General features: G+C 62.1%; 57 protein-coding genes and 1 tRNA gene (2 of these 58 cut by a window edge). 41 read left to right on the top strand and 17 right to left on the bottom strand.

All coding sequences use genetic code 11. The annotated features are described in order from the left end of the window. From ACPQ6D_RS03785 to ACPQ6D_RS03770, 4 genes are all read right to left on the bottom strand, one after another. Positions 1-23: the 5' portion of an ABC transporter ATP-binding protein gene (locus tag ACPQ6D_RS03785; RefSeq protein ID WP_423222962.1), read on the bottom strand. 970 nt of this gene lie to the left of the window's left edge; 23 of the gene's 993 nt are visible here — the first part of the coding sequence; it begins with the start codon at positions 21-23; its stop codon lies off the left edge, out of view. Between the two features lie 12 nt (positions 24-35). Then, on the bottom strand, positions 36-1,157 hold the full coding sequence (locus tag ACPQ6D_RS03780; RefSeq protein WP_423222961.1) for an ABC transporter permease: 1,122 nt from the start codon (positions 1,155-1,157) through the stop codon (positions 36-38). 99 nt (positions 1,158-1,256) lie between these two features. Continuing rightward, the gene (locus ACPQ6D_RS03775) at positions 1,257-2,174 is read right to left on the bottom strand and encodes a nucleotidyltransferase family protein (protein ID WP_423222960.1); all 918 of its coding nucleotides are present in this window, start codon (positions 2,172-2,174) and stop codon (positions 1,257-1,259) included. Between the two features lie 49 nt (positions 2,175-2,223). After that, a complete protein-coding gene (locus ACPQ6D_RS03770; protein WP_423222959.1) occupies positions 2,224-2,808 on the bottom strand; it encodes a Uma2 family endonuclease in 585 nt (194 codons plus the stop codon). 182 nt (positions 2,809-2,990) lie between these two features. On the opposite strand from ACPQ6D_RS03770, the gene ACPQ6D_RS03765 reads away from it, so the two are divergent. The 5 genes from ACPQ6D_RS03765 to ACPQ6D_RS03745 all read left to right on the top strand — a co-directional run bounded on the left by ACPQ6D_RS03765 (position 2,991) and on the right by ACPQ6D_RS03745 (position 7,337). Next, entirely contained in the window at positions 2,991-3,791 is an 801-nt protein-coding gene (locus ACPQ6D_RS03765) for a nucleotidyltransferase family protein (RefSeq protein WP_423222958.1), read from the top strand. After that, positions 3,788-4,351 carry a phosphatase PAP2 family protein gene (locus ACPQ6D_RS03760; protein ID WP_423222957.1) on the top strand — a complete coding sequence of 188 codons (564 nt, stop codon included), beginning with the start codon at positions 3,788-3,790 and terminating at the stop codon, positions 4,349-4,351. Before ACPQ6D_RS03765 ends, ACPQ6D_RS03760 begins: the two co-directional genes overlap by 4 nt. Positions 4,352-4,588: 237 nt before the next feature. Then, positions 4,589-5,734, top strand: a complete 1,146-nt coding sequence (locus tag ACPQ6D_RS03755; RefSeq protein WP_423222956.1) for an acyl-CoA dehydrogenase family protein — start codon at positions 4,589-4,591, stop codon at positions 5,732-5,734. A gap of 46 nt (positions 5,735-5,780) precedes the next feature. Next, positions 5,781-6,299 carry an AmmeMemoRadiSam system protein A gene (gene amrA, locus ACPQ6D_RS03750; protein WP_423222955.1) on the top strand — a complete coding sequence of 173 codons (519 nt, stop codon included), beginning with the start codon at positions 5,781-5,783 and terminating at the stop codon, positions 6,297-6,299. A gap of 39 nt (positions 6,300-6,338) precedes the next feature. Further along, positions 6,339-7,337, top strand: coding sequence for a galactose-1-phosphate uridylyltransferase (locus tag ACPQ6D_RS03745; protein ID WP_423222954.1), 999 nt, complete (start codon positions 6,339-6,341; stop codon positions 7,335-7,337). A 30-nt stretch (positions 7,338-7,367) separates the two neighbouring features. Here ACPQ6D_RS03745 and mog read toward each other — a convergent pair whose 3' ends face one another. After that, positions 7,368-8,003: a molybdopterin adenylyltransferase gene (gene mog / locus ACPQ6D_RS03740; RefSeq protein WP_423222953.1), complete on the bottom strand. Its 636-nt coding sequence runs from the start codon at positions 8,001-8,003 to the stop codon at positions 7,368-7,370. 104 nt (positions 8,004-8,107) lie between these two features. Continuing rightward, the gene (locus ACPQ6D_RS03735; RefSeq protein WP_423222952.1) at positions 8,108-9,379 is read right to left on the bottom strand and encodes an epoxyqueuosine reductase; all 1,272 of its coding nucleotides are present in this window, start codon (positions 9,377-9,379) and stop codon (positions 8,108-8,110) included. Between the two features lie 563 nt (positions 9,380-9,942). On the opposite strand from ACPQ6D_RS03735, the gene ACPQ6D_RS03730 reads away from it, so the two are divergent. Then, positions 9,943-10,545 carry a hypothetical protein gene (locus tag ACPQ6D_RS03730; RefSeq protein ID WP_423222951.1) on the top strand — a complete coding sequence of 201 codons (603 nt, stop codon included), beginning with the start codon at positions 9,943-9,945 and terminating at the stop codon, positions 10,543-10,545. Here the strand turns inward: ACPQ6D_RS03730 and ACPQ6D_RS03725 are convergent. From ACPQ6D_RS03725 to ACPQ6D_RS03710, 4 genes are all read right to left on the bottom strand, one after another. Beyond that, complete coding sequence (locus tag ACPQ6D_RS03725) at positions 10,515-11,909, bottom strand: tryptophanase (RefSeq protein WP_423222950.1); 1,395 nt, start codon at positions 11,907-11,909, stop codon at positions 10,515-10,517. The genes ACPQ6D_RS03730 and ACPQ6D_RS03725 overlap by 31 nt on opposite strands. 74 nt (positions 11,910-11,983) lie before the next feature. Next, complete coding sequence (gene fbp / locus ACPQ6D_RS03720) at positions 11,984-13,015, bottom strand: class 1 fructose-bisphosphatase (protein ID WP_423222949.1); 1,032 nt, start codon at positions 13,013-13,015, stop codon at positions 11,984-11,986. A gap of 49 nt (positions 13,016-13,064) precedes the next feature. Beyond that, entirely contained in the window at positions 13,065-14,111 is a 1,047-nt protein-coding gene (locus tag ACPQ6D_RS03715; protein ID WP_423222948.1) for a homoserine dehydrogenase, read from the bottom strand. Between the two features lie 13 nt (positions 14,112-14,124). Next, the gene (locus tag ACPQ6D_RS03710) at positions 14,125-14,706 is read right to left on the bottom strand and encodes a GNAT family N-acetyltransferase (RefSeq protein WP_423222947.1); all 582 of its coding nucleotides are present in this window, start codon (positions 14,704-14,706) and stop codon (positions 14,125-14,127) included. Positions 14,707-15,058: 352 nt separating this feature from the next. On the opposite strand from ACPQ6D_RS03710, the gene ACPQ6D_RS03705 reads away from it, so the two are divergent. From ACPQ6D_RS03705 to ACPQ6D_RS03635, 15 genes are all read left to right on the top strand, one after another. Further along, the gene (locus ACPQ6D_RS03705) at positions 15,059-16,573 is read left to right on the top strand and encodes a 30S ribosomal protein S1 (RefSeq protein WP_423222946.1); all 1,515 of its coding nucleotides are present in this window, start codon (positions 15,059-15,061) and stop codon (positions 16,571-16,573) included. Between the two features lie 489 nt (positions 16,574-17,062). Beyond that, entirely contained in the window at positions 17,063-18,256 is a 1,194-nt protein-coding gene (locus ACPQ6D_RS03700) for a sigma-70 family RNA polymerase sigma factor (protein WP_423222945.1), read from the top strand. A 65-nt stretch (positions 18,257-18,321) separates the two neighbouring features. Further along, positions 18,322-18,393, top strand: a tRNA-Arg gene (locus tag ACPQ6D_RS03695). 386 nt (positions 18,394-18,779) lie between these two features. Then, positions 18,780-19,517 carry a hypothetical protein gene (locus ACPQ6D_RS03690; RefSeq protein ID WP_423222944.1) on the top strand — a complete coding sequence of 246 codons (738 nt, stop codon included), beginning with the start codon at positions 18,780-18,782 and terminating at the stop codon, positions 19,515-19,517. 716 nt (positions 19,518-20,233) lie between these two features. Continuing rightward, the gene (locus ACPQ6D_RS03685; protein ID WP_423222943.1) at positions 20,234-20,608 is read left to right on the top strand and encodes a hypothetical protein; all 375 of its coding nucleotides are present in this window, start codon (positions 20,234-20,236) and stop codon (positions 20,606-20,608) included. A gap of 519 nt (positions 20,609-21,127) precedes the next feature. Next, the gene (hypA, locus tag ACPQ6D_RS03680) at positions 21,128-21,502 is read left to right on the top strand and encodes a hydrogenase maturation nickel metallochaperone HypA (RefSeq protein ID WP_423222942.1); all 375 of its coding nucleotides are present in this window, start codon (positions 21,128-21,130) and stop codon (positions 21,500-21,502) included. Then, a complete protein-coding gene (gene hypB / locus ACPQ6D_RS03675) occupies positions 21,499-22,164 on the top strand; it encodes a hydrogenase nickel incorporation protein HypB (protein ID WP_423222941.1) in 666 nt (221 codons plus the stop codon). The genes hypA and hypB overlap by 4 nt, the downstream gene beginning before the upstream one ends. After that, positions 22,154-24,619 (top strand): carbamoyltransferase HypF, encoded by a 2,466-nt coding sequence (gene hypF / locus ACPQ6D_RS03670; protein ID WP_423222940.1) that lies wholly within the window; start codon positions 22,154-22,156, stop codon positions 24,617-24,619. The genes hypB and hypF overlap by 11 nt, the downstream gene beginning before the upstream one ends. Before the next feature lie 131 nt (positions 24,620-24,750). Then, complete coding sequence (locus ACPQ6D_RS03665) at positions 24,751-25,008, top strand: HypC/HybG/HupF family hydrogenase formation chaperone (protein ID WP_423222939.1); 258 nt, start codon at positions 24,751-24,753, stop codon at positions 25,006-25,008. 13 nt (positions 25,009-25,021) lie between these two features. Then, a complete protein-coding gene (gene hypD, locus ACPQ6D_RS03660; protein ID WP_423222938.1) occupies positions 25,022-26,128 on the top strand; it encodes a hydrogenase formation protein HypD in 1,107 nt (368 codons plus the stop codon). Next, positions 26,125-27,189, top strand: a complete 1,065-nt coding sequence (hypE, locus tag ACPQ6D_RS03655) for a hydrogenase expression/formation protein HypE (protein WP_423222937.1) — start codon at positions 26,125-26,127, stop codon at positions 27,187-27,189. Before hypD ends, hypE begins: the two co-directional genes overlap by 4 nt. A gap of 177 nt (positions 27,190-27,366) precedes the next feature. Next, positions 27,367-28,110 carry a bidirectional hydrogenase complex protein HoxU gene (gene hoxU, locus ACPQ6D_RS03650; RefSeq protein ID WP_423222936.1) on the top strand — a complete coding sequence of 248 codons (744 nt, stop codon included), beginning with the start codon at positions 27,367-27,369 and terminating at the stop codon, positions 28,108-28,110. After that, positions 28,107-28,640, top strand: coding sequence for an NADH-quinone oxidoreductase subunit B family protein (locus ACPQ6D_RS03645; RefSeq protein ID WP_423222935.1), 534 nt, complete (start codon positions 28,107-28,109; stop codon positions 28,638-28,640). The genes hoxU and ACPQ6D_RS03645 overlap by 4 nt, the downstream gene beginning before the upstream one ends. Before the next feature lie 28 nt (positions 28,641-28,668). Next, positions 28,669-30,093 carry a Ni/Fe hydrogenase subunit alpha gene (locus tag ACPQ6D_RS03640; RefSeq protein WP_423222934.1) on the top strand — a complete coding sequence of 475 codons (1,425 nt, stop codon included), beginning with the start codon at positions 28,669-28,671 and terminating at the stop codon, positions 30,091-30,093. Continuing rightward, positions 30,086-30,574, top strand: a complete 489-nt coding sequence (locus ACPQ6D_RS03635; protein ID WP_423222933.1) for a hydrogenase maturation protease — start codon at positions 30,086-30,088, stop codon at positions 30,572-30,574. The genes ACPQ6D_RS03640 and ACPQ6D_RS03635 overlap by 8 nt, the downstream gene beginning before the upstream one ends. Here ACPQ6D_RS03635 and tatC read toward each other — a convergent pair. From tatC to ACPQ6D_RS03615, 4 genes are read right to left on the bottom strand one after another with little or no spacing between them, the layout of a single operon-like run. Continuing rightward, positions 30,525-31,232, bottom strand: a complete 708-nt coding sequence (gene tatC, locus ACPQ6D_RS03630) for a twin-arginine translocase subunit TatC (RefSeq protein ID WP_423222932.1) — start codon at positions 31,230-31,232, stop codon at positions 30,525-30,527. The two genes, ACPQ6D_RS03635 and tatC, sit on opposite strands and share 50 nt — an antisense overlap. 13 nt (positions 31,233-31,245) lie before the next feature. Beyond that, positions 31,246-31,590 (bottom strand): twin-arginine translocase TatA/TatE family subunit, encoded by a 345-nt coding sequence (locus tag ACPQ6D_RS03625; protein WP_423222931.1) that lies wholly within the window; start codon positions 31,588-31,590, stop codon positions 31,246-31,248. Then, entirely contained in the window at positions 31,587-32,282 is a 696-nt protein-coding gene (locus ACPQ6D_RS03620; RefSeq protein ID WP_423222930.1) for an LUD domain-containing protein, read from the bottom strand. The genes ACPQ6D_RS03625 and ACPQ6D_RS03620 overlap by 4 nt, the downstream gene beginning before the upstream one ends. Further along, a complete protein-coding gene (locus tag ACPQ6D_RS03615; protein WP_423222929.1) occupies positions 32,275-33,684 on the bottom strand; it encodes an LUD domain-containing protein in 1,410 nt (469 codons plus the stop codon). The genes ACPQ6D_RS03620 and ACPQ6D_RS03615 overlap by 8 nt, the downstream gene beginning before the upstream one ends. Before the next feature lie 289 nt (positions 33,685-33,973). Between ACPQ6D_RS03615 and tatA the strand changes: the two genes are divergently transcribed. The 6 genes from tatA to purB all read left to right on the top strand — a co-directional run bounded on the left by tatA (position 33,974) and on the right by purB (position 40,026). After that, positions 33,974-34,147, top strand: coding sequence for a twin-arginine translocase TatA/TatE family subunit (gene tatA, locus ACPQ6D_RS03610; protein ID WP_423222928.1), 174 nt, complete (start codon positions 33,974-33,976; stop codon positions 34,145-34,147). A 51-nt stretch (positions 34,148-34,198) separates the two neighbouring features. After that, positions 34,199-34,972, top strand: a complete 774-nt coding sequence (locus tag ACPQ6D_RS03605; protein WP_423222927.1) for an endonuclease/exonuclease/phosphatase family protein — start codon at positions 34,199-34,201, stop codon at positions 34,970-34,972. Beyond that, positions 34,957-35,790 (top strand): endonuclease/exonuclease/phosphatase family protein, encoded by an 834-nt coding sequence (locus ACPQ6D_RS03600; protein WP_423222926.1) that lies wholly within the window; start codon positions 34,957-34,959, stop codon positions 35,788-35,790. The genes ACPQ6D_RS03605 and ACPQ6D_RS03600 overlap by 16 nt, the downstream gene beginning before the upstream one ends. 82 nt (positions 35,791-35,872) lie before the next feature. Continuing rightward, positions 35,873-37,231 carry a TrpB-like pyridoxal phosphate-dependent enzyme gene (locus ACPQ6D_RS03595; RefSeq protein ID WP_423222925.1) on the top strand — a complete coding sequence of 453 codons (1,359 nt, stop codon included), beginning with the start codon at positions 35,873-35,875 and terminating at the stop codon, positions 37,229-37,231. A gap of 120 nt (positions 37,232-37,351) precedes the next feature. Next, positions 37,352-38,617, top strand: coding sequence for an adenylosuccinate synthase (locus ACPQ6D_RS03590; RefSeq protein WP_423222924.1), 1,266 nt, complete (start codon positions 37,352-37,354; stop codon positions 38,615-38,617). Beyond that, complete coding sequence (purB, locus tag ACPQ6D_RS03585) at positions 38,614-40,026, top strand: adenylosuccinate lyase (RefSeq protein WP_423222923.1); 1,413 nt, start codon at positions 38,614-38,616, stop codon at positions 40,024-40,026. The genes ACPQ6D_RS03590 and purB overlap by 4 nt, the downstream gene beginning before the upstream one ends. On the opposite strand, the gene ACPQ6D_RS03580 is transcribed toward purB, so the two are convergent. Together ACPQ6D_RS03580 and ACPQ6D_RS03575 are read right to left on the bottom strand one after the other, a co-directional pair. After that, the gene (locus tag ACPQ6D_RS03580; RefSeq protein ID WP_423222922.1) at positions 40,023-40,448 is read right to left on the bottom strand and encodes a nucleotidyltransferase domain-containing protein; all 426 of its coding nucleotides are present in this window, start codon (positions 40,446-40,448) and stop codon (positions 40,023-40,025) included. The two genes, purB and ACPQ6D_RS03580, sit on opposite strands and share 4 nt — an antisense overlap. Then, positions 40,435-40,833: a HEPN domain-containing protein gene (locus tag ACPQ6D_RS03575; protein WP_423222921.1), complete on the bottom strand. Its 399-nt coding sequence runs from the start codon at positions 40,831-40,833 to the stop codon at positions 40,435-40,437. The genes ACPQ6D_RS03580 and ACPQ6D_RS03575 overlap by 14 nt, the downstream gene beginning before the upstream one ends. A gap of 80 nt (positions 40,834-40,913) precedes the next feature. Between ACPQ6D_RS03575 and ACPQ6D_RS03570 the strand changes: the two genes are divergently transcribed. From ACPQ6D_RS03570 to ACPQ6D_RS03510, 13 genes are all read left to right on the top strand, one after another. After that, complete coding sequence (locus ACPQ6D_RS03570) at positions 40,914-41,663, top strand: phosphoribosylaminoimidazolesuccinocarboxamide synthase (RefSeq protein WP_423222920.1); 750 nt, start codon at positions 40,914-40,916, stop codon at positions 41,661-41,663. Between the two features lie 101 nt (positions 41,664-41,764). Then, a complete protein-coding gene (locus tag ACPQ6D_RS03565; protein WP_423222919.1) occupies positions 41,765-42,247 on the top strand; it encodes an AIR carboxylase family protein in 483 nt (160 codons plus the stop codon). A 64-nt stretch (positions 42,248-42,311) separates the two neighbouring features. Then, positions 42,312-43,814, top strand: coding sequence for an amidophosphoribosyltransferase (purF, locus tag ACPQ6D_RS03560; protein ID WP_423222918.1), 1,503 nt, complete (start codon positions 42,312-42,314; stop codon positions 43,812-43,814). 235 nt (positions 43,815-44,049) lie between these two features. Continuing rightward, positions 44,050-44,505: a nucleotidyltransferase domain-containing protein gene (locus tag ACPQ6D_RS03555; protein ID WP_423222917.1), complete on the top strand. Its 456-nt coding sequence runs from the start codon at positions 44,050-44,052 to the stop codon at positions 44,503-44,505. Beyond that, complete coding sequence (locus tag ACPQ6D_RS03550; RefSeq protein ID WP_423222916.1) at positions 44,495-44,980, top strand: nucleotidyltransferase family protein; 486 nt, start codon at positions 44,495-44,497, stop codon at positions 44,978-44,980. Before ACPQ6D_RS03555 ends, ACPQ6D_RS03550 begins: the two co-directional genes overlap by 11 nt. Further along, the gene (gene purD, locus ACPQ6D_RS03545; protein ID WP_423222915.1) at positions 44,955-46,259 is read left to right on the top strand and encodes a phosphoribosylamine--glycine ligase; all 1,305 of its coding nucleotides are present in this window, start codon (positions 44,955-44,957) and stop codon (positions 46,257-46,259) included. Before ACPQ6D_RS03550 ends, purD begins: the two co-directional genes overlap by 26 nt. 12 nt (positions 46,260-46,271) lie before the next feature. Next, positions 46,272-47,300, top strand: a complete 1,029-nt coding sequence (purM, locus tag ACPQ6D_RS03540; protein WP_423222914.1) for a phosphoribosylformylglycinamidine cyclo-ligase — start codon at positions 46,272-46,274, stop codon at positions 47,298-47,300. Between the two features lie 160 nt (positions 47,301-47,460). Continuing rightward, complete coding sequence (gene purN / locus ACPQ6D_RS03535) at positions 47,461-48,090, top strand: phosphoribosylglycinamide formyltransferase (RefSeq protein ID WP_423222913.1); 630 nt, start codon at positions 47,461-47,463, stop codon at positions 48,088-48,090. A 47-nt stretch (positions 48,091-48,137) separates the two neighbouring features. Next, entirely contained in the window at positions 48,138-49,664 is a 1,527-nt protein-coding gene (gene purH, locus ACPQ6D_RS03530; RefSeq protein ID WP_423222912.1) for a bifunctional phosphoribosylaminoimidazolecarboxamide formyltransferase/IMP cyclohydrolase, read from the top strand. Between the two features lie 32 nt (positions 49,665-49,696). Continuing rightward, the gene (locus tag ACPQ6D_RS03525; protein WP_423222911.1) at positions 49,697-49,993 is read left to right on the top strand and encodes a hypothetical protein; all 297 of its coding nucleotides are present in this window, start codon (positions 49,697-49,699) and stop codon (positions 49,991-49,993) included. Positions 49,994-49,995: 2 nt separating this feature from the next. Beyond that, the gene (locus ACPQ6D_RS03520) at positions 49,996-51,408 is read left to right on the top strand and encodes an aminotransferase class V-fold PLP-dependent enzyme (protein WP_423222910.1); all 1,413 of its coding nucleotides are present in this window, start codon (positions 49,996-49,998) and stop codon (positions 51,406-51,408) included. A 413-nt stretch (positions 51,409-51,821) separates the two neighbouring features. Beyond that, positions 51,822-53,138, top strand: a complete 1,317-nt coding sequence (locus ACPQ6D_RS03515) for a 4Fe-4S dicluster domain-containing protein (protein ID WP_423222909.1) — start codon at positions 51,822-51,824, stop codon at positions 53,136-53,138. An 82-nt stretch (positions 53,139-53,220) separates the two neighbouring features. After that, positions 53,221-53,874 carry an NUDIX hydrolase gene (locus ACPQ6D_RS03510; protein WP_423222908.1) on the top strand — a complete coding sequence of 218 codons (654 nt, stop codon included), beginning with the start codon at positions 53,221-53,223 and terminating at the stop codon, positions 53,872-53,874. 31 nt (positions 53,875-53,905) lie between these two features. On the opposite strand, the gene coaBC is transcribed toward ACPQ6D_RS03510, so the two are convergent. After that, complete coding sequence (gene coaBC, locus ACPQ6D_RS03505) at positions 53,906-55,126, bottom strand: bifunctional phosphopantothenoylcysteine decarboxylase/phosphopantothenate--cysteine ligase CoaBC (RefSeq protein ID WP_423222907.1); 1,221 nt, start codon at positions 55,124-55,126, stop codon at positions 53,906-53,908. 252 nt (positions 55,127-55,378) lie between these two features. On the opposite strand from coaBC, the gene ygfZ reads away from it, so the two are divergent. After that, positions 55,379-56,401, top strand: the 5' portion of a protein-coding gene (gene ygfZ / locus ACPQ6D_RS03500) for a CAF17-like 4Fe-4S cluster assembly/insertion protein YgfZ (RefSeq protein WP_423222906.1). Its footprint extends 75 nt past the window's final position; only the first 1,023 of its 1,098 coding nucleotides appear in the window; the start codon lies at positions 55,379-55,381; its stop codon lies beyond the right edge, outside the window.

Below are 56,401 nucleotides of genomic sequence, written 5' to 3'. Positions count from 1 at the left end.
GAGCTCAGTCGAGTCGTTGGCATAGCGCCTCGGTGCTACTCCAAGCGTTTTCGAAAACGGGCTGTGGCGACGGCCAGGATGACCACGCTGAACAGGCCGAGAATGACGACCTCGCGCCAAATCATCTCCAACCCCACCCCTTTCAGAACCACGGCGCGGATGATGGTCAGCAGATAGCGCAGCGGCACGAACTGGCTGACGAACTGCAACGGCGCCGGCATTGCCTCCAGCGGGAAGATATAGCCAGCCAGGAAAATGGAGGGCAAAAAGAAGAAGTAAGTGGACATCATCGCTTCCTGCTGCGTATGGGCGATGGTCGAGATCATCAAACCAAGCGCCAGCGAAGAGATCATGGCAAAGGCGTTGAGCAGCAGCAGCAGGGTCACGCTGCCGTGAATGGGGACCTGGAACCAGAAGACCGCGATGACCAGCACCGCACAGGTGTTGATGAAAACGATCAGCGCGTAGGGCGTCACCTTGCCCAGGATCATCTCCAGCGGCCGCATCGGCGTCACGATCAACTGCTCCATCGTGCCCTGCTCCCGCTCGCGCACGATGGCCAGGGCTGTCGTCATCATGGAAAGCATCTGCAGGATGATGCCGACCAGGCCGGGCACCATGTAGTTGGCGCTGCGCATTTCCGGGTTGTACCAGACACGCGGGCGCACATCAACGCCCGGTTGATGCTGCAGATCGGTGTGGATCAACGCGGTCAGCACCTGGATGGAGAAGGCCTGGCCCACGCTCTGCGAGGATGCGAAAGCGACATTGGCAATGGCCGGATCTGAGCCGTCAATGATGAACTCGATGGCTGGCCGTTCGCGGCGAATCAGGGCGGTCCCAAAACCGGCGGGGATGACGATGCCTGCGCGCACCTCGCCGCGATCCACCAAACGGCCCAGCGCCTCATAGTCGGCTGGGTAAATGACGATGTCGAAGTAGTTAGAGGCCTGGTAGGTGGCGATCAGATGGCGGCTCTCGGCCGAGCGATCAAGGTCGAGGACGGCCGTCTTGAGGTGTTCCACATTGGTGTTGGCCGCGTAGCCCAGGAGGATCAATTGCACGATGGGGATAGCGAACAGTGTGATCAGCGTGCGCCGATCACGAAACATGTGCCGGAACTCTTTGCGCATCAACGCCAGCGTACGCAGAATCACCGTCGGTTCCCTTGCGCAGGCTCTACACTTTACACTGACATCATTCTACACCCTGTCGCTGAGTCACGCAAGACCGCCAACCCGATCTTGACGCTGCTTTCACGCCCACAAGCGGTTCGGATAGAGCCCCTGGGCAATGAAGGTTCGAATGGCGGCTTGCACGGCCGCGCGATCAGCCTGGTAGGTGACGCCGAACCACTGTTCGTGCGTGGGCAAAACCTGGACGTGTGCACGGCCCGCCTGTATCAGTTCACCCACCACGGTCGGCAGATACAGTTCGCTGCGCAGGAGTGATGCCTCATCCTGGCGCAGGAAATCGGCCAGGCGCTGCTCCAGTTCAGGGAACAACGCGGGGGTGAAACCCCAGAAATTCATCGAGACCCGGATGTCCGGCGCAAGGGGCGTCCAGCCGCTATCTTCATGCCAGGTCTTGATGCCGTCGGCAAACGCCTGGATGCGGGTGTGCTCCTGCACGCTGATCAAGCTGCCATCGGGCGCGACCTCACAAACGCCCCGTGCGACATGCCCATGCTCGGACAAGGTGTTGCGCAGGGGATAGCCCACCATGCCGAAATCAAGCAGACCAGCCTGATCGTTGGCTTGATGAAGGTGTCCAGCAATCGCCTGGAAAGACGTGGCGCCGTAAAAATCGTCAGCGTTGATGGCTGCAAACGGCGCATATACGGCCTCGCGGCAGCACCAGAGCGCATGACCGGTGCCCCACGGCTTGACGCGGCCGGCGGGCGCGTGCGCGCAGCCAGGCAGATCGTTCAGTTCCTGGAAGACGTACGTGACCGCGGCCTGCGCTTCGACCACGCGGCCGATACGCTCGCGAAATGCGTCTTCGATGTCGCGGCGAATGACGAAAATAATGCGATCGAAACCAGCGCGCAGGGCGTCGTAAACGGAGTAATGAATGATCAGTTCGCCGTGCGGCCCCACCGGATCAATCTGCTTCAGTCCTCCGTAGCGGCTGCCAATGCCGGCGGCCATGATCACCAGGCTGATATTGGGCATATGTTCCGTCATCTCCTGTGATGAGCCGAACCCGATGTCCACGTTTTCCTTATCGGTTGAATAGCGCGCTAACAACGATTGCAAGACCGGGCAAAACAGCCGATTGGATCACTTCGTGCGCCACAAATTCGCCCAGTTCGGCGTATTCGCCGCCTGATAGGGTGAAAACCTGCACGGCGTGCGTGCGCGGGTGAACAATCCAGTATTCTGGCACACCGGCTCGCTCGTACGCATCGAACTTGACAAACTGATCGCTGCGCGCGCTGCTCGGGGAAACTACTTCAACAACCAAGTCCGGCGCGCCAGCAAAGAACTTGGCTCCAGGTGCTGGCCAGCGATCGCTGCGGATGAAGAGCACGTCAGGCTGCACCGGCCGTGAACGCTCAGATAAATGCACCTCGAACGGCGCAGTCAGCACATAGCCCAGACCCTGCGCCTTGACGAATTGCCTGATTTCGCCAACCAGCTCGGCCACCGTGTACTGATGATCAATGTCGGGCGCGTTGCTCACGTACAGGACTCCTTCGATGATTTCATAGCGACGACCGTCATCAGGCAGGGCTACATAATCCTCGTAGCTCCACTGACCTTGCGCTTTGGTTTCTTGCACTGGTATCGTGACCGCTTGTGTCATAACGTACAGTTCCTTGTTCGAACCCTTATTCGGCAGTTTTCATCGGGAGGAATTTCTCCTGTAATAATACCCGGTGTAACGAAAAACGCCAAGACGCAGCAGGATCGCCACGCGTTTCAGTTAGCTCATGCGCTTTGCTTTCTGGTTCATTCATTCGTATAATCAAGCAGGAGGATGGATTTATGCAGCCGATTGATGTGATTGTCATGGCCGGCTTCCAGGAAGGCAAGCCGGATTTACTGGCCGAATACACAGGTACGCCGCGCAAGGCGTTGGCGCCGCTGGCGGGCAAACCGATGGTGTGGCATGTCGTGCACGCGCTGCGCGCTGCGCCGTCTGTGCGCGATATCGTCGTCGTGGGCATCGCACCCGATGAAGGGATTGACCTGGGCACACCGGTGACGTTCCTGCGCAATCAGCCGAGTTTGCTCGATAATGTCTATGCTGGGTTCGACGCCGTGCAGCGCCTGCATCCTGACGCCATGATGGCCTTTGTTGCTTCAGGCGATATTCCCCTGCTCACGCCAGACATTGTCGAATGGTTTGCAGCCACCTGCTTACAGTCGGAACACGACATCTATTACTCGATCGTACCCAAAACAGTCATGGAAGCCGCCTTTCCGACCTCCAAACGCAGCTACATTCGCTTCCGTGAAGGGCGTCACTGCGGCGGCGACCTCTTCATGGTGCGCCTGGCCGCGGCGCATAAGAGCGAGAGTCTGGTGCGCGCTGCCCTGGACCGGCGCAAGAGCGCCTGGCGTCAGGCGCTGCTCATGGGCGTTGGCACACTGATCAAGTTCGCGCTTGGTCGCCTGACCTTGCCTGACGCCGAACGCGTGGCGAGTCGCGTGTTCCAGGCGCGCGGTCGCGCCGTCGTGACCCCCTTCGCCGCGATCGGCATGGACGTGGACAAGCCCTTCCAGTATGACCTGGTACGCCAGGCCATGGAAGCAGCAGCGCAGGCGCAGCAGTCCCGCGCGTGAGTGAGCAGCCGTCCAATCGCCCTCCGCCCACGCGGGTTGATCGCAACTGGCTCCATTTGGCCGCAGCCTGGGATCGGGAGGCCAGCACGCGCCTGCGCGTGAGCCCTGACCGTGGCGCCGCATTCGGTCTAGCCTGGTTGGGCGCCCACCTGGGGGACGGCTATCTCTGGTTTATGTTGGCCGGGCTGGGTCTGTGGCTGGGCGATGAGGCGCTGCGCGGCGGCGTGCTGCGGTGGATTATCAGCATGGCGATTGGCGGCATGATCACCACATCCACCAAGTTCATCTTGCGGCGCCAACGCCCAGAGGAGCAAGACGGTTTCTATTCAGTCAAGTATGACCGGCACAGCTTCCCATCCGGCCATGCCACGCGCATGGGTACGATAGCGGCCTGGGGCAGCATCCTCTTTCCGGGTCTGGCGTGGGCCGCCATCGGCGTGGCTCTGTGGACAGCCTGGAGTCGCGTCGCCCTAGGAATCCACTTCTTGCTCGATGTGGTCATCGGCCTCGGCATCGGCGTGGTCACATCGCTGTTGGTGTTGGTCATCATGGGAGGATGACAGCTGATTTTCATCACCCGCCCTACCCCCTTGTTGACATGCACCCGGAAGGCTGGGCTGCTTGACCCAGACAAAGAAGCGGTGGTAGAATGATACTATCTGCTCCCTCGTGGAGCATGACCTCTTACTCGCCGCTCAGCGGTGGCGAGAGCAGAGGCGGCTGAAGACAACGGAGTTTTCCGCCATTCGTGCAGTGAGCTCTGCAGAACAAGCGGAAGAGACGATGGAGATAAAACAATGCTGTTTGAACTCGATGATGAGCACAAAGCCCTGCAGTCCATGGTGCGCGATTTCGTAGATCAAGAAGTCGCTCCGCGGGCGCGGCATGTGGATGAGACAGGTGAATACCCCTGGGACGCACTACACAAAATGGCGCCCCTGGGCCTGCTCGGGCTGAACATCCCCGAAGAATACGGCGGCGCGGGCGCTGACCAGGTCAGCGCGGCCATTTTGATCGAGGAACTGGGCCGCGGCTGCGGCTCCACCGCCCTCATCGTGGCCGCCCATTTGGGACTGTGCTGCGGCCCAATCAATCGCTTTGGCACACACGCGCAGAAACAAACCTACCTGACGCCCCTGGCCCAGGGTCAGCACATCGGCTGCCTGGGGCTGACAGAGCCTGGCGCAGGCTCTGATTTGCAGGGCGGCGTGCGTACGTTTGCCGAACGCGTGGGCGATCAGTGGGTGATCAACGGCAGCAAGATGTGGTTGACGAACGGCGGTGAAGCCACCACGGCCGTGCTCCTGGTGCGCACGGATCGACGCGGCGGCAGCCACAGCCTGAGCCATATCATTGTCCCTACCCGCACACCAGGCTTTCAGCCGGGTAAGCCCGAAGAAAAGATGGGGCTGCATGGCTCTCACACCTACGCCGTTGCGATTGAGAATGTACGCGTGCCGGTAGAGAACCTGCTCGGCGAAGAAGGCCGCGGCTTGCATCAGACTCTCGAAGTGCTCGATGGCGGCCGCATCGGCATTGCCGCCTTGAGCGTGGGCCTGGCGCAAGCTGCCTTCGATGCGGCCCTGGCCTATGCCAAGGCGCGCAATGCGTTCGGCACCGCGATTGCGAACCACCAGGCTGTGCAATGGATGCTGGCTGACAGCGACACCGACATCCAGGCTGCGCGTTTGCTGGTCTTCAAGGCCGCATGGCTCAAAGACATGGGGCGTTCCTACACCAAGGAAGCCGCCCAAGCGAAGCTCTTCGCGACTGAGATGGCCGAACGGGTCTGTTACCGCGCCATCCAGATTCATGGCGGCTATGGCTATTCGCGTGAATACCCGGTGGAGCGCATCTACCGCGACAATCGTTTGATGGAGATCGGCGAGGGCACCAGCGAGATTCAGCGCCTGGTGATCGCGCGCCGCCTCCTGGAACAATAGAGAGAAGCAGTCGGAACCAGAGGCGAAGAACCTGGAAGGAGGCGCCATGTCTCACCAACTGGTTGAACTGGCGCGACAAACGCTCGAAGAGACGGTCATTCATCATCACCGCTTCACCGCACCCGCAGACCTGGTGCAGGAATTTCCAATCCCAGCGCCTGTTTTCGTCACCTTGCGCTCCGCCAATGGGGAGTTGCGCGGCTGCATCGGTTCCGTTGCGCCAACCGCCAATTCGCTCGCCGAGGAGGTCGTTGCCGAGAGCGTCGCCGCGGCCACACGCGATCCGCGCTTCCAGCCTGTCGCTGCGGACGAGGTGCCAACGCTCCATATCGAGGTCTCGGTGCTGAGCGAACCGGAGCCGATAGATTCCCTGGACGAGCTGGATCCGGCGCGCTACGGCGTGATTGTGGTGCGTCAGCGTGATGGACGCCGCGGGCTGCTGCTGCCAGACATCGAGGGCATCGAAACGCCAGAGATGCAGGTCAGGATTGCGCGGCGCAAGGCCTGGATTGGGGAACAGGAGCCTGTCCGTCTGTTTCGCTTCAGCGCCGAAAAATTCGAGTAATCTGCGCGGCCTTGCCGCGTCAAAGAAGGTTCGGCCACCATGCCGGAAATCCGTCAGAACATTGCGACGAAGGAATGGGTGATCATTGCCAGCGAGCGATCAAAGCGTCCAGAGCAGTTCATCACCAATTCGCGCCCCGTAACCGGCGACCTGCCGGCGCTCGATGCGAGTTGTCCCTTTTGCCCAGGCAACGAGGAAGGGCCAGAATTCGAGGTGCTGCGCGTGCCAACGACTGGCCCCTGGCAGTTGCGCGTCCTCAGAAACCGGTATCCGGCCGTGGGTCTTGATGGCGATCCGCAGCGCCATTTCCACGGCGTCGAGCGCAGCATCAACGCGGTTGGCTTTCACGAGGTGGTGGTGGAGTCGCCGCTGCACAACACGACGCCGGCCCTGCAGTCAGACGGCGAGTTGGCCTGGACGCTGTTCACCCTGCAGAAGCGGGCGCGTGACATTGCGCGTGACAGCCGCATCGAGCATATCCTGGTCTTCAAGAATCACGGCCCAAGCGCTGGCGCCTCGATTGCCCATCCCCATTCGCAGATCATTGGTCTGCCCATCGTGCCGCACAACACGCGCAACCGCATGGAGGAAGCGCGGCGCTATTTTGACGACACCGGTAACTGCGTCTATTGCCACATGTTGGCCGAGGAGATCAAAGAGGGAACCCGCGTCGTTGCGGAAAACGCACACCATGTCGCTTTGGTGCCCTATGCCGCGTCCACGCCTTTTCACGTTTGGCTGATGCCCAAACGCCACCGCCACTCTTTTCTCGGCGTACCACTGGAGGAAATCGAGGCCTTGGCCGCGCTACTGCGGCTCATTGCGCGCAAGCTGTATGTCGGCTTGCGCGATCCTGACTACAATTTCATGCTGCGCTCAGCGCCCATGCACGAACCGGGTCGAGACTACACGCATTGGTACATCAGTGTCGTCCCGCGCCTCAGCACCACGGCAGGCTTTGAGCTTGGCTCCGGCATGCGCATCAATGTCGCGGTGCCAGAAGAGAGCGCAGCTTTCCTGCGCGGCGCCGCTGTCTGATCAGAGCCAGACGGGCGCGCGGCCGCTGCGTCACGTTGGATCATCATCGTCGCCCAGCGGTCTGCCCTTCTTCTGCCCCAAAAACGCCTCAAACTGGCTGGCCCAGGCCGGGGCCGTGTCGGCGTCCGCGGCGGCGACCGGCGCAGGCGGCAGATGTTCACCGGGCCGCGCATAGGTGTAGGACGCGGCCGGAGGCGCTTGCAGCAGCTCGATGGCGTGCGGCAGCGCCGGCAGAATCGTCTCCAGATTTTCACGCGCCGCTTTCGGGCTGCCCGGCAGGTTCACAATCAACGTGCGCCCGCGAATGCCGACGACGGCCCGACTGAGCATGGCATGAGGCGTGACCCTGAGACTGGCCGCGCGCATCGCCTCGGCGAAGCCTGGCGCTTCACGCTCGATCACGCGCCGCGTGGCTTCGGGCGTGACATCACGCAAGGCAAAGCCGGTGCCGCCGGTCGTCAAGATCAGGTCAACCTCCACTTCGTCCGACCATCGCCGCAGCACATCTTCGATCACATGGCGCTCATCAGGCGTCACCGTGCTGACTACCACTACGCCGCCCAGCCGCTCCTGCGCCATCTGCCCCAGCAGCGGCCCGCTGGCATCCTCCGTTTCCCCGCGTGCGGTGCGATCGCTGACTGTCAAAATCCCAACCCGAATGAGCATCGTCTCGTTTCCTTTCCTACCTACGTACAGGTGCAACCACGCCAGGGGCGCCAGTGCAAGCCCAACTCACGCACAGAGGGGCGACCCCACATGATCCGCCCACATCAAGGCGCATCGTCCAACGCCAGGCTGATTTCGACGCGTGTGTCTGGATCGGCCTCGTTCAGCCAGGCGCGATCCAGCGCCTGGCGGGCTGCCGGTGTATGGATACGGCCCAAGGCCCAGGCGGCGTGGCCGCGCAGCAAAGGCTCAGGATCAGCCAGCCGCCGCGCCAACGCCGGCGCGGCCGCCGGGTCGCCCCAGTTGCCCAGGGCAACGCACACGTTGCGCAGCAGACCGCGGCGTCCAACCCGCCGCAGGGAGCTGCGGCGAAATCGCGCTGCCAGCGCGGCCGCGTCCAATTCGATCAGCTCAAGCAGCGGCGGCGCCAAGTCATCCACACGGGGGGCAAACAAGGCGGCCGCGGCGGCCGCATCTGCCTGACGATGACGGCCGTTCCAGGGGCACACGGTCTGGCACACATCACAGCCGAAAATCCAATTGCCGAGCTGCGGCCGCAGCTCGCGGGGAATGGCGCCCTTCAGTTCGATCGTGAGATAAGAAATGCAGCGCCGCGCATCGAGCACGAAAGGCGCGACAAATGCCTGCGTCGGGCAATCTGCCAGGCAGCGCGTGCAGCCGCCGCACCCGCCTCGCTCGCTGCTTGTAAACTGCCAGGAAGGGGCGCGCGGGATCTGATTTGCCAGTCCCGCGGCCAGGGGGGAATCGTCGTGCAGGGTGATCGGCGCCGCGGCCGCCACCTCGGTAGCCAACAAGGGAGGATCATCTGGATCAAGTTCTTCGGGCGCCAGCAGAGTCGCCAACAGCAGCCATGAACCAAGCCGGGGATGAATGAGACAGGTGTTCTTGCCGATGAAGCCAAGCCCGGCCTGCTGCGCCCAGCTGCGTTCGAGCACCGGCGCGGAGTCCACGCTGATCTTGCCGAGCGTCGCGCGGCCGCTTTGCGCACGCAGCCAGCGGTCCAGGGCATACAAGCGCGGCTTGAGCAGCTCATGATAATCCTCGCCCCACGCATAGCTGGCGATGCGTCCGCGCGCGGGATCGAGAGCCAATTCGGCCTGCAGCGGCCACACGGGATGGCTGACGCCCAACACGATCAAGGAACGCGCGGCCGGCAGGCGTTGGTGCACATCCACGCGTGCGGCCACGGCGTCAAGCCGGGCAAGATAGCCCATGTCGCCGTGGTAGCCGCGCGCCAACCAGCGCCGTAGGGCATCAGCCTGCCCTGACGGCCCGGCAGGCGCAATGCCCACCAGGTCGAATCCCAAACCGACCGCATGTTGTTTCAGCCGCTGCGTCAGCGATGAGTCGTGCATAGGTCGTTGTATGGTAGCCAAATCACATGGCTTGTCAAACATGTCATCTTGACCGGGTGCATTTCAAACTGGGAGCATGTTGGGCGATTGACGCTTCGTCGTGAGCGGCTCACCGCACGGTTCGACAGGCTCACCGCACGGTTCGACAGGCTCACCGCACGGGGCCTGAGCTTGTCGAAGGCCGCTGCAACCACTGCCAAGCCTAACCTGCGTGGGCTGCACCGCGAAACTGAAATGCGCCCGCTATAAGATGCGAGCCTCTCCCAGGCTGTCAGGCCCGATAGGGCCTTGCACCTCGTAGCCCGATCCGTTCACGGTCGGGCGGCGTTGGTTGCGCGCACGCCATCCGGTGCAACCCCGCCGGAGGCCAAAGGCCATCCGGCTACGAGGTGCAAGCCCCTGCGGGGCTACGCCCCCAATTTGAAATGCACCCGTCTTGACCGCGCGGCCTGTTCGGCTATAATCGCAGCGATTCCGCCGGAACGATCGGCCACATCGCAACGTCTGCAATGCCGTGCAGACGCCATGTCGTGCGTGATACCTGTGAAACGAGGATTCAGTTTGTGAGAAATCGTCTGAGTGTATTTTTGCTGACGCTGGTCGTCATGCTTTTTGTCCTTGCTTGTGGCGCGCTGCCTGGTCGCCGGGCTGCTGACCTGCCGACATCATCTCCGTCGGACGCTGTAACGCCGTTGGCGCCTACAGGTACGCCTACGCCGCGGCCGCTGCCAACGTTGGCCCAGGCCACGCCCACGCCGCAGGCCGCGGCCACCCCGTCACCGGCAGACGCCGACCAGAGCCGTCAGTTCATCGTGACCGAAGAAGACCTGGAGGCCGCGGTCAACAGCGACGAGGTGCAGCGGCAGGTCCAAACGGAGAACTTCAATGCCAAATTTACCGGCGGCAAGGTGATTCTGACCGTGGACAGCGTGCGCTTTGGCCTGTTGAGCCTGGGTCCGCTCAAAGTAGTGGGAACCTTGACCGCGACCGATGGCGTGGTGCACTTCAACACAGAGAGCGTCGAGCCGAACAACCTGCTGACCGCGGCCGTGCCGGGGCTGCTGGAGCGGGTCATGACCGCCAGCACGGCCAGTTACTACGTCGAAGACGTACAGGTCGAAGAAGGACAGATTGTTTACACCGTGCGGCCCAACGGTTCGAACTGAGCCGAGAAATGGCGCAGCTGCGGCGGCTGCCACGTGATACGGTACCCCCGAAGCGTCTCTTTCATGCGCGCGACGTACGTGATCACTTCCGCGACATAGTCCACGTGGCTCTGCGTGTACACCCGCCGCGGGAAAGCCAAACGCACCAGTTCCAGCGCGGCCGGCTCCTCGCTGCCATCGGCGTGGACGCGACCGAACATCACGGTGCCAATCTCGACACTGCGAATGCCGCCTTCCTGATAGAGCGCCACCGAGAGAGACTGCGCCGGATACTCGTTGGCCGGGATGTGCGGCAGGAGCGCGGCTGCATCCAGGTAAAGCGCGTGGCCGCCGGTGGGTTTCATGAAGGGAACGCCGGCAGCATCCAGCTTCTCACCCAGGTAGGCAATGGAGCGCAGACGGTAGCGCAGATAATCCTCATGCAGCACTTCTTCCAGCCCCACTGCGATCGCCTCCAAATCATAGCCGGCCAAACCGCCGTAGGTGGGGAAACCTTCGGTCAGGATCAAGGTGTTCTTGCAGCGCTGCGCCAGATCATCATCGTTCAGAGCCAGGAAGCCGCCGATGTTCGCCATGCCATCCTTCTTGGCGCTCATGGTGCAGCCGTCGGCATACGAGAACATCTCCTGCGCAATCGCCAGCGCCGGTTTGTCCGCGTAACCTGGCTCGCGCTCCTTGATGAAAAAGGCATTTTCCGCAAACCGGCAGGCATCCAGGAAAAACGGTACGCCGTGGGCATGACAAACCTGGCTCACGGCGCGAATGTTCGCCATGCTGACCGGCTGCCCGCCGCCCGAATTGTTCGTAATCGTCAGCATGACGATCGGCGCCCGGTCGTGCGGGGTGGTTTCCAGCGTACGCGCCAGCGCATCCACATCCATGTTGCCCTTGAAGGGCGCGATCAAGGCCGGGTGATGAGCCTCGGCGCAAGGCAAATCAAGCGCCTGGGCGCCGCGGTATTCCACATTTGCGCGCGTGGTGTCGAAATGGGTGTTGTTGGGCACGACGTCGCCAGGGCGACACACATTGCCGAAAAGGATGCGCTCGGCCGCGCGGCCCTGGTGCGTGGGGATGACGTGCTTGAAGCCGGTGATGCGCTGCACCGCGGCCTCGAATCGGTAGAACGAACGCGCGCCCGCGTAGCTCTCATCACCCTGCATCATACCGGCCCACTGAAACGACGACATCGCGCCTGTGCCTGAATCGGTGAGCAGATCAATCAGGACGTCCTCGGCGCGAATCAAGAACAGGTTGTAACCCGCCGCGGCCAGCTTGGCGGCTCGATGTTCCCAGGTGGTGAACTGAATCGGTTCGACGGTCTTGATCCGAAACGGCTCGATAATCGTTTTGAAATGTGGGTGCACAGCGTCTCCTCAGATGATGAGCAAAAAAAACCCGGCCTTTCCTTTCAGTGAAGCCGGGTTTCTGCCAGATCAGCCTACGCGTGGTCGTAGGTGCGAATGAATTCTTCAGCCTTGGCCACCAGGCTGCGGTTGCCGATAAAGAGCGGCACACGTTGGTGGAGCGCCTGTGGCTGGATGTCGAGAATGCGCTGGCGCCCATCGGACGCGTAACCGCCCGCGTTTTCAGCCACGAAAGCCAGGGGCGCGCATTCATAGAGCAGCCGTAATTTGCCCGAGGGCTTCTTGGGATCTTTCAAATCGGCCGGGTAGTAGAAGATGCCTCCCTGCAGCAGGTTGCGATGGAAATCGGCCACCATCGAGCCGATGTAGCGCGCGGAAAGCCCCTTGAACCCATTGTCCATTCCCTGCACATAGCGCGTAAAGCGCTGCACTCCATCAGACCAGTAGATTTCGTTGCTCTGATTGACGCTGTAATACTTTGGTTTCTCAGGGATGCGAATGTCTGGGTGCGAGAGCAGGAACTCGCCAATCATCGGATCCAGGGTGAAACCGTGAACGCCATAACCTGTGCTGTAGACAAGCATCGTGCTGGAGCCATAGATGATGTAGCCCGCGGCGACGATCTGGCTGCCGGCTTGCAGAACATCTTCCAGGGTGCCGGGGCCTGCCGTCGTCACACGGCGGTAGATAGAGAAGATGGTGCCGACGCTGACGTTGGAATCAATGTTCGAGGAGCCGTCAAGCGGGTCGAAAAGCAAAACATACTTACCTTGCGGGAAACGCTCCGGGATTGGGATGATATCAGGTTCTTCCTCGGAGCCCATGCAGGCGAGGCGCCCCGTGTGATCGTTCAAGCGGTAGATGGTGCGCTGCGCAAACTCATCGAGCTTCTGCACCTCTTCCCCTTGCACGTTCTCATCGCCAGTGGCGCCGAGAATCTCGGCCAGGCCCGCGCGCTGAATGTGGCTGGAAATAATTTTGCCGGCCAGGGCCAAATCATACAGAAGCCCGGTTAAGGTGCCGGTCGCTTCAGGGTAGAATTTCTGCTGCTCCAGAATGTGGCGCTCAATGGTTTGCAGCGGGCCTTTGGGTAAGAATGACGCCATTGTCTCTTCTCCTTACGCAGTCTAGTCACGTGGCTCACGTGGAGCCATGCTATGGCTTGCCCACATGAGCTATTTCCAGTAGATCACTCAAAACTGCAAAACCGGTCTCATAGCGACCGGCGCCCGGCCCAACCAGCGTGACATCGCCGAGTAGGTCGGTAGTAAAGGTAATTGCATTCGTTACGCCGCTCACCCCGGCCAGCGGATGTTGGATCGGCAGACGCATCGGCTGCACACTGACCGAAACTGCGCCATCGGCTTGCCGCTTGATATGGCCGATGAGCTTCCAACGTTCACCAGCTTCTGTGGCGGCTGCAATGTCGGCCCGGTTGAGGCCTGTGATGCCTTGTCGAACGACCGTTCCCAGGCTGACGTGCGCGCCCATCATGACATTGGCCAGGATGACGACCTTGGCCATGGCATCGAAGCCCTCGACATCTGCAGTCGGGTCGGCTTCCGCGTAGCCCAGACGCTGCGCCTCGGCCAGCGCCGCGGCATAGTCAACGCCAGCCTCCATGTTGGTTAGGATGTAGTTCGTGGTGCCATTCAGAATTCCTTTGATCTCGCTGATCTGGCAGCCGGCCAAAGCCTGCCGTCCCAGGCGAATGGCTGGCGTACCGCTCATCACCGTCCCTTCAAACCGGAGCAGGCAGCCAGCCGCATCCGCGGCCTGCTGCAGCTCGTGATAGGCCAGCGCGATCGGGCCTTTGTTGGTCAAAACGGCATGTTTGCCGCTGGCAAATGCCGCTTTGACATGGGCGATGGCCGGTTGTCCTGTCTGAACGTCGGTCCAGCTCACTTCCACGACTGTGTCTGCCTGCGCGGCGACAATGGTGCTCAGACTGTCCCAACCCTTGACAACGCCAGACCGATCAGCATAGGCATCCAGCCGCTGTCCCGTGCGCGCCAAATCGAGCAGTTCGGCCAGATCAAGGCCGTCAGGGTGATACACGCTGCCCTTGAGCAGGTCGCTAACCGCCACGACCACGAAGCGCACGCCGCTGACCGCTTCAAGCTCAAGTTCACGCTTGAGCAGGATTTCAGCCAACCCCTGGCCCACGGTGCCAAATCCGATCAAGACCAGCCTATGCTTCATTCATCCTTCTCCCTCATGGTGACATGACCGCAACCGCCTGGGCCGCGGCCGGCGTTTCGTTGCCATCCAACGGCACGGGGCGCAGCTGCACCAAGACATAGGTCTCAGCATGTTCGATGACCTGGGTATGCTGCAAACCAATCTTACTCAAAAGGTGCAGCATGTGCCTGTTTTCGGCCTGGATATAGCCCTTGAAGGTGGTGATACCCACGGCCACAGACGCGTTGACCAGGCGCTTTAGCAGCTGCAGCCCAATTCCCTGGTTTTGAAAATCATCGCGCACAACCACCGCGGCCTCGGCCTCCAGGCTGCCAGGCAGACGATGCGCCCGCGCAATGGCCACGGCGGTTTGCGCGCCGCGCTTGCCATCAACCAGGGCGATCAAAGCCACCTGATTCACCTGGTCCACCTGCGCCAGGGTGCGGGCGCGGAGTTTCACCTCTGCCTCGCTCAGACGATCCAACGAGAGGTGGAAGCGGTGATACAACGAATCGGCAGAGAGATGATAAAAAAGATCTACCATCAACGGCACATCACGCTTCGTCAGGGGCCGCACCGTGACCCGCGCGCCGCTTCTGGATACAAAATAGTCCACTACGCCTCGTATTCTCCCAGGGGCTTCGCCTTCCAAACAAACTACACAAGGAATAATACATCAAGTTGCGCGATTCTGCAACGTGCTAAGGCGCCAGTAAACCAAGTATCGAAACCAGCAACCCTTGACATATTTTGCAACTCATGCTAAAATGGTGCAGCTTACTCCCTGACCGCATTTGAACGTGGTTGTCGTTACAGTGATATAACCACACGCATCGTACATCATCGCCCGATTCAACTACCGACGTCAGGTGTGGCTGAAACGTTTTCAGCAAACGTATACATGATATGTCAACAGGGAAGCACTGCACAGGGTATGTTGCAAGGGCGGCAAGGAGCTCATACCAGTTATGAGTAATTCAGATCACTTCCAAATCGAACCGAACGGCGACGCCGGACCATCCGATGACGCTGAGGTTATGCCCACCATGAACGATTTCGCGGACCGCGCGATGGCGGACGCTGAGTCCGCGGCGCTTGCGGCTGACTCGCCGGCTGAACTGGTTGAAACGCCAGCTGAAGAAACCGGTGGGCTGCCGGTCGCGGACAACGACACGATCCGCGAGGCGCCAGAGGCCCATCCGGCCCTGGAGCCAGAGCCGGATGGGTCGAGCGCAGCGACCGAACCGACGGCCGCACCGGATGATTCCAGCCCAGCGCCGGCCGCGGAGCCGGATGAGTCCAGCCCAGCGCCGGCGGCGGAGCCGGATGGGTCGAGCGCAACGACCGAACCGACGGCCGCGCCGGATGAAGCCGCTGTGTTGTCTGGCGCGGATGGGGGGCTGGAAGGCGTCGCGCCCCAAACGCTGCACGCGGCCGTCACGGCAAACGCCGATCCTGACCAGCCTCTGCTGGACATTCGCGCACGGCGTCGAGGGCGGCCGTCCGTCTGGGCATTGGCCGCGCTGGGCGCGGCGGACGTCAGCATGGAGCTGACCGAGTCGGTGTCCGTGGTGCCGCAGCAAGCTGGTGAACCGGGCGCTGAGCCAAGCAACGAGGGGGTGGGCGACGAAGACTGGACGCACGCTCAAGAATTGTTGGACGCGCAAGAAGTGTTCGAGACTCGAGTGACCGGTTATAACCTGGGCGGCGTCACCACCACGTTTGGCCGCCTGCGTGGGTTCATCCCTAATTCGCACCTCAGCATGATTCAACCAGAGATGAACACCGAGCAGCAGCAGACCGAGTTGAGTAAGCTGGTGGGCAAGACCATCCCAGTGCGCATCATCGAGGTGCAGCGCAAACGACGGCGCCTGGTGCTCTCCGAACGCCTGGCTGAACGGGCCTGGCGCGAGAAGCAGCGCGATCGAATTCTGAGCCAGATTGAAGTGGGCCAGGTTGTGACCGGACGTGTGCGCAGCATGACCAGCTTCGGCGTGTTCGTGGATATTGGCGGCGCCGATGGCCTGATTCACTTGAGCGAGCTGACCTGGAAACGGATCAAACACCCGCGTGAGGTGGTCAAGGTCGGGCAAGAGCTGACGATGGAAGTGATCCGGGTGGAGCGCGAACGCGGTCGTGTGGGCCTGAGCCTGAAACGTACGCAGCCCAATCCGTGGGGAGATATTGAGGCGCACTATCACGCGGGTCAGCTCATCACCGCACGCGTCACGAACCTGGTCAGCTTCGGAGCCTTTGCCTCCGTGGAGCCAGGCGTCGAGGGCCTGGTGCACATCTCGGAACTGAGCGATGATTACATCGAGCATCCTCGCCAGGTGGTGCAGCGTGGTCAAGAATACACCATGCGGGTTCTGGGCATTGACCGTGAACACGAGCGCATCTCATTGAGCTTGCGCCAGGCGCCGCAGTGGATTGAAGCGCCAAGCAAGGCCACAAGCGATGAGGAGATGACGGATGACGGGTAAACCACCCAACGCGCCGCGTGGGCCATCACGGCGAGACAGGACGCCTGAGCGCGCCGGCCGTCGCGCGGACGAGAGCGCAAGTCCAAGTGAACCACGGCGTGACAAGGCGCCGCGCCGCGTGGAGCAGATGCCCGGCCATTCTGCAGAGCAGGCGCCCCGTGCTGAGACCCCGTCAGAGGGTAGGCAGGGGCCGCCCCACCGTCGGCGCGAGCGTGTAGGAACGCACGCTCCCAGACCCGTATCAACCGCGCCGGTGGCCGTGGGAGGAGCACGGCCGACATCGCAGTCGGCAGCGCAGCGCACAACCGCCGTGCCGGTCGCAGCCAGTGGAGTCAAGGAGGAGGCAGCCAAGTCATCCGAAAGTAAGGTCTTTATTTATACCTATACGATTTGGAACCGCTCGACCAGTTCGTAGCGATGCGCGGCCAACGGTTGGTAACGCCCACCAGCAGAATGTCCGCCAGAACGTAGGTGTACGAGGATGGTGACATGAAGGATAGGATGCGCATCATCGAGGAAACATTGGCAAGGCTGATTAGTCAAGCGCGAACTCAAGGTTACTTGACATACGACGATATTCTCAGTTTGGTGCCGAATGCAGAGAGCAAGGTGCCGGAGTTAGAAACGTTGTTTGCGCAGTTGCAGGAGGAGAATCTACCGGTTTATGAGACAGAAGATGAGGTCCTGGCGGCGTTAGAAGGCATCGGCGGTAACCCGGATGCCATTGAGAAAAACGAACACAGTCCAACGGTCGCGGAGGTTTTCACCAATTTGGGCGCAGGTGACATCACCGACCTCTATTTTCGCGAGATGAGCAAAGAGCCGCTGTTGACCGCGGATGAGGAAATGACCCTGGCGCGTGCGGTTGAGTCGGGACGTATGGCTCATCAACGGCTTTCCCGCAGTGAACCACTGACCGCCATCAAGCGCCGGCAGCTCCGCAACCGGGTCAATGAAGGAGAACAGGCGCGCGCACGCCTGATTCAAGCAAACACCCGCCTGGTCATTAGCATTGCCAAACGCTACATGGGGCAGGGCGTGCCGTTTCTCGATCTGATCCAGGAAGGCAACCTGGGCCTGATGCGTGCCGTGGAGAAGTTCGATTATCATCGCGGCTTCAAGTTTAGCACCTATGCCACCTGGTGGATTCGCCAGGCCATCAGCCGCGCCGTGGCAGACCAGGGGCGCACGATTCGCCTGCCCGTGCATATGGGCGACAAGGTGCGGCAGTTGTACCGGGTCTTACAAGAAACGGAGCAGATGCTGGGGCGCAGCGGCACTGCGGAAGAGATTGCCGGCATTCTCAACACCACGCCCGATCGTGTGCGTTGGCTGCTGAAGGTGTCCAGGCACCCCACGTCGCTCGAGCAGCCGGTGGGCGAGGATGAAGAGCGCGAGCTGGGCACCTTGATCGAAGACACCGAGTCCGCGCAGCCGGCCGACATGGTCATGGGCTCCATGCTGCGTGAACGCATGGAACAGCTCCTCACCACGCTGCCGCCGCGTGAGGCGCGCATCCTGCGTCTGCGCTACGGGCTGCAAAACGGCCGCACCTACACGCTTGAAGAAGTCGGGCGCAAGATGGGACTGACGCGGGAGCGCATTCGCCAGATCGAGACGCAGGCCCTCAACCGGCTGCGCCATCCCTGCCGCAGCCGACAATTGCGCGATTATTTGGAATGACCAAGACAGCGCACCTGCGTGCTGATTGCCAAAAGCAGGCAGGTGTGCTAAACTTGGCTCGTACAGCCCCCATAGCTCAGAGGATAGAGCGTTGGCCTCCGAAGCCAAAAGCGCAGGTTCGAGTCCTGCTGGGGGTACACAGCCGAAAAACGAGACCGGATTCTATGGAACCTGGTCTCGTTTTTTCTGCGTGGTTCATTCGTTTCTGTGTCGCAAGTACGTCCCGTACTGCCATTGGCACAGTTCATTTGCCACCGTAATCACCAGTTATTGTGTCATGGCACTGCTTCGAATCATTCTACTCCGAGCGTGGTAGTTTTGCCGATTTCTGTACATAATGCGGCAGGTAACCGATCTGAACCGTGACGAACGCCATTAGCCATCACACTCTTTCCACGGCTATCGGCGCGCCGAGCCATGCTTCAGCGCCCGCACGCGCCAAACACTGGCGTCAACCAGACAGCATAGAAATGGATCACTCCAGGAGCTGCCGCGGGCAAATTGACAAAGAGGGAGTAACGCCATGCAGACCCAAAGCAACCTAACCCCCCGACTGTGTGCTCGCTGGGCGCTCCCAGCATTCTCCAAATCTTCGCTGACGGAGAAAACAATGTTCACCAAATTCGCGCTCGCGGCCATACTGTGCCTGACCATGACCGTTGCGGCCTGCGGAATGGCGACTCCAACTTCACTAACCGCAACGCCTATCCCACCAACCCCAATCCCCGCCGATACAGCAACGTCTATTCCACCAACCCCAATCCCCGCCGAGACACCCACCCAACCGCCCCCATCACCGGCCGCCATGCCTGCGAGCGCCATATCGCTCCTTGCCAATGAGAATGAGGGCTATGCCCTTCGCTATCCCGCTGAATATCATGTCGTCCTTTTTGGCAGATCCATCTGCTTCACACTGGCGCAGACGGACGGTGTTCCCGGCACGTGCCATGTCGCCGACGGGCTGCTTGAAGTCAGCGACATGGGGGGGCGAACTCTGGCCAATGTCGCTGATGAGTTAGCCGCCAGAGCGAATCCAACGATCCCCGTGACCCGCACCGAGGCGAAGATTGGCGGCGAGGATGCCATCTTGCTGGATAACATTTACTCCTATGATGTTCTGCGCCAGTTGGTGGTTATTCACCATGATCGTGTCTATGTGTTCACCTTCCTTCCGTGGACAGAACGATTCGATGAGTTCCAAAGACTCCAGAGACTGTACGCAACCTTGACCGAATCATTCACCTTCTTGCGCGCCCCATGAGCACAGACATCAGCACGTGGAGGACGGGACGACGCCGCCGTTGGCGCGGCCCTGCGCGGCGCCGCCCTCTTCAATCGGCCAATCTGTAATCCGTGGCGGCCCGCCCACGGGAGGCAACTTGACAAATCTGTAAACGCCCTCAATAATATAGGCAGATAACCATACTACCCCGGTGGCATCTGGCTCACCGTGGGTCTCACCCGCAACCAACGGTCACTCAGCGGCTCGCTGTGCACACGCTGCGCAGCCAGAGAGTAGCTCCATGGCAATCGAAATCACACCCTATACAGACCCAAGCCAACCCAACCCAGGCCGCCGCAATCGTGTGCGCAATGGCAAGCTCGGCGCCGCTGGCCTTGCAAACGCCGTTGTTGGGCAAACTTCAAAGATCATAAGCCAACCTACTGCTCCCCAAGTTGCGGGCAAAGAACTAACGCCAGCGATGAGAACGGGATTTGTCGAACGACATGGTAAACTGGCAGAACTTGATCGGTCATTCGATCTGAAATTCTGGCAAGACCAACCATCCCAGGCGCGCTTTGACGCCGCTTGGGAGTTGATTGCACATGCGCATAGGATCAGAGGCGGCGATGTTCGTCAACTCCGACTTCAGCGATCTATTGAGTCTTTCCAACGCCAACCAGGTTAGGTATCTCGTCATCGGCGGCTATGCCCTCATCCAGTAAGCCGAACCGCGTTACACCAAAGACCTGGATTTGTGGATCAGCACCGACGCCGCAAACGACAAGGCCGTCTACGATGCGCTGCGCGAATTCGGCGCGCCTTTGGCGGACTTGTCCGCAGCCGATTTCGCCCAGGAAGGCTATTTCTACCAGATGGGTGTACCACCCGTACGGGTTGACATCCTGATGGGCATCCCAGGCGTAGCCTTCGAGGAAGCCTGGCCCAAACGCATGACCATGGACTTCGACGGTCTAGAAGTAGCTTTCATCGCACGCGACGACCTCATCATGGCCAAACGAGCCGCGGGACGCCCCCAAGACTTACTGGATGCCGAGGCGTTGTCACAGGTGGAAGCCAAAACGCCCAAGCGGCGCCGTCCCAAACCGGCGCAGAACAAAAAGGAATGAGCCAGCTGTGGGCTCGGCGAGAGAGGGGACGGTTCGGGGTAACTTACCCAGGAAGCGCTGAACACAATGCCCATCCTTCCTATCAGGCGCCTGAGCGGGAAGCGGGGATGAGACAGAATGTGACTTACGCCGCTGGCGGCGTTTCGTTTGTGTCTGCCACCGCAGCTATCGTGCCTTACGCAACCGGCGAGCATGGCCTCAGAACAATCTGCACGCCTATCGCAAGCAGAGCCAGAAGACGCCTCCACAGGAGTTGGCGCTCGCAGAACGCCGCCTGCATGTAGAACACCAAAAATGCACCTAACGCCGCATCCGCCATATCGTAAATCTTGTTGTGCCTGGTCCGATGATCAGGCGTTGGAACTGCTGCGTTACTGCCTGCCAGCTTGACAATCCGGTGCAAAGCGTGGTACAAGAACTGCGCGCCTGGGATGTCACAGCGGCATCGCGCGGGCCATTGCGGGGTCGCCGCCTGGCGTTGAGCTGCCGGCCCGGCCCACTCTTTCCAACAGGCCAACCATGCACGAGCTGTCAGTGACACAGGGTATTCTCGACATTGCTATTGAAACTGCGCAGCGCGGCTCGACTGAGCTCGCCGAAGTCGCAGGCGCGCGGCCCATTACGGCCATTGACCTCGTGATCGGCGATTTGAGCAGCATCGTGGACGATTCAGTCCAGTTTTACTTCGATATTCTGAGCAAAGGCACATTGGCTGAAGGCGCCGTGCTGCGCTTCCGTCGTGAGCACGCAACCGCCCGCTGCGGGGATTGCGGCCACCAGTTCAGGGCGCGCCCCCCCTTGCTCACTGAATGCCCAGCCTGCCACAGCCCCCGTTTGCAGGTTACAGGCGGCAAATCATTCCTGGTTGACAGCATCGAAGTGGGTGACGCGTGAAAATCTCTGTCGCACAAGACATTCTGAGCGCAAACGATAGCATCGCGCTCGCCAATCGGGCGGCCTTTGACGAAGTTGGGGTGCGCGTGCTGAATGTCATGGCGTCGCCAGGCGCCGGCAAAACCAGCGTGATCCTGGCGACCGCCGCACGACTGCCAGCCGACATCCGCCCCGGCGTCATCGAGGGCGACCTGGCCTCGAGCATTGACGCCGACAAGATCGCGGCTCATGGAATCCCCGTGGTGCAGATCAACACGGGAGGCGGCTGTCACCTGGACGCGCCGATGATCCGGGACGCGTTGCCGCGCCTGCCTCTGTGCGAGTTGCGCCTGCTCTTCATCGAGAACGTGGGCAATCTCGTTTGCCCGGCCAACTTCGCCCTGGGCGCGCATGTCAACGTGGTGATCGGCAGCACCCCTGAAGGCCATGATAAACCTTACAAATACCCCGGCATGTTCGCCAGCGCCGATGTGGTGATTCTGAACAAGTTCGACCTGGCCGCGGTCTTCGAGTTCGACCTGGATGCTTATCGCCGCGGGATCGAGATGGTCAACCCCGGCGTGCCCTTCTTCACCCTTTCCTGCCGCACCGGCGAGGGGATGGACGGCTGGCTCACCTGGCTCATCAATGGGCCACAAACCCTGGAACCGAATGTTGGCTGAGCGCCATCCAACGCCCGATCGCGCCCAACAACCGGACATGGCAGCCGCCGCGTCTGCGCAGCCAGGCGATGTGGCCGCCGGCCGGTTGCGCGTCGAGATTCACGGGGCGGTGCAGGGCGTCGGGTTCCGCCCCTTTGTTTACCGGCTGGCGACCGAACTCCAGCTTTGCGGTTGGGTACTGAACGATACGCGTGGAGTGTTCATCGAGGTCGAAGGTCCTGGCGATAGACTGCACGCTTTTCTGCAGCGCCTGCCCGCCGAGCGCCCGCCGCTCGCTGTCATCCATGCGCTGACCTCCAGTTGGCTGCCGACCAACGGCGACAGCGGCTTCGAGATTCGCCACAGCGATGCGTTGGGCGCCAAGACGGCGCTCATCTTGCCGGATATGAGCACCTGCCCAGACTGCCTGGCCGAGGTGTTCGCTCCCCACGATCGGCGCTACACCTATCCGTTCACCAACTGCACCAACTGTGGGCCGCGTTTCACCATCATCGAAGCGCTCCCCTACGACCGCCCCCATACGACCATGCGGCGGTTCATCATGTGCCCAAGCTGCCAGGCCGAGTACGAAGACCCTCGCAGCCGCCGCTTCCACGCACAGCCCAACGCGTGCCCGGTGTGCGGGCCGCAGCTCGCGCTGTGGCGTTGCGCCACAGGCAGCGCAGAAATCAATCTGGCCGCGAAGGCCGCAAGCGCGCCTGCGCCTGCCATTGTCACCCTGGCAACGGGCCACGACGCGCTATGCGCCGCGGCGGAAGCCCTGGCGGCCGATCAGATCGTCGCCGTCAAGGGACTGGGTGGTTTTCACCTGATGGTGGACGCACGCGACGCTGCTGCGGTTGCCCGTCTACGGGAGCGCAAACGGCGGCCGACCAAACCCCTGGCGCTGATGGTGCGCAACCTGGCGCAGGCGCGCGCGCTGTGCGAGGTGTCACCCGAAGCGGAAGGCCTGCTGACGGCGCCCGAAGCGCCCATTGTGCTGCTACCGCGGCGGCCTGAAACCGGGGTTGCAGAAGGCGTGGCGCCGGGTCACCCCACCTTGGGCCTCATGCTGCCCTACACCCCGTTACACCACCTGTTGCTGACTGCGGTCGAGTTTCCCCTCGTCGCCACCAGCGGCAACCTGAGCGACGAACCGATTTGTATTGACGAGCGCGAGGCGGTCGAACGCCTGGGCTCGGTGGCTGATCTCTTCCTCGTACATGATCGGCCGATCAGCCGTCATGCCGACGACAGCGTGGCCTGGATGGTGGACGGTCAGGCGCAACTCCTGCGCCGGGCGCGGGGATTTGCCCCACTGCCGGTGCTGGTCAAGCATGAGCTGCCGGTGATCCTGGGCGTCGGCGCCCATCTCAAGAATACAGTCGCCCTGAGCATCGGGCGCCAGGTCTTCATCAGTCAACACATCGGCGACCTGGAGACGCCTCAGGCCATGGATGCCTTCGAGCGCGTGATCGCCGATTTCCTGCGCCTCTACGAAGCCGAGCCGGTGGTCATTGCGCACGATCTGCATCCTGACTACCTCTCCACGCAGTGGGCACGCGCCCACGGCGGGCGGCTGTGCGCCGTGCAGCACCATCATGCGCACCTGGCCGCGTGCCTCGCCGAAAATCAGGTGGACGGTCCGGCGCTCGGCGTGACGTGGGACGGCGCTGGCTATGGCGCAGACGGCACGATATGGGGCGGTGAATTCCTGCTCGGCAACGCAGCCGGTTTCACGCGCATGGCCTCTTTACGCCCATTTCGCTTGCCCGGCGGGGAAGCCGCCATCCGGGAGCCAGCGCGTGTCGCCCTGGCGCTGCTCTGGGAACTTTACGGCGACGCCGCGTTTGAGATGGATGACCTGGCCCCGCTGCAAGCCTTTCGTCCTGGCGAGCGCCGGCTGCTGCGTCAGATGCTGCAGCGAGGGCTGCATGCCCCCATCACCACCAGCGCGGGACGCCTGTTCGACGGCATCGCCGCGCTGATCGGGCTTCGGTCCCGCGTGAGTTACGAGGGCGAGGCCGCGCTCGCGTTGGAGTTTGCAGCCAATCCGAACGTGCACGACGCCTATCCAATCCGGCTGACTACGGTTTCAGCACACTACCGCGACGCTGAATTGCCTTCATCGCTCATCCCTGATCGTCCTATACAACAGATTGACTGGTCGCCGACGCTGGAAGCGATCCTGGCCGACTTGCGCCGTGGGACAGATCGGGGTATCATCGCTGCACGCTTTCATCAAGCGCTCGTCGGGGCGATCGTGACCGTGGCTGAGCACGTGGGAACAAACCGTGTGGCCTTGACGGGTGGCTGTTTCCAGAATCGCCTGTTGACCGAACGAACCGCGCCTGCCCTCCGCCGGGCCGGTTTCGAGGTGCTGCGGCATCGCCAGACGCCCGCTAACGACGGCGGGATCAGCCTGGGTCAGGTGGCTGTAGCGGCCGCGCAGCTGACCAAAACGAGCGCCGCCTAAGAACGGTGGGCTGCATCTGCCGCCCGCGACGCGATGAAGAGCAATTGGGGCCTGGGGGGTGGTTCATTGACAGCCCCGCACGGTTTGCACCTGGCAGCCGGACGGCAAAAGTCTCCGGTGAGGAGGTATGTATGTGTCTGGGTGTTCCCGGTAAAGTGACAGCGATCGAGCCAGATCCTCTCGGAATGACGATGGGTAAGGTCAACTTTGCCGGCATTGTCAAGGATGTTTGCCTTGCCTACGTCCCCGATGTCCAAATCGGCGATTATGTCGTCGTCCATGTTGGGTTTGCCATCAGCAAGGTGGATGAAGACGAAGCCCGCCAAGTTTTTGCTTACTTGCGCGAGATGGACGAGCTGGGTGAGTTGAGAATACCGCAGCCGGAATAGGGGGAGGCGCCCGATGCGCTTTGTTGATGAATACCGCAGCGAGGCCGATGCGCAGAAGTTCCTCCACGCCATTCAGCGCGCCGTGACCCGGCCCTGGACGATCATGGAGATCTGCGGTGGACAAACGCATACGCTGATCAAGTCGGGGATTGACCGCCTCTTACCCGAGGCGATCACCCTCGTGCATGGCCCTGGTTGCCCCGTCTGCGTGACGCCCCTGGAGATGATTGATCGAGCCATTGCGATCGCGCGCCGGCCTGAGGTAATCTTCACATCCTTTGGCGACATGCTGCGCGTGCCCGGTTCGACCGACGATCTGCTCAGCGTGAAGGCGCGCGGCGGCGATGTGCGCATGGTTTATTCGCCCCTGGATGCCGTCAAGGTGGCGCAGAAGCAGCCGGACCGTCAGGTCGTTTTCTTCGCGGTTGGTTTCGAAACCACGGCGCCCGCCAACGCCATGGCCGTCTGGCAAGCCGCGCAGCTAGGCCTGACCAATTTTACCATCCTGTGCTCGCATGTCCTGGTGCCGCCGGCGATGGCGGCCATCCTTGGCTCGCCCACGAACCTGGTGGAGGGCTTCCTGGCCGCCGGGCATGTCTGCGCCGTGATGGGCTATTGGGAATACGAGCCGTTGGCGGAGAAATATCGTGTTCCGATCGTGGTCACCGGCTTTGAGCCATTGGATTTGCTGCACGGGATTGCGATGACGGTGATGGCGCTCGAGGCCGGGCGTTTTGGCGTCGAGAATCAGTATGCGCGCGCCGTGCGCCGCGAGGGAAACGAGCCGGCGCAGACGCTGGTCAAACGAGTCTTCCAGGTCACCGATCGCGGTTGGCGGGGCATCGGCGTCATCCCGCAAAGCGGCTATCGTCTGCGCCCCGAATACAGCCGCTTCGATGCCGAGCTGCGCTTCGAGGTTGGCAGCATCACGGCGCAGGAATCGCCGCTGTGCATCGCCGGACAAATCCTGCAAGGCCTTCGGAAGCCGCACCAATGCAGCGTTTTCGGCGCACGCTGCACGCCGGAGCACCCCCTGGGTGCGCCGATGGTCTCTGCGGAAGGCGCGTGCGCCGCGTATTACCAGTACGGGCGAGCCGTGGGCCAGGCAGGAGAAAAATGAACAAACCCATCAACTTCATGGCCGGGCCGCAATGCCCGATCCCAATCAGCGACTACCCACATATCCTGCTGGCGCATGGCGGCGGCGGGCGCCTGACACAAATGCTCATCGAGCGGATGTTCGTGCCCGCGTTCGCCAACACGACGCTCGAAACGCTGCACGACGGCGCCCTGCTGCCGATCAACGGCGCGCGCGTGGCCTTCTCCACCGATTCCTTCGTGATCAGCCCGCGCGTCTTTCCGGGCGGCGATATCGGTTCGCTGGCGGTGCATGGCACGGTTAACGACCTGGCTATGTGCGGCGCGCAGCCCCTGGCCCTGGCGGCTGGCTTCATCCTCGAAGAAGGGCTGCCGATGGAAGAGTTATGGCGCTACGTGCAATCCATGCAGCACGCGGCATCAAACGTGGGCGTTCCGATCGTGACCGGGGATACGAAGGTCGTTGATCGCGGCAAGGGCGATGGCATCTACATCAACACGACCGGCATTGGATTGATTCCGGCCGGCATTCATGTCGCGCCCACGCGGGCGCAGCCAGGAGACCTGATCCTGGTCAGCGGCGCGATTGCCGTGCATGGCATTGCGATCATGTCGGTGCGCGAAGGCCTCATGTTTGAAACCACCCTGGCCAGCGACTCAGCCCCGCTGCACGAGCTGGTTGCGCAGGCCCTGGCGGTCGGCGGTGAACACGTGCACGTCTTGCGCGATCCGACCCGCGGCGGCGTCGCCAGCACGCTCAATGAGATCGCCCAGGCGGCCAACCTGGGTCTTCGCCTGGACGAAGCGAAGATTCCGGTGTGGGATGATGTGCGCGGCGCGTGCGAAATCCTGGGCCTGGATCCGCTCTACGTTGCAAACGAGGGCAAATGCCTGGTCATCGTGGCGCGTCAGGCGGCCGAGGCAGTCCTGGCCGCGCTGCAGGCGCATCCATTGGGACGCGAAGCGGCCTTGATCGGCGAAGTCGTGGCCGACCATCCGGGTCGCGTCGTCTTACGCACCCGCATTGGCGGGCAACGCATCGTGGACATGCTCACAGGCGAACAACTGCCACGGATCTGTTAGCAAAATCCTCGTCCGCAACCTCCATCAATCCTCTTTGACATGCAGGATTCATGCCGCGACCTGTTTTATCTCATATGCGACAACGGGTGATTCCGCTACAATCCCAGTGAAGTATTTCACACATCTAGCATCGTTACAGCAAGAAGACAGTATTCTTACTGGATGAGGAGTTTCACCATGTCGTCAAACTCAAGCGATCCAGGCGCCGGGCGCACCATCCCGGGCGTTGTGATCAACGGGCAACCGGCGCATGCGCGGGCTGGAGAATCCATCCTGACTGTCGCTCGGTCCAATGGCATATCCATCCCAACTTTATGTCACCTGGAGGGACTGAGCGATGTGGGCGCCTGCCGGTTATGTATGGTAGAAACGGTAGGCTCGAATAAGCTCATTCCGGCCTGCGTCACCCCTGTCACACCTGGCATGGAAATTACGACCCACTCGCCCACCCTGGCGGCGTATCGCAAGATGGTTTTGGAATTGTTGTTTTCTGAGCGCAACCACATCTGCGCGGTGTGCGTGGCCAACGGTCACTGCGAACTACAAGCCGTGGCCCAAAGCTGCGGCATGGACCATGTCACCTATGTGTATGCCTGCCCGCCTTTACCCGTTGATTACTCTCATCCCCGCTTTGGCCTCGATCACAATCGCTGCATCCTGTGCACGCGCTGCATCCGTGTTTGTTCAGAGGTCGAAGGCGCCAGCACCTGGGGACTTCGGGATCGGGGAAGCTCAACGCTGCTGATCGCCGACCTGGCCGGGCCGTGGGGTGAATCGCTTACCTGCACCAGTTGCGGCAAGTGCGTCCAGGTCTGCCCAACCGGCGCGCTGTTCGAAAAGGGGAAGTCAGTTGCAGAGATGACCAAGCGCCCAGACCTCATTTCAGAATTGGTGCAGAAGCGCCAGCGGAGCCAATCATGACCAAGCCTTCCTTCGCGACTGTCTGGCTCGACGGCTGCTCGGGCTGTCATATGTCGTTCCTGGACATAGATGAACGCTTGATCGCCCTGGTGCAGCTGGTGGACATCGTCTACAGTCCACTCGTTGACACGAAGGTCTTCCCAGACCATGTTGATATCGCCCTCGTGGAAGGCGCCGTCAGCAGCGAGGAAGACCTGGAGAAGATCAAGCACATCCGCGCTCATACCACAACCCTGATCTCGCTGGGCGACTGCGCCGTGACATCCAACGTGCCCTCGATGCGCAACGCCTGGGGACCCGATGCGGTTCTACGTCGGGCTTACATCGAGAACGTCGGTTATCGGCCGCTCATCCCAGACCAGGTGATCCCGCGGCTGCTGCCCAAGGTCATTCCGATCCATCACGTGGTCGCCGTGGATGTGTTCATTCCTGGGTGTCCGCCGTCTGCCGACACCATTTTCACCGTGCTGACCGAGTTATTGCAAGGCCGCACGCCAGACGTGTCCGCGCTGACCAGGTTCGGAGCCTGAGGGTGCGCAAGTTCTGAGGAGATCATTTATGCCAAGACAAATCATGATTGACCCCGTCACGCGCATCGAGGGCCATTCCAAGATTACGATTCAGCTCGATGACCAGGGGAATGTGCAGGACGCGCAGTTTCATGTGACCCAGATGCGCGGGTTCGAAAAGTTCTGCGAGGGACGCCCCTTCTATGAAATGCCTAGTCTGATGGCGCGCATCTGCGGCATCTGCCCGATCAGTCACCTCCTGGCTTCGGCGAAGGCTTGTGATGCGCTGATGGCCGTGCGCATTCCGGCGACGGCCGCGGCCTTGCGTCGCATCCTCAACCTGGCGCAGCATATGCAGTCGCACGCACTCAGCTTTTTTCACCTCTCCGCGCCCGATTTTGTCCTGGGTATGGATGCTGATCCAGCCGTGCGCAACATCGTCGGCCTCCTGCAGGTCAACCCGGGCATGGGGCGCGACGGCATCCGCCTGCGTCAATTCGGTCAGCAGATCATCGAGTGGCTGGCCGGCAAACGGATTCACCCGGCCTGGGTTGTCCCCGGCGGCGTCAATGCGCCCCTGGCGCCGGAAACGCGCGAGCGTATTTTGGCCGGCCTTCCGGAGATGATCGAAATCGCAGAGCGGTCACTGGCCTGGTTCAAGCCCACGTTCGAACGGTTTAGCGACGAAGTAGCAGTCTTTGCCAACTTCCCCACCCTGTTCATGGGACTGGTGAGCGACGATGGGACGCTTGAGCAGTATGATGGCAAGCTGCGGTTCATGGATGCCAACGGCCAACGCATCGCCGACATGGTCAATCCGGCGGATTACCAGGACTTTATCGCCGAAGCAGTCGAGCCGTTCTCATACCTGAAATCGCCGTTCTACCGGCCCTTGGGCTATCCCGCCGGCATTTATCGCGTCGGTCCGTTAGCCCGCCTCAACCTGGCCGATCGCTGTGGCACCCCGCGTGCAGACCGCGAGCTGGCAGAGTTCCGCAAGCTGCAAAACGGGCCGGTGAGGAGCTCGTTCCATTACCATTACGCGCGCCTGATCGAGATTCTCTACAGCCTGGAACGCATCGAGCAGCTGCTCAACGAGCCAGACATTCTTAGCCCCCACGTGCGCGCAAGCGGCGGGCCCAACGCGCACGAGGGCGTTGGGGTCTCCGAAGCGCCGCGCGGCACGTTGATTCATCACTACCGGATTGATGACGACGGCCTGTTGACCTGGGCGAATCTGATCATCGCAACCGGCCACAACAACCTGGCCATGAATCGTGGGGTCTTGCAAGTCGCGCAGCGTTTCGTTCAGGGGCAAAAACTGACTGAGGGGATGCTCAATCGGGTTGAAGCCGTGATTCGAGCCTATGATCCGTGCCTGAGTTGTTCGACGCATGCGCTCGATCACATGGCGCTGCATGTTCAACTGCTCGGCCCCGACGGTGCGCTCGTGGATGAGCGGCGGCGTGACTGAGAGGCTTTCGGCGCTGATTATCGGTTACGGAAACCCGCTGCGGCGCGATGATGGTATCGGCCTGGCGGCGGCGCAGCAACTGGCAAGCGACCTGGACATCCCCGGTGTTCAGGTCGTTGCTTGCCACCAGTTGACGCCCGAGCTGGCTGAACCGATCAGCCGCACGTCACGGGTCATTTTCATTGATGCCTGTGACGGCGATTCACCCGGCCAAGTGATCTGCCAACCTGCGCTGCGTGACCCGGAGTCGGCGCCTGCCTTTGCCCATCACCTGACGCCCGCTGCACTCTTGGCCTGTGCTCATGCCCTGTATCACGCCAACCCAACTGAGGCGCTGGTCATGACCGTAAACGGCGCCTGCTTTGAGTACGGCGAGGGTCTGACCCCCCAGGTTGCCGCTGCGCTGCCCGTGGTAACGACCATGCTTTCTGTTATCCTGAATACGTGGTTCGAGGGCGATAGAAAAAGCGCGCGAGGATGATCCCGAATTCGTACAATGCGTAGAGCGGCAGCATCACCAGGGTCATGTTGAACGGATCCGGCGTGGGTGTGATGACCGCGGCGACGACGGCTAAGATGACAATCGCGTAGCGCCGGCCGCGGCGCAACTGCGTGGGGCTGACCACGCCCAGGCGCGCAAAAAAGGCGATGATGAGCGGCGTCTCGAAGCTGAGGCCGATCCAGACGATGAAATTGGCAACAAACGAGATGTAGTAGTCAATCGAATACTGCGGCTGAATCAAATCGCTCAGAAAACGGCCCAGGTAATCCAGCGAAAACGGAAGCATGACGAAGGCAGAAAACGCGACGCCGATGGCGAACAGCAAGGTCGCGCCGGGAATGACGATGGTCAACGCGCGCTTTTCACCGGGTTCTAGACCAGGCACGACGAAAGCCACAATCTGATAGACGATAACCGGCATGGCGAACACCAGGCCGAGGACAAGCGCAACCTTGAAATAGACAATGATGTTTTCGGCCGGGCGCAGCGCCTGCGGTCGCGCGACGCCCATCGGCGAAATCAGGATCTCCAGGAATCGCCGCGCAAACACCGTGCCCAGCGCCGTGCCTACAACCAGGCTGACCACGATCTTGATCAACCGATCGCGCAATTCCCGCAAGTGCCCCACAATGGGCATGACCGATTCTCGTTTATTCGGGCTGGACATCAGTGATGATACCCGTGTTTGTCGCCGGCGCTGCGGGCGCAGCATTGGTGGATTCAGAGCCGGCGTCTGGCGGCCGCAGACCCGTGTTGTCCTGCACATGCTCGGCCTCTCCGCTCAACGGCTGCGCCAGGGTCGGCCGGGCCTCATCAAGGGGCTGCTGCATTGCGCGTGTGAACTCCTCGACATACGGCTCGGTCATGTGCTGAATCTGATAGAAAACTTTGCCTAACATGCGCGCCGCTTTAGGCAGTTCCTCTGGCCCCAAAAAGATCAAGGCCAGGATCACGATCAGAACCACTTCAAATGGGCCAATTCCAAACAGGTTCATAGTTTGATGTCATCTTCAATCAGGAAAATGTGCAGATGAGCCGGCCCGCTTGCACCTCGGACTGGCATCTGTTCGATGTCCATCGTCAGGCTCGGTCCGCTGATGATCGTCATGTCGTGCTGCATCCAGCCAGCCAGCTGCCCTTGTTGGCGCGCCGCGGCCAACCACGACTCGAACGAAGGCGCAATCTGAGCCGCCGGCAGCAAGACCAGATGAGTCGTGGGCCACGTGGCGGCGAGCATGGCCGCGGCGGATGGGTAACGAATCACAATGCTGCCCTGGTCGGCGAGTCCTGCCAGCCCAGGGGACATTCCCACGGCAGCCATTTTGCCGTCGCTGACCAATGCGCCGCTGCGAAGCGCTGCGGCTGACGGCGTTGTGGTTTGAATGTCGAGCATATGCAGCGCGTCCAAGAGGCCAGGCACCGGCAGCTCGTCCTGTTCCCACACCAGCACCTGGCGCACATCCGCGCGACGCAGGAAGGACAGAATGGAGAGGCGCGCTGCGCCGGGACCGACTTCACGAGTCACGGTGACGCCTCGTTCAGTGGCTGCGGCGGTGAAGCGCGCAGCCAACACGGTCTGGTCAGGCGCGCTGGTTTCCTGGGGACGCCGCCAGTCCGCAGGCCCGACGGGCGCGCCGGCAACCTGGTTCAGCGCGGCCAGAATGGCGCCGCGGGCATCATCAGGCATGCGCCGCCCCGCCGCTTTCTGGGGAATGCTGCCGCGCCCAGCGTGCACGAAAGGTCTCCGCCGCCGGCGGCGGCAGATGGCGAGCCGCGGTCCAGCGCCACAGCCACGGCGCCAACCAGCGTCGCGAGCGCCCGCCGCGCACGAGAAGGCGCCCCAGGCGATTGACGGCGCTCAACATCAGAAGGCGCGCGCCTGGCGCCTGGTGTGACGAGAGCAGTGTTCGACTGACCCAACCGCTAGGGCGCACGCGTGAACCAGGCCGTCGCGCGCGCGCCCGCAGTAAGTGCCGCGGCAGGTCAATGCCCACCGGACAGACGGTGCGACACGCGCCGCACAAGGTGCTGGCCTCGGCGGCGTCGGCAAATTGGGATGACAGGTGCAGCGGCCCCATCACCGCGCCCACAGGACCAGGGTAACTCCACGCATACGGCTGACTGCCCACGCGCCGCGCAACCGGACACACGTCCACGCACGCGCCGCATTGAATACACGTCAACAGGTCGGCCTCAGGCTGGGCAAGCATCGCAGAGCGGCCGTTGTCCAGCAGGATTAAGTGGAATTCCCGGTCGGCGGTCGGCGCGCCGCTCAAGAGCTCAACGTAGGTTGGCGCTGACCGGCCGCTGGCGCTGCGCGTCTGGACCCCAGACAGCAGCCACAGATCGTCGAACGTTGGCGCGATCTGCTCCAGCCCCATGATGCCGACTTGCAGCGGCGCCAGGGCGGAGGCCAGGCGCACATCACCCTGGTCATTGAACAGCGCCAGGGCGCCGGTCTCCGCCACGGCGAAGTCAATCCCCATCACCGCCAGAGCGCTTTGCAAGACGGCCTGGCGCGTGCGCCCACGGATGATGCGGTTGGCCGCGTCCGCATTGAGGAAGACCGGCATGTCTAGCCTGGCATGTAAGGTACGCACGATGTCGTCAATGCGCAGGTTCGCAACGCCGGCGTTGGGGTGCGCGGGCCGCTGTCCAGAGAGCTCCGCCAGAAACTCGCCCTGGTTGAGCAGAAACGTCGTCAAGCCAGCGCCCTGCAGCGCGGCCGTCAGACCAATCTCCAGCGGCAAAACCGAACGTGTCTGCACGACCTGGGTCACGCCTGCACGCTGCGCAAGCGCGATGATCGCCTGGCACGCCTCGCCGCTGTTGCGCGCCCAAATCACCTGGCCGCCGCGAGCCTGGATGGCGCGCTCGAGCTGCTCGAGGTAGACGCCCAGGTGCGCGATCGTGTGCCTGCGCAAGGCCGTACACCGTGCGGTCAACTCAGCCCAATCAGGTTGAGCTGCAACGGCAGCGCGGCGCTGCGCCGCCAGCACGGCGGTCGTGTGAAGGAGCGCCCCACGTTGGTTGGACAGCCCCATGGCGTGACGGCTGCGCGCTGCGAAAGAGGTCGGTAATCGTGGCATGGCGCAGAGTATACCACGCGTGCAGATAGATGTCTAAAGCGCCGGGCAAAAGCGCGGAACCTCAAAGCGTCACTGGCGGAGAGTACAGACGAGACGCCCGCGTTCCCAGCCCGTTACGCTCTCCAAACCTTGTTTGTAACGCTGTCGGAATCGTGCTATAATCAGGCGACGCGTGAGCGGGCTGCCATCTGAGATGCGAAGTGTGAACAAAACGAACAGCCGCGTGCGTGATCCATCAAAGGAACGACCGCCGTGTAGGTCGGTTCCCGTGTTATTCAAGGAGATCGCGATGATCGGTTCAACTGAACTCTTTCTGATTCTGGTGATTGTGGTCGTCGTTTTTGGCGCTGGCAAACTGCCCGAAGTGGGCGGCGCAATTGGCCGCAGCCTTTCCGAGTTTCGCAAAGCCAGCCAAAACGACAACGATCAGCCAAAAACACCGCCGGGGCCGGCCGGGTCCTAAGCGCCGCGTGAGGCGCCGTACATGGCCCCTGTTGACTGAAGACAACCACCCATGCGCATTCTGACCTATAATATCCATCATTGGGATGGCCGCGATGGCCGCGCTGACATCGAACGTCTGGCTGCGGTCATCAGTCAAAGCGGGGCCGACCTGGTCTCATTGAACGAAGTCGTGCACCCCGTGCGGCGCCGCGGTCATCTTGAATTCCCCCTGGTTGACCTGGCTCAAGCCGTGGGCATGAACTGGTCATTCGGCAGCAGCACGCGCCACATCGAAGGGACCGATTGGCGCGGACCGGTGGGCAACGCCATCCTCAGTCGGCATCCGATCCGCGATTTCAACAACCACCTTCTTCCCCGGCTGCCTGGCACGCAGCAGCGGTCCGTGCTGCTGGCTCATATTGCGGTCAAAGGTTATCAGCATGCGTTCACCTTTGGCGTGACGCATCTCGATCATGCACTGGAAGCAGTGCGCCTGTGGCAGATTCGTGGGCTGCTGCGTGAAGCCCGCGACTTCAGCTACCCGCACTTGATTGCAGGCGACTTCAACACCCATACCCCGCGTCGCGAACGATGGGTGCCGGCGACGCTGACCCATCTGCGCGAAGCCGGCTATGTGGACGTTTTCGCCCAGGTTGGGCGCGGCATCGGCGCCACCTTCCCGGCGCGCCGCCCTATCTTCCGTATTGACTACGTCTTCGTCCCAACTCTGTGGGCCAACCGCCTCGTCTATGCTGAGGTGCTCGATAACTACCTGACGCGCGTGGCTTCCGATCACCTGCCGCTACTGCTAGAGTGGGATTTACACTCGTGCTACGTGCACTAGCCTTCAATATCCACGGCTGGAAGGGCGTAGATGGACGGCTGGATGTGGAACGGCTGGCGCGCATCATCACCGGCGCTGTCGCTGACGCGACGCCGCTCGACGTGGTGGCGCTCAATGAAGTCTACCATCCGCTCATCCAGCCGGACGCCGCGCAGCCGCTGTTGGCGCGCCTGGCTGAACGCCTCGGCATGCGTTTCGTTTTTGCGCCCACCATTCCGCCCGGCCCCTTCGACGATCCACAGACGGCTTTTGGCAACGCCATCCTGAGCCCACATCCCATCCTGGCCTTTGCCGGACACCGGTTGACCACCCCTGCCGGCCACCCGGCGCGTGCCCTGCTCGAAGCGCGCCTCCTCCTGCCTGATCACCGCGCGCTCACCGTGTACACCACACACCTCGATCATCAGAGCGAAGCGGTGCGCATGGGTCAGGTGCAGGCGCTGCTGCTCTGGGCCGGCCGCGACCGCGACCGCTCGCATCTGCTCCTGGGTGATCTCAACGCCCTGGCCCCCAACGATTATGTCAACCAAGAAGAGGCCGTGGCCCGTCTGCAGGCCGATGCGATCGCCGCACACCTGGTACGCGACGGTATGCAGGTGCTGCCGCGCCTGTTCAAGGCCGGATACCTCGACTGTTTTGCCTGCGCCGGTCGCGGCCCCGGACTGACCTACAGCACGACCCAAGAGAAAATCCGCATTGATTTTTGCCTGGCCGCCGGACCTCTGGCCGACCAGGTGACCGATTGCCATCGCCTGGACGACGATGATGTTCGCCTGGCGTCCGATCATTTCCCCCTATTGACCGAGTTTGCGTGGTGAAAGACGCCGTCGCTGTCGTTTCTTCCTGCGCGTCGTTGTGTGCAGACATCAGACTAATCTACCAGCCAGGAGGTTCGCCGTCATGTTAGAATCGCGTTTCATGCTCAGCCAGAGGGATATTCCCACGAACTGGTACAACATCGCCGCCGACTTGCCAGCTCCACTCGCGCCCCCGCTGCATCCAGGCACTGGCCAGCCCATCGGGCCGGCTGACCTGGCGCCCCTCTTTCCGATGGAGCTGATCCTGCAAGAAGTCAGCACTGAGCGCTACATTTCGATCCCTGAGGAAGTCCGCGAGATCTACAAGCTCTGGCGGCCCACGCCTCTGCTGCGCGCGGTGCGCCTGGAAAAGGCGCTGGACACGCCGGCCAAAATCTACTACAAGTACGAAGGCGTCAGTCCGGCCGGCAGCCACAAGCCGAATACCGCGGTTCCCCAGGCGTATTACAATGCCAAAGAGGGCGTCAAGCGCATCAGCACCGAAACAGGCGCCGGGCAATGGGGCTCTTCGCTGGCCTTCGCCTGTCAGCTCTTCGGCCTGGAATGCCTCGTCTACATGGTCAAGGTAAGCTACTATCAGAAGCCCTACCGGCGCTCGATGATGCACACCTGGGGCGCGCGCGTCGTCGCCAGCCCATCCACCGAAACCAACGCCGGCCGCGGCATCCTGGCCGAACACCCGGATTCGCCGGGCAGCCTGGGCATCGCCATCTCGGAAGCGGTCGAAGTGGCAGCCTCCGACCCTGACACCCGTTACTCGCTCGGCTCGGTGCTCAATCATGTTCTGCTGCACCAAACGGTGATCGGGCAAGAGGCCAAGCAGGCCCTGGCCGCCATCGGGGACTACCCTGATGTGGTCATCGGCTGTGTGGGCGGCGGCAGCAGCTTTGCTGGGCTGGCCTTTCCCTTCCTGCAAGATCGTCTAACCCAGGGGCGTCCGACGCGCTTTCTGGCCGTGGAGCCGGCCGCGTGTCCGAGCCTGACCAAGGGCAAGTACGCGTACGACTACGGCGACGCCGTCGGCATGACGCCCATGGTCAAGATGTTCACGTTGGGTCATACCTTTATGCCGGCTGGTATTCACGCCGGCGGCTTGCGCTACCACGGCATGGCGCCGCTCATTTCGGCCCTAGTGGAAACCGGAGACATCACGCCGGTGGCCTATCACCAGAACCCGGTCTTTGCGGCCGCGGTCCAGTTTGCTCGCACCGAAGGCATCATCCCTGCGCCCGAATCATCCCACGCCATCGTCGCCGCGATTGACGAAGCCCTGGATGCCAAAGCCAAAGGCGAAGAGCGGGTCATCGTCTTCAATTTGAGTGGTCACGGTTTCTTCGATATGGCGGCGTACGACCAGTATCTGGCCGGCGACCTGGTTGACTATGAGTACCCTGCAGATGCAGTCACCGAGGCGTTGCAGCATCTGCCAGCGGTTGGTTGAACCTGTAACGCAATCCCCCGGATTGCCCGTCATCGTAACGCAATCCCCCGGATTGCCCGCCATCTTAACGCAATCCCCCGGTTTGCGGGCGCTTGAGATTGAAAGCTAAGGAGAATTGACATGACCGTTGTTGCCATCGTCGGGGCGCAGTGGGGCGATGAAGGAAAAGGCCGCGTCGTAGATTTCCTGGCCCAGGATGCGGCCTGCGTGATCCGTTTTCAGGGCGGCGACAATGCCGGCCACACGGTCATCAACCAATTCGGGACGTTCCGCCTGCACCTGGTGCCTTCTGGAATCTTCAATCCGGCCACGGTCAACATCATCGGCACTGGCGCCGTGGTGAATCCGGCCGCGCTGCTGGACGAAATGCACGAACTGGCGGCCGCCGGGGTGGACCTCGCCAATCTCTGGCTGTCGGACCGGGCGCAGATCTTGATGCCATATCACCGCCAGCTCGATGGCCTGGAGGAGATGGCGCGCGGCGGGCGCGCCATTGGCACCACCAAGCGCGGCATCGGCCCAGCCTACGCGGACAAAGCCGCGCGCTGGGGCGTGCGCCTGGGCGACCTCAAGCACCAGGGCTGGCTGCGCGAACGCCTGGAGCAGATTCTCCCTCATAAGAACCAGGTTTTGCAGCACTACGGTCAACCAGTTTGGAGCGTGGATGAGCTTTTCGACCTGTGCATGACCTGGCACGAAGCCCTGTACGGTCGCATCGTAGACACCGTGCCTATGATCCGTGACCTATACCGGGCCGGTAAGTTCATCTTGCTCGAAGGTCAACTCGGCATCATGCGCGACATTGACTGGGGCACGTATCCTTATGTCACGTCATCGAATCCATCGGCCTCCTTCGCCGCCGTCGGCGCAGGCCTGCCGCCCACGGCGCTCGATGAGATCATCGGCGTGGTCAAGGCCTACTCAACGTGCGTCGGGGCCGGGCCATTCCCGGTGGAACTGTTCGATGACACAGGCAAGACCATCCGTGAGATTGGCCGCGAATTTGGCGCCACCACCGGGCGCCCGCGGCGCTGCGGCTGGTTCGACGGCGTGGCGATGGCCCATTCGGCGTGGCTCAACGGCTTCACCCACCTTGCCATCACCAAACTCGATGTGCTCGACACCTTGCCAGAGTTGAAGATCTGCGTTGGTTACAGGGTCGGCGAGCGCATCATTGACTATATGCCGGACACGCCGCTCCTGCAAGAAGCTGAAGCGGTCTATGAATCGTGGCCGGGCTGGCAAGCGCCCACCACCAACTGTCGTTCCTGGGATGAACTACCAGCGGCCGCGCAGGCCTATCTACGCCGTATCCAAGACCTGGCCGGCGTTCCCATCCGTTGGGTTTCGGTCAGTCCAGAGCGAGACAAGATCTTTGCCGTATGAGCGCTGACTTCGCTTTTGCCCACGACACCTACATTTCTCCCTTCACCTGGCGCTACGGCAGTCAGGCGATGCGCCAGCTCTGGTCTGAAGAGCACAAGCGCCGCCTGCTGCGCCGCGTGTGGGTGGCCCTGGCGCGCGGCCAGATGGCGGCCGGCCTGGTCACGCCCGCGCAGGTGGCCGACCTGGAAGCGCATGCCGATCAGATTGACATCGCACGCGCGCAAGAGATCGAGGCCGCTATCCAGCACGACCTCATGGCCGAGATTCGAGTGTTCGCCGAACAGTGTACGGTGGGCGGGCCGATCATTCACTTGGGCGCCACGAGCATGGATATCTTGGACAATGTCGAGGCGCTGCGCCTGCGCCAGGCCATGGACCTGATCATAGCTGGGTTGCGGCGCTGCCTGGTGATCCTGGCCGAGCACATCGAGCGCTACGCCGATTTGCCAGGCATGGCGTTCACGCATCTACAGCCGGCCGAACCAACGACGCTCGGCTACCGGTTGGCGCAGACCGGACAGGATTTGCTGGCGGACTTGGATGAGCTGGCGCGCGTGCGCCAGGCGATTCGCGGCAAGGGCCTGCGCGGCGCGGTGGGCACATCCGCCTCGTACGAACAGTTGTTGACGGGCGCAGCCATGACCGCGGCTGAGCTGTCGGCGCGCGTCATGGCTGATCTCGATCTGCCTGAGTATGACGTGGTGACGCAAACGTACCCGCGCAAGCAGGATTGGCTGGTGCTCAACGCGCTGGCCGGGCTGGCCGGCAGCTTGTATAAGTTCGCTTTCGACCTGCGTCTGCTGCAGTCGCCGCCGCTGGGCGAATGGGCGGAGCCGTTTGGGCGCCAGCAGGTCGGCTCATCGGCCATGCCCTTCAAGCGCAACCCGATCAACGCGGAGAAGATGGACAGCCTGGCGCGTTTCGTGGCTGCGCTGCCGCGCGTCGCCTGGGACAATGCGGCGCACAGCTTGCTGGAGCGGACGTTGGACGATTCCGCCAACCGGCGTGTACTTTTCCCCGACGCGTTCCTGGCCGTGGACGAAATCGTGCAGACGGCCTGTCGTTTGCTGCAAGGGCTGGTCATCAACGAGGGGGCCATCGCCCGCAACCTGGCGACTTACGGCGTCTTTGCAGCGAGCGAACGCCTGTTGATGGAAGCGGTCAAGGCGGGCGGTGACCGGCAGACGCTGCACGAAGTCATACGCGAACACAGCCTGGCCGCCTGGGCGGCCATGCAGAGCGGCGCACCGAATCCGCTGGCCGCGCGCCTCGCAGCGGATGGCCGCATCCAGGAGTTGGCGCCGCCGGGGCAAATTGCCAGCTTGCTCGACGCGTCGCACTACGTGGGCGACGCCCCTGCACGAGCCAGAGCGTTGGCGGCGAAGATTCGCCACCACGCGGGAGATTAGGTCGGTTGAAGTACGGGAGGCAATATCCAGCAGGCCGGTATTTGTCGTAAGCCGAGCGCCTGCCAGTGTTCGAATTCGGAACGCCATTGCGCAAAGAGAGCTTTGCCGTGCAGGGGAATACCATCGTTGAGTGCTTCCAGGACGGTGACGTGCTTGTCTTTCATCATGCTGTCCCACTCGGCGCGGGTATAGCCGATGGCTTCTATCGGTCCGTTGCCGTTAACCAACCGCGATAACTGGGTCATGCGCGTGAACCAGTTCGGTTCCAGGTTTCCTCCGATAACCAGGATATCAATATCGCTGTCTGGCCCAGCTTGGTTGCGCGCCACAGAGCCATAGAGAATAATACAATCGGGCTTGATGGCCTCAGAGACTAGCCGCGCGTAACGATTGGCTTTCATTTGAAGATCATGTTGCAGCATACAGAATGCCTCTTGCATAATCAACTAACGTCTGCGCGTTATCCAGTGACTCTTCAGCTTCATACAGCTGATAGTGAGACGACGGCGTCATCGGCGCGGCGTCTGGATAGCGTGTGCTGGTATCATGCTGGTCAAGATGCCGGGCCGCATCGGCAATGCGCAGGTCTGGTGATAGGTTGGCCAGGGTTGCATACGCAGTCAGCAAGTCAACCACCGAATGTCCTCGAGGGCGCTGGGCCTGTGCATACAAGAGCGCTTTCATGGCTTTCTCGCCGGCTTGCTGGCAGTGAAAAGCGCACTTGGCATAGAAACCGTTGTCACACAGGAGTTGAGCCGCGCGGAGGTCGTTAGCTGCTTCTGCGAACCAATCGTCATGAACAGACATACCAATTCCTTTGATTACGACAATGTTGGTTGGTATTGTAACCGATTCTGAGCCAAGAAGCAATGAACCGGAGGAGAAATATGCAATACGGAATGAAACTGGCCGAAGGCAAAACCAAAACTGTTTATGCGCACGCGGATAATCCGCACCTGGCCTACCTGGTGCACAAAGACAGCATCACCGCGGGCGATGGCGCCCGGCGCAACGTCATCGAGGGTAAGGGCCAGGTGGCCGGACGGACGACCGCCAATGTCTTTACCTATCTGAACCGGCACGAAGTGCCCACCCATTTCGTCTCCGCGCCGGCCGCGGACGTGACCCTGGTGCGCCGCTGCACCATGATTCCGATCGAAGTGGTCATGCGCCGACTGGCGACCGGCTCCTATCTCAAGCGCCATCCCGACACGGCCGAGGGTCACCGTTTCGAACCACCGCTGGTCGAGTTCTTTCTCAAGGATGACGCGCGCCATGACCCCCAGATTTCCGGCTTGGAGATTGTCAAGAGCGACATTGCCAGCGATGTCGAGGTAGACCTTTTCATCAAACTGGGACGCCAGGTCTTTGAGTTGCTGGAACAAGCCTGGGCCAGGCAAAGCATCCAATTGGTAGACCTGAAGATTGAGTTCGGGCGCTTGCTCGGCTTCAGCGCCGACAACCTGGTGGTGGCGGACGTGATTGACAACGACTCCTGGCGCCTCTGGCCGGGCGGCGATAAGGCGCAGATGCTCGACAAGCAGATTTACCGCAACATGCAGGTAGTCACGCAGAAGGGCCTGGCCGATTTGATGGAGAAATACAGGACAGTGGCCGAGATGACCGCCCAGTTTTAGCCAGGCGCCTGCTTGATCACAGGCGCCACTTCCGAACGCAGCGTACATCCAACCAGAAGGACCACCTATGAAGGTTGGTGGAACACAAAGGAGTGGCCGACATGAGTCATGACATCATCGTCCCCATCATCATGGGGTCCAAAGCGGATTTGAGCCACGGGCAGGCCATCGCCAAGGTGCTCACGGCGCTGGGCATTTACAGTGAACTGCGCGTCGGCTCGGCGCACAAATCGCCGCTGCACGTGCTACACATTCTGGAACACTACGAAGCCGACCCCCGCCCCAAGGTGTACATCACCATTGCCGGCCGCTCGAATGCACTCAGCGGTTTTGTAGATGCGAATGTGATTGCGCCTGTTATCGCCTGCCCGCCCTACGCGGACCGCTTCGGCGGCGGTGACATTTACTCGACGCTGCGCATGCCAAGCGGCGTTGCGCCCGCCACTGTGTTGGAGCCGGAGGCGGCGGCGCTGCTGGCAGCGAAAATTCTGGCGTTGGGTCATGAAGAGCTGCGCAAACGCGTCTTCGCCTATCAGGCTGCGTTGCGTGCGGCCATCGAAGCCGACGACCGTGACTTGCGTTAGCAAGCCGAAAAGCCTGGTTTCTTGCAGAAATCAGGCTTCTGGATAGAAGAACGGGTGTTGTTACATGCATGATGTGGATGAGCAGGTCAGCGACAAGTTTAGCGATGCGTGCGGCGTATTCGCGATCTGCGCACCGGGTGCAGACGTGGCTCGCATCACGTTCTTTGGGCTGTACGCCTTACAGCACCGCGGACAGGAAAGTGCAGGCATTGCCGTGAGCGATGGCCAGACCGCGGCCATTCACAAGGGCATGGGATTGGTCGCCCAGGTGTTCGATGAGCAGAATCTGGCCCCGCTGCAAGGACACCTGGCGATTGGCCACACCCGCTACTCCACCACCGGCGGCTCGTTTCTGCGCAATGCGCAACCCTACCTGATCGAAACCATCCACGGCCCTCTGGGCGTGGCGCACAATGGCAATTTGACCAACGCGCGCACCCTGCGCCGCGACATGCTGGAACGTGGAGTCGGCCTGACCTCCAGCAGCGACAGCGAGGTCATCACCCAACTGCTGGCCGCGGCTACCCCATCCGGCGTCGGCAGCCCGTTTGGCCGCCTCATGCCCGCCGGCACGTGGGAAGATCGCATCTCTGCCTTCATGCAGCGCGCCGAAGGCGCGTATTCGCTCACCATTTTGACCCGCGACGCCGTCTTCGCGGTGCGCGATCCGTGGGGATTGCGGCCGTTGTGCCTGGGGCACCTGCCTCTTAACGGTCATGGCACGGGTTGGGTTGCCGCGTCTGAGTCGTGCGCGCTGGCGACCATCGGCGCGGAATACGTGCGTGACGTGGAGCCGGGCGAGATCGTGCGCCTGGATCGCGAAGGCATGAAATCCACCCTGGGTCGCCAGCCGGAGCCGCGCGCGTTCTGTATCTTCGAGCTCGTCTATTTTGCCCGGCCCGATTCGACGCTTGACAACCAGACGGTGCACCAGGTGCGCCAACAGTTAGGCCGCGAACTGGCGCGCGAGGCGCCGGTTCCTGGCGCCGATGTGGTGGTCGGCGTCCCCGACTCATCCACCCCGGCCGCGATAGGTTACGCGCAAGCGTTGGGTATCCCGTTCAGCGAAGGCTTCACCAAGAATCGTTACATCGGGCGCACGTTCATTCAGCCTGATGACCGCCTGCGCAAGGCCGGCATTGCCTTGAAATATAACCCGCTGCCGGCCAATCTGCGCGGCAAGCGGGTCGTCATGGTGGACGATTCGATTGTGCGCGGCAACACGGCCGGGCCGCTGGTGCAGCTCCTGCGCCAGGGCGGCGCCGCGGAAGTCCATGTGCGGGTGTCCTCGCCGCCGGTGCAGCATCCATGCTTCATGGGCATTGACATGGCTACGACCGAGCAGCTGATCGGCGCGTCCAAAACCGTCTCCGAGATTCGCGAGATCATCGGCGCGGACAGCCTCGCCTATCTGTCACACGACGGCATGATGGCCGCGATCCGCGCGGGTCAGACCCCGCAGGCCGGCTTTTGCAGCGCATGCTTCACCGGCAAGTACCCGGTGCGCCTGGAGGAGTGGTGGGCCAATCGCAGCAGCAAGAAGTTGGCCTTCGAGGGCGCGCTGTAGAGTAAACCACCTCCCAACACCTCGCTCAGAAACGAGGGTTTCACGCGGCCGCGACCAACAAACGATGATAGCAAGAAATGAGCAAGCCCCGTCGAAGGCATGTCCTACCCGCCAAGAACCTCCATCGTAGGTCATCGCCTCTGGCGTGACGACCGCACGTCTCACCACAAAGCAAGCTTCTTGGTGGGCCACGTCTCACGCGTAACGAACGCACGTCGTACCGACGGTGTGACCCATGGCTTGGGCTGAGGCGCTCGACAAGGAATCTCGCAGGTTTGCCTTGTTGTTTGACAAGCATTGGCGTATAATCACAGCAAGAGTGGATTCAGAGGATCAAGGTATCGCCATGCATGCCATGTTGTCTGGACAAACGGAAACACATTCAATCATTCAAGAAATCGTGAATAAGCTGGTTGCTGATTATCAGCCACAACGGGTAATTCTGTTTGGTTCGTACGCGTACGGGAATCCACGCCCGGATAGCGACATTGATTTGTTGATCGTCAAGGATACCTCAGATCGTTTCTCCCAGCGCTGGAATCGTGTTCGGCACATACTGTCCGATCCAACCCGTCAGATTGCCATCGAGACGCTTATCCTGACGCCAGACGAGTTGGCTCAACGCACAACCATCGGCGATCAGTTTGTCATTGATATCATCAAACGTGGTAAGGTGCTCTATGCCGCGTGATGTTCCTGCTCTAGCAGCAGACCGGCCTCAGATTGCTATACAAGGCCAGCAGATGCAAGCGTCCAACGAAACGTCAACCCGACAGACGCGCCTTGCGGGCCATGAACGCGCTGCGCTGAGCGCGCTCGTCGCTCGCCTGCGCCGACGTTATGGCAACGATCTGAGGCGTGTGGTTCTCTTTGGCTCAAAGGCGCGGGGGGATTTCGATAACGAATCGGACCTTGACGTTTTGGTCGTGATTTCCATGAGTACCGATATGTATCGCCACTATTGGAATGATATCGTTGATATCGCTTGTGACATTGAATTGAAGTATGGCGTAGTAATCTCGCTAATCATCAAAGAGACTGCGAACTACGCTGCCATGCGCAGCCAGGGACTGTTGTTGGCGCGCAACATTGAGCAGGACGGAATTGACCTATGGATGACGCCATCGTTGGAGCAGTTTCTTGAAGTCCGAGGAAATGGTAAGTAGTCGCACGATTCTCGTTGTCGGTTCCGGGGGGCGCGAACATGCGCTGGCCTGGAAGCTGGCGCAGTCGCCGCAGGTCGGACAGATTTGGGTGGCGCCGGGCAACGGAGGCACGGCCGGCGATGGCGTGATCCGAAATGTCGCCATTGCGGCCGAGGATGGGCCGGCCCTCTTGGCGTTCGCGCAGAGTCACGGCGTGGATCTGACCGTCGTCGGTCCGGAGGCGCCCCTGGCGGCCGGCGTGGTGGACCTCTTTCAGGCCGCGGGTCAGCGCATTTTTGGCCCTACGCAGGCCGCGGCGCAGTTGGAAAGCTCCAAAGCCTTTGCCAAAGACTTCATGTGGGAAACGGGCATTCCCACGGCCGGCTACGTCATTCTTGATGACTACGATGCCGCGCTGGAGTATGTGCGCCAGGCGGAGCGGCCGTTGGTGGTGAAGGCCAGCGGCCTGGCCGCGGGCAAGGGAGTCATCGTCTGCGATGACATGCTGCACGCGGAACAGGCCGTGTTTGATCTGCTGCGCGCGCGCGTGTTTGGCGAAGCTGGCGACGTGATCGTGATCGAGGAGCGCCTGGCTGGCCCGGAGGTCTCTCTGCTCGCCTTCTGTGATGGCAAGACCGTGGCGCCGATGCTGCCCGCGCAGGATCACAAGCGCGTGGCCGATGGCGACCGCGGGCCAAACACCGGCGGCATGGGCGCTTACGCGCCGGCGCCCCGCCTCACCCCCGCCCTGGTAGATGAAGCCGTGCGCACCGTCCTGCAACCCGCGGTGGATGGCATGGCGGCCCAGGGCGCCCCCTTTGTCGGCGTGCTCTACGCCGGATTGATGCTCACACCCGCCGGCCTGCGCGTGCTGGAGTTCAACGTGCGCTTCGGCGACCCCGAAACCCAGGCGATCCTGCCCCTGCTCGAAAACGACCTGCTGGAGATCTTCGACGCCTGCGTGGACGGCCTCCTGGCCGCGTACAAGCTGCGCTGGAAGCCAGGCGCGGCCGTCACCGTCGTGGCCGCCGCGGCCGGTTATCCCGGCGCATATCCGAAGGGCGATCCCATCACCGGCGTGGAAGCGGCCAATGCGCTGCCGGGCGTGCAGGTCTTTCTGGCTGGCGCCAGCCGCGAAGGTGAGCGCCTGTTGACCCAGGGCGGTCGTGTGCTGGCAGTCACCGGCGCCGGCGCTGACTTCGCCGAGGCCCGTCGCCGCGCATATGCCGGGATGGAACAGATTCACTTTGCTGGCATGCACTATCGGCGGGATATTGGAGACCAAAGAGCGACGCATTGAGATGAAACGATCATGACGACGTATCAAGAGGCGGGGGTTGACATCGAGGCGGGTCATCGAACGGTCGCGTTGATGAAAGCGGCCGTGCAGGCCACTTACACCCCGGCTGTGCTGGCCGGCATCGGCGCGTTCGGCGGACTGTTCGACGCCGGGGCCGTGCAGGCCATGGTCGCGCCGGTGCTGGTGGCCTCCACCGACGGCGTGGGCACGAAGGTCAAAGTGGCCGCGCAGATGCGGCGCTTCGACACGATCGGCGCGGATTTGGTCAACCACTGTGTCAACGACATCTTGGTGCAGGGCGGCCGGCCGCTCTTTTTTCTCGATTACATTGCCGCCAGCCGACTCGTGCCCGAAGAAGTGGCGGCCGTCGTGATCGGCATGGCAGGCGCATGCCAGGCCGTGGGCTGCGTCCTCTTGGGCGGCGAAACCGCAGAAATGCCCGGCGTCTACCTGGCCGGCGAGTTCGATGTGGCAGGCACGATTGTCGGCGTTGTGGAGCGCAGCCGCATCGTGGATGGCCGCAGCGTGCAGGCGGGCGATGCGCTGATTGGCCTGCCCAGCAGCGGCCTGCACACCAACGGCTATTCGCTGGCGCGACGGGTGCTGTCCGGCCTTGATTGGACGGCGCCGCATCCCGATCTAGGCGCGGAACGCAGCATTGGCGACGCGCTGCTGGCCGCGCATCGCTGCTATCTGCCGGAGGTTGAGCGGCTCTGGGCGGCTGGGGTGGTCATCAAAGCGATGGCGCACATCACCGGCGGCGGGCTGCTGGACAATGTGCCGCGCAGCCTGCCCGATGGCCTGGGCGCGCAGATCGAATTTGGCGCGTGGCCGGCGCCGCCCATCTTTGGCTTGATCCGCCGCCTGGGCGACGTGCCGGAGGATGACATGTTCCGCACCTTCAATATGGGCGTCGGCATGGTCATCGTCGTAGAACCGGACGCGGTCAAGGTCGTGCGCCAGGTCGTGGGCGCAGATGCCTACATCATCGGCCGTGTCGTGCCCTGGTCGGGAGAGACATCACGCGTCGTCATCGCCTGAGCGGGGGGAATGAGGACTTGAGCAGTTTACCAGATTCTTGCCACGAATTACACGAATTTCTCCAATTCTGCGCAATCGGTTTCGTGGAATTCGTATAATTCGTGGCAGATTTCCGGGCAACTGGGTAGATCCCAAAGGTATTCGAGTGTGAGGTGAAGCCATGTCTGACACAACGTCCCCGGCCCGCCTGGTCGTTCTCATTTCAGGCAATGGCACCAATCTGCAGGCCTTGCTCGACGCCTGCCAAGACGTCAGTCTGGCCGCGCAGGTTGTGGCCGTCGTCTCCAATCGGCGTGATGCCTACGGCCTGGTGCGCGCGCAGCAAGCGGGTGTGCCTACGGCGTACCATCCGCTGAAGCCATATACGGACAGCGGGCGCACGCGCGAAGACTACGACGAGGACCTTGCCGCGATCGTGAGCGGATTTCAACCCGACCTGATTGTGTGCGCCGGCTGGATGCAGGTGTTGACGCCGGTCTTTATCAGCCGCTTTGCCGATCGCCTCATCAACCTACACCCAGCCCTTCCTGGCCTTTTTCCCGGCACGCACGCCATTGAACGCGCCTTCACGGCCTTTCAGCAAGGTGAAATTGAATCCAGCGGCGCGATGGTGCATTTTGTCGTACCAGCGGTAGATGCCGGGCCCGTGCTTGATCAGATCGTTGTGCCCATCTTACCTCATGACCAACTCGACGATTTCGAGGAGCGGATGCATGTCCACGAACGCATCTTGCTGGTGCGCGCCGTCCAAAAGTGGCTGACGGAGCGCGCCAGCCTACCGGCTGTCTGACGCGGCTGCGGGGCTGCATCTTCGCGAAAAAGGAGACAGTGTTTATCATGACGATTCAACGTGCCTTGCTGAGCGTGCATAACAAAGCCGGCTTGATTGACCTGGCGCGGGTGCTGAGTACACACGGGGTGGAGCTGGTTGCCAGCGGCGGCACCGCGCGCGCCTTGACGCAGGCCGATCTGCCTTGCACCCCGGTGGAAGAGGTCACGCATTTTCCTGAGATGCTGGGCGGTCGCGTCAAGACCCTGCACCCGGCCATTCATGGCGGCATCCTGGCCCGCCGCACCCCGCAGCACCTGGCTGATCTGCGCAAGCAGGGGATGCAGCCGTTTGACCTGGTGGTATGCAACTTGTATCCGTTCAGCCGTACCGTGGCCCGCGCCGATGTCACCGAGGCCGAGGCCATCGAGGAGATTGATATTGGCGGCGTCACGCTGCTGCGGGCCGCGGCCAAGAATTTTGAGTCGGTAACGGTGCTGTGCGATCCGCAGGACTACCTGACCGTGGCGCTGCACGTGGAGAAAGGCGAGCCCGTGCCGATCGAGACGAGGCGTCATCTGGCGCTGAAGGCTTTCCGCCACACCGCCGCGTACGACGCCGCGATTGCCGCCTGGCTGGGTCGCCAGGCCGAAGGCGCCGATGCTTTCCCCGCCGTACTGACGCTGAGCGCCAATCTCGCGCAGGTGCTGCGCTACGGCGAGAATCCTCATCAGCGCGCCGGCTTCTACCGCTGGCCGGACACGCCAATGACCCTGGCCCAACTCAGCGGTGAGAAGGAAATGAGTTATAATAACTACGTGGACCTTGACGCCGCCTGGGGCATGGCGCAGGAGTTCGCACGGCCGACGGCGGCCATCATCAAGCACACCAACCCCTGCGGGCTGGCCAGCGCGGACAGCCTGGTCGAGGCGTATCAGTTGGCCCTGGCGGCCGACCCGGTGAGCGCATACGGCAGCGTCATTGCCGTCAATCGCCCGCTCGATTTGGCGACCGTCGAAGCCATCGGCTCGCTGTTCGTGGAAGTGCTGGCCGCGCCGGCCTACGAACCGGAGGCGCTGAAGGCGCTCAAGCGCAAGAAGAACCTGCGCGTGCTGGAGGTCAAGCCTGAGGCGACCTTCCCCTACGCCATGCGCACCGTGCACGGCGGGCTGCTGGTGCAGACGCCGGACGACGCGCTGGAGCCAGCAAGTGCGTGGCAGGTGGTGACGCAGCGCCAGCCGACGGCCGCTGAGATGACGGCGCTCGATTTTGCCTGGCGCGTCGCCAAGCACGTCAAGTCAAACGCCATCGTCTTTACCACCGCCAACGAAGTGGTTGGCGTGGGGGCCGGGCAGATGAGTCGCGTGGACTCGGTGCGCCTCGCCGCGCAGAAGGCCGGCGACAAGGCCAGGGGCGCCGTGGTGGGATCAGACGCCTTCTTTCCATTCCCCGACGGCGTGGAGGCCGCGGCCGCGGCGGGCTGCACGGCCGTGGTTCAACCTGGCGGGTCCATGCGCGACGCTGAGACAATTGCCGCGGCTGATCGCCTGGGCCTGGCGATGTGTTTCACCGGCGTACGACATTTCAAGCACTAACGTCAGAGACCGGAGTTCAGAGGAGGGGAAGCATGTTTGTGACAACGCATGATGTGGCGGTTTACGAGAAGTTCATGCTCGTGGCCGTGGAACTGGACGATGTGGAAGATATTGGCGAGGATGAGCTGTGGGATGCAGTGGAGGAAAACGACTGGATCATAGCCCAAAACAAGCCAACCGTGTTGGTTTACGTTGATAGCAACGACGACATCAACTACTACGGCGATGAAGACCTGGTGGACGCAGCCGCCGAAGTCCCCTATGATGAAATCGTTTGGAGCCAGCAAATCACGCTGGAATGGCTGGAAGAAGGAGACGAGGAAGAGTAAGCATGACGGTCCTCGATGCCGGCCGCGGTCAGGACAATGATTGGCGGCGACTGTTCGATGTGGAACAACAAGCGCCCTTGTTGGACGGTTCTACGCGCACCTATGTCAACTTTGACAACGCCGCGTCCACGCCGCCGCTGCGCGCGGTGACCGCGGCCGTCAACCGTTTTCTACCGTGGTATTCGTCGGTCCACCGCGGCTCCGGTTTCAAGAGCCAGCTGGCCACCTTTGCCTACGAAGAAGCCCGCCGCACCACCATGCGTTTCGTCGGCGCTGATCGGGCGGCCCATGTTTGTATCTTCGGCAAGAACACCACCGAAGCCTTGAACAAGCTTGCGCGCCGTTTTCCCTTTGCACCGGGGCGCGACACCATCATCGTCTCCATGATGGAGCATCACTCCAACGATCTCCCTTACCGGGCTGTCGCCAACGTGGTGCATGTGGCAGTCAAGCCGGACGGCAGCCTGGACGAGGCAGACTATGACCGCAAGCTGGCGCAGTATGGTGAACGGGTCGCGCTGGTGGCCATCACCGGCGGCAGCAATGTGACCGGCATCATCAACCCGGCGCCGCGACTGGCGTCCAAAGCGCACGCCGCGGGCGCGCAATTCCTACTCGACATCGCGCAGCTGGCGCCGCATCGGCCAGTGAGCATGGGCAGCCTGGATGACCCCGGCCATTTCGACTACGTGGCGCTGTCCGCGCACAAGTTGTACGCGCCGTTTGGCGCCGGCGCCCTCATCGGTCGGCGTGACACCTTTGCCCAGGGCGAGCCTGATCAGCGCGGCGGCGGCACGGTCGAAATCGTGACCGAGGATGGCGTCTGGTGGAGCGGCCCGCCGGATCGAGATGAAGCCGGCAGCCCCAACGTCGTGGGCGCGGTCGCGCTGGCCGCGGCCATCGAACAGCTGCAAGCGGTGGGGATGGACACTGTCGCCGCACATGAGGCCGAGCTAACGGCCTATGCCCTGCGTCGCCTGGCCGCCGTCGAAGACCTTGAAATCATCGGCGATGCCGACCCGGCGCGCGCCGCGACGCGCCTCGGCGTCATTCCATTCAATCTGCGCCACGTGCAGCATTTCCTGGTCGCCTCGATTCTGGGCCATGAGTTTGGCATCGGGGTGCGCAACGGCTGTTTCTGCGCCCATCCCTACATCCTGCACCTCTTGGGGCTTGACGCGGCGCAGACACTGCTCGTGCGCGATGAAATGCTGGCGCACAACCGTGCGCATATGCCGGGACTGGTGCGCGCCAGTTTTGGTCTCTACAACACCCTGGCCGAGGTGGATTACCTGGTCGAGGCGCTGACCAAGATTAGCCGCGGCGAATACAAAGGTGATTATGTGCAAGATCGGGCTTCTGGCGACTATGCGCCCCGCGGCTGGCAGCCCGATTTCAAGTCGTTTCTAGGCTGAACGTAACTATTCAGGCGGCGCGCCGTGGCAAGCGAGCGATTGAAATCGCGCCTGATGGGCGTTCCGCCAGGCGTCCACCTGAGTGGCGCGGCGCCGGTCGGCTCCGGCCGACGGCTCGACTGAGCTCGCCGAAGTCCTGGCGGCGGCACGCCCTTGCGGCCCGAATTCATTCGGCGGCTGCAGTCGGCGCAGGATGCCTGAATAGTTACGGCTGAACACAGGCCGCGGATCGCCATGGATGGCCCGTTTTCATCCGAGGGCCTTTTCATCCACTGTTGTGCGCCTCGCACATGGGCGCTTAACTTGAAGATAACCCGATGGCTCACACCAAGACACAAAGAAGCTATTGACGACTTGGTGGCTTTGTGGCTTCGTGTGAGATCTGGTTTGAAAATGCGGCGAAGGAGAGTGGTATGGCTCATATCGTCAACCCGGAGCGATCGTACCGACTGCTGCAGCAGCGATTGGATCGCAATGTCACCGGCGCGCCGGAAACGCCGGTTTTCATGCAGATTCTCAAGCTCCTCTTTTCTCCGGCCGATGCCGAGATCGCCCGCCAAATGCCAACCAACTTCACCAAGCTGACCGACCTCGCGCGCAAGCTGAACAGGCCTGCGGATGAGCTGCTGGAGGTGCTGAGCGGCATGGCCGAGCGCGGCGTGGTGATTGACATCGAGCGCCGGGGCGAACGCTACTTTTCGCTGGCGCCCGTGGTGATTGGCTTCTTCGAATTCACGTTCATGCGCCTGCGCCCCGAGGCGCCTCTGCCGGAGCTGGCGCGGCTGTTCGAGGCTTACTTCAAAGAGGATGACCGTTTTGCGCGCGCAGTTTTCCAGCATGAAACCCAAATCGGGCGTTCGTTGGTGCGCGAAGAGGCGCTGCCGGCCGGGGTCAACGGCGAGCATGTTGAGATCCTGGATTGGGAGCGGGCGAGCAGCATCGTCAAAACGGCGACCGACGCCGCCGTGTCGTTATGCGCGTGCCGTCACCATGCCAGCCATCTGAACGAAGCCTGCGATCGCCCGCTGCGCACCTGTCTGTCGTTCAACCACGGCGCTTCCATGCTCGTGCGCAACGGCGTGGCTGAGCGGATTACCAACAGCGAAGCCATGGACATCCTGGAGCTGGCCAAGGCCAATGGCTTGGCGCAGACGGCCGACAATGTCCAACGCAACGTCAGCTACATCTGCAACTGCTGCGGCGACTGCTGCGGCATGATGAGCGCCATTCGCCGCTTCGACCTGCGCAACGCCATCGTCACTTCGAACTGGATCAGCGACATTGACCTCAGCCGCTGCAACGGCTGCGGCCGCTGCACCAAAGTCTGCCCGGTCAACGCCATCACCATCGAAGAACAGCAGTTGACCAACCGGCGCAAGCGCTGGGCCGTGCGCGATGCCGATCTGTGCCTCGGCTGCGGGGTCTGCTACAGCGCCTGCCGCCACGGCGCGCTCTCCATGAACCCACGGCCGCGGCGCGTCTTCACGCCCGAATCCACCTTCGACCGCATGGTCGCGATGGCGATCGAACGCGGCAAGCTGGCCGACTTGATCTTGGACAACACCGAGGGCTTGGGCTACCAGGCCATTGGCCGCATCGTCCAGGTCTTGGAAAAATCACCGCCGTACAAAGCGGCCCTGGCTGTCAAACCGCTGCGCTCGATCTTCCTCGACACCGTGGTGCGCGGCATCAAGCTGGCGGCCGGCCCGGCCAGCGCGGCGCTAGGCTAAATCAGCCATTCAAAGCGAAATCTGCCGAATGGCGGCTAGCCCTCGCGCCATCCGGCAGATGGCGAATTTCGGGAGGCAACGCATGACCAATCGGCAGCAAGTCCTGGCCGATCTACGCACTCACCTGGGCGACTCGGATGCGGAGCGTCGTGTAACGGCCAGGCAAATCTACTGCATCGAAGATGGCGCTTTGTTGACCGACCTGCCCGTCTGGACGACCGCCTACGAGCATGGCGACCACGTGCATGACCGGGCCTTCGTCTTTGACCCCAAGATGCGCTGGGAATATCGGCCCGATGGCGAGCTGCGTCACTTTACGGTCGCCATGATCCTCTGGCGTGCCGGGCCTGCTGAGCGCCAATACTGCCTGTTCCGGCGCGCTGCGCACCCCGTCGGCTTTTACACTATGCCCGCCGGTCACCTGGAGATCGGCGAAGTTCCTCAAGAGGCGGCGCTGCGGGAGGCGTATGAAGAAACGCGACTGGGCGTCCTCAACACGCACAGGCTGGGCGAGGCAGAGGAGTTAGCCGACGAGTGTCTGCGCGGAGCCGATTTTCACGTCTGGCACGTTTTTATGGGTGAAGCAATTGGCGAAGCGACCCTCAGCCATGAAGGCGACATCATCGGGTGGTACACCGAACGTGAGATTCTGCAAGAGCTGCGCCTGACAAGCCCAACGGGCTACTTCTTTGCGCGTCTATTTGGTCAGACGCCGCGCTCCATTCGCCCTAGCTAACCCTACGTCGGCGCAACCCCGGCTGACCAGATCAGGCCTGGCCCCGCAGCAACGCTGTGACGCGCTGCATGATCTGCGCGGCAACGGCGGCCTTGCTGAGCAAGGGCAAGGCTTCGGGTGGACTGTCAAGCGCCAGCAGGGTGACGCGGTTGGTGTCCACGCCGAATCCGGCATCGCTGGCGGTCACGTCATTCGCCACAATCAGGTTCAATCCTTTGGCCGCCAATTTGGCCTGGGCGTTGGCATGCAGGTTTTCTGTTTCCGCGGCAAAGCCCACCGTCACCAACGGCCGCCCGCTGAGGGCGCGCTGCGCGGCCACCACCGCCAGAATGTCGGGATTACGCACCAGCTCAATCGTCAGGCCGCCGCCGCCTGGCTGTTTCTTGATCTTTTGCTCCGCCACGGCCGCAGGGCGGAAATCGGCCACGGCCGCGGCGCCAATGAGCACGTCCGTGGTCGGCTGCTGCGCCAGCACTGCCTCGCACATCTGCTGCGCCGACTCGACGGCCACTGCTTCCACGCCCCAGGGTAGGGCCACCGCGAGCGGGCCGTGAATGAGCGCCACATCCGCGCCGAGGTCCAGCGCAGCTTCGGCCAGCGCCACGCCCATCTTACCGCTGCTGCGATTGCCAATGAAACGGACCGGATCGAGCGGCTCGTGGGTGCCGCCCGCGGTGATGACCACGCGCCGGCCAGTCAGCGGCCCACGACGCCCCAGCAGATAGCGCGCTGCGCCCAGTAGATCGTCCGGCTCAACCATACGCCCGATGCCGCTGGCGCCTGAAGCCAGGTGACCGCTGAGCGGGCCGACGATGAACGCGCCGCGCTGGCGCAGCGTCTCCAGGTTGGCCTGCGTCGCCGGATGCTGCCACATGTGCTCCTCCATTGCAGGCGCCAGCAGCAGCGGCGCGGTGCAGGCCAGGGCGGTGACGGTGAGCAGATCATCCGCCAGCCCGTGCGCCAGGCGCGCCAGCGTGTGCGCGGTGAGCGGCGCAACGATCAGCAAATCCGCCTCTTTCGCCAAATTGACATGCGCAATCCGACCGTCGGGCAATGAACCGAACACATCATCGTGCACCGGCCGGCCGGTGACGCCCTGGAACGTCAGCGACGTGATGAAACGGGCCGCGCCGGTGGTCATGATGACATCCACCCGCGCGCCGACCTGCGTCAAACGGCTGGCCAGGAAGGCCGCTTTGTAAGCGGCAATTCCGCCGGTCACGCCCAAGAGAATTCGTGCACCTTCGATCATGTGAGTACCCTCTTCGCGGCCCACTGCGCCCGGCCGCACGGGCATAGATGATAGCATTATAACATACGAGGGTTGTTGAACGAGCGCATCCCGCGCGAATCGCAGCCGTGACCGCGGGCCAATCAATCAAGTTGGCGCATCGCCTGCCAGCATGATATAATCCCGCCTTCATAGACATGCTGCGACATGCTGCATGTTGAACGCTGCCGGCGGGGAGTTACCTGCTGGCGTCTTGATGAGGTATTGCACGCGATGGCTGAATCGGTTGTTTCAAATTCAATGCCCGCGGCCGCGCCGGCTGCGGTGACGACGATCGCCGGGGTGGAGCGGCCGGCTCACTATGGCGCGCCAGCCGCGGAGTATGAGGCCGGTCGTCATGCGGTCGCGCTGCTGGATCGCGTCGAAATGGCCGCGCTGCGCCTCTCCGGCGCCACGCGGGTTGATTTCATTCAGCGGCAGACCACCAACGATGTCAAGGCGCTGCGCCCTGGTCAGGCCATGATCACGGTGCTGACCAATCCGCAGGCGCGCATTCTCGACACCCTGACTGTACTGGCGCGGCCCGACGATTTTATCATTCTGAATGGGCCGCCCTTGCGCGAACGCCTGGTGCGTCATCTGCGCGGCTTGATTTTCTTCATGGATCAGGTAACGGTGACTGACCTGAACCCGGAGACGCATCAGCTCGAACTGCTGGGGCCGCAAGCGCCTGCGTGCCTGGCTGCGGCCAGTGAGCAGCCCGACATCGCAGACCTGGCGCGTTTTCAATGGCGCGAGATCAGCCTGGCCGGTCACGCGGTCACCGTCGTGCGCTTGCCTGGGCCGGGTGCGGATGCCTGGCGCGTGCTGGCGCCGGCCGCCGGTTGGACAACCGTGTGGGATAGGCTGGTCGCCGCTGCGGACTTCGGCGAGCTCAGTCGAGCCGCCAGGCCCATCGGATGGGAAGCGTATGATCTGCTGCGCGTCGAAGCCGGGCTGCCCGCGCCTGGCGTGGAGATGACAGACGCCGTTACGCCGCTGGAAGCCGGGCTGCTGGCGTACATCAGTCAAAGCAAGGGTTGCTACACCGGCCAGGAGATCATCGCGCGCCAGATCACGTACGACAAGGTGACGCGTCACCTGCGCGGGCTGCTCCTGACGGAAGCGGCGCCGCCCGGCGCATCGCTCGAAGCCGACGGCCGCAGCATTGGTTCCATTTCCAGCAGCATCTACTCGCCAGCCCTGGCGCGGCCGATCGCCCTGGCCTTTGTCAAGCGAGACTACGCGGCAGCCGGG

The sequence above is a fragment of the Candidatus Amarolinea aalborgensis genome (genome assembly GCF_900491745.1).
Classification (GTDB): domain Bacteria; phylum Chloroflexota; class Anaerolineae; order SSC4; family Amarolineaceae; genus Amarolinea; species Amarolinea aalborgensis.
This window is presented reverse-complemented; position numbering and strand designations above follow the sequence as displayed.

Coding starts and splice junctions, on each gene's coding strand:
- ACPQ6D_RS03745 (WP_423222954.1), top strand. CDS start 6,339: ATGCCGGAAATCCGTCAGAACATTGCGACGAAGGAATGGGTGATCATT.
- amrA (WP_423222955.1), top strand. CDS start 5,781: ATGTCTCACCAACTGGTTGAACTGGCGCGACAAACGCTCGAAGAGACG.
- ACPQ6D_RS03640 (WP_423222934.1), top strand. CDS start 28,669: ATGCCAAGACAAATCATGATTGACCCCGTCACGCGCATCGAGGGCCAT.
- ACPQ6D_RS03765 (WP_423222958.1), top strand. CDS start 2,991: ATGCAGCCGATTGATGTGATTGTCATGGCCGGCTTCCAGGAAGGCAAG.
- ACPQ6D_RS03580 (WP_423222922.1), bottom strand. CDS start 40,448: ATGCTGCAACATGATCTTCAAATGAAAGCCAATCGTTACGCGCGGCTA.
- ACPQ6D_RS03735 (WP_423222952.1), bottom strand. CDS start 9,379: ATGCACGACTCATCGCTGACGCAGCGGCTGAAACAACATGCGGTCGGT.
- hypE (WP_423222937.1), top strand. CDS start 26,125: ATGAACAAACCCATCAACTTCATGGCCGGGCCGCAATGCCCGATCCCA.
- hoxU (WP_423222936.1), top strand. CDS start 27,367: ATGTCGTCAAACTCAAGCGATCCAGGCGCCGGGCGCACCATCCCGGGC.
- tatC (WP_423222932.1), bottom strand. CDS start 31,232: ATGCCCATTGTGGGGCACTTGCGGGAATTGCGCGATCGGTTGATCAAG.
- fbp (WP_423222949.1), bottom strand. CDS start 13,015: ATGGCGTCATTCTTACCCAAAGGCCCGCTGCAAACCATTGAGCGCCAC.
- hypD (WP_423222938.1), top strand. CDS start 25,022: ATGCGCTTTGTTGATGAATACCGCAGCGAGGCCGATGCGCAGAAGTTC.
- ACPQ6D_RS03570 (WP_423222920.1), top strand. CDS start 40,914: ATGCAATACGGAATGAAACTGGCCGAAGGCAAAACCAAAACTGTTTAT.
- purM (WP_423222914.1), top strand. CDS start 46,272: ATGACGACGTATCAAGAGGCGGGGGTTGACATCGAGGCGGGTCATCGA.
- ACPQ6D_RS03715 (WP_423222948.1), bottom strand. CDS start 14,111: ATGAAGCATAGGCTGGTCTTGATCGGATTTGGCACCGTGGGCCAGGGG.
- ACPQ6D_RS03520 (WP_423222910.1), top strand. CDS start 49,996: ATGACGGTCCTCGATGCCGGCCGCGGTCAGGACAATGATTGGCGGCGA.
- ACPQ6D_RS03620 (WP_423222930.1), bottom strand. CDS start 32,282: ATGCCTGATGATGCCCGCGGCGCCATTCTGGCCGCGCTGAACCAGGTT.
- ACPQ6D_RS03555 (WP_423222917.1), top strand. CDS start 44,050: ATGGCTTGGGCTGAGGCGCTCGACAAGGAATCTCGCAGGTTTGCCTTG.
- coaBC (WP_423222907.1), bottom strand. CDS start 55,126: ATGATCGAAGGTGCACGAATTCTCTTGGGCGTGACCGGCGGAATTGCC.
- ACPQ6D_RS03625 (WP_423222931.1), bottom strand. CDS start 31,590: ATGAACCTGTTTGGAATTGGCCCATTTGAAGTGGTTCTGATCGTGATC.
- ACPQ6D_RS03705 (WP_423222946.1), top strand. CDS start 15,059: ATGAGTAATTCAGATCACTTCCAAATCGAACCGAACGGCGACGCCGGA.
- ACPQ6D_RS03550 (WP_423222916.1), top strand. CDS start 44,495: ATGCCGCGTGATGTTCCTGCTCTAGCAGCAGACCGGCCTCAGATTGCT.
- ACPQ6D_RS03515 (WP_423222909.1), top strand. CDS start 51,822: ATGGCTCATATCGTCAACCCGGAGCGATCGTACCGACTGCTGCAGCAG.
- ACPQ6D_RS03615 (WP_423222929.1), bottom strand. CDS start 33,684: ATGCCACGATTACCGACCTCTTTCGCAGCGCGCAGCCGTCACGCCATG.
- ACPQ6D_RS03590 (WP_423222924.1), top strand. CDS start 37,352: ATGACCGTTGTTGCCATCGTCGGGGCGCAGTGGGGCGATGAAGGAAAA.
- purN (WP_423222913.1), top strand. CDS start 47,461: ATGTCTGACACAACGTCCCCGGCCCGCCTGGTCGTTCTCATTTCAGGC.
- ACPQ6D_RS03665 (WP_423222939.1), top strand. CDS start 24,751: ATGTGTCTGGGTGTTCCCGGTAAAGTGACAGCGATCGAGCCAGATCCT.
- ACPQ6D_RS03700 (WP_423222945.1), top strand. CDS start 17,063: ATGAAGGATAGGATGCGCATCATCGAGGAAACATTGGCAAGGCTGATT.
- ACPQ6D_RS03525 (WP_423222911.1), top strand. CDS start 49,697: ATGTTTGTGACAACGCATGATGTGGCGGTTTACGAGAAGTTCATGCTC.
- ACPQ6D_RS03755 (WP_423222956.1), top strand. CDS start 4,589: ATGCTGTTTGAACTCGATGATGAGCACAAAGCCCTGCAGTCCATGGTG.
- ACPQ6D_RS03605 (WP_423222927.1), top strand. CDS start 34,199: ATGCGCATTCTGACCTATAATATCCATCATTGGGATGGCCGCGATGGC.
- ACPQ6D_RS03775 (WP_423222960.1), bottom strand. CDS start 2,174: ATGCCCAATATCAGCCTGGTGATCATGGCCGCCGGCATTGGCAGCCGC.
- ACPQ6D_RS03565 (WP_423222919.1), top strand. CDS start 41,765: ATGAGTCATGACATCATCGTCCCCATCATCATGGGGTCCAAAGCGGAT.
- hypA (WP_423222942.1), top strand. CDS start 21,128: ATGCACGAGCTGTCAGTGACACAGGGTATTCTCGACATTGCTATTGAA.
- tatA (WP_423222928.1), top strand. CDS start 33,974: ATGATCGGTTCAACTGAACTCTTTCTGATTCTGGTGATTGTGGTCGTC.
- purB (WP_423222923.1), top strand. CDS start 38,614: ATGAGCGCTGACTTCGCTTTTGCCCACGACACCTACATTTCTCCCTTC.
- ACPQ6D_RS03770 (WP_423222959.1), bottom strand. CDS start 2,808: ATGACACAAGCGGTCACGATACCAGTGCAAGAAACCAAAGCGCAAGGT.
- mog (WP_423222953.1), bottom strand. CDS start 8,003: ATGCTCATTCGGGTTGGGATTTTGACAGTCAGCGATCGCACCGCACGC.
- ACPQ6D_RS03575 (WP_423222921.1), bottom strand. CDS start 40,833: ATGTCTGTTCATGACGATTGGTTCGCAGAAGCAGCTAACGACCTCCGC.
- ACPQ6D_RS03645 (WP_423222935.1), top strand. CDS start 28,107: ATGACCAAGCCTTCCTTCGCGACTGTCTGGCTCGACGGCTGCTCGGGC.
- purF (WP_423222918.1), top strand. CDS start 42,312: ATGCATGATGTGGATGAGCAGGTCAGCGACAAGTTTAGCGATGCGTGC.
- ACPQ6D_RS03510 (WP_423222908.1), top strand. CDS start 53,221: ATGACCAATCGGCAGCAAGTCCTGGCCGATCTACGCACTCACCTGGGC.
- hypF (WP_423222940.1), top strand. CDS start 22,154: ATGTTGGCTGAGCGCCATCCAACGCCCGATCGCGCCCAACAACCGGAC.
- ACPQ6D_RS03690 (WP_423222944.1), top strand. CDS start 18,780: ATGCAGACCCAAAGCAACCTAACCCCCCGACTGTGTGCTCGCTGGGCG.
- purH (WP_423222912.1), top strand. CDS start 48,138: ATGACGATTCAACGTGCCTTGCTGAGCGTGCATAACAAAGCCGGCTTG.
- ACPQ6D_RS03595 (WP_423222925.1), top strand. CDS start 35,873: ATGTTAGAATCGCGTTTCATGCTCAGCCAGAGGGATATTCCCACGAAC.